Genomic DNA, 57,671 nt, shown 5'->3' on the forward strand with positions numbered 1-57,671 from the left:
TAATTCGCAATGGTGTTTTGATACCTGTCCTACGGACGGGGGTCAGTCCCTGTGGCGCCACGTCAACGCTGGGGTTTTTTATCTTTTTTTAAGAACTTTTTTAGATTCTATTAATCTCCTGTTTCTTGGCAGTTTAGGTCTCTCGTCTATCCTACAGGTAATCAAGCAACAACCGACTCTAAAGGAGGACCAAACGATGAGAAAGTTTTCCAATAAAATCGCAATCATGATGCTCGCCACTGTTTTGGGTACTGCATCCCTTCCTTACGCTGTACTGAACGTGCAAGCAGCTTCCACTCCCCTGAGTGCACAAGATATTCAAAAAGCAGTTAGTGAGCTCGCCAAGCTGCAAGTGATGCAAAGCAACTCCAACGCTCACAATCAAGTTACGCGCGCTGAACTGGCAAAAATGGTCTCGCACACATTTGGTTTGCAAGGCGGCAAAACAGATAAATCCGTAACCTTCACGGATGTGAAAACAAATGATTGGTTCTACAAATACGCGGTTGACCTGGTATCTCTTGATATTATGCAAGCAAAAGATGGCAAGTTCGATCCGCGTGGAACTGTGACGGATGCTGAGCTCACTCAAGTCGTTGCAAAAGCGCTCAAGCGCGATGCGAAGTCCGTTACCTACTGGGCAGAACGCTTCTTCTCGGCAGACAGCACCGCTACTCGTGGCGAAGCTGCTTATTTGTTGAATACGGCTCGTCAGGCGATGCCTTCTGACAAAGCAAGCATCACGAACGTACAAGCCTTGAACGAAATCACGTTAATTGTGACCTTCGACGCTCCGTTGACCGCAGAAAACGAAGCATTTGCAAAAGCAAAAGAAGACTTTGTCTTTAGCGAAGGTCTGACACTGACCAACATGCCACGCCTGAAAACGGGTTCTACCAATACTTACATCGTGCCGACCTCGGTTCAAAAACCAGGAACCACCTACGAGCTGACTTACAAAGGGAAAAAGGCGGGCACATTCCAAGGCAACGCAACCAAGATCGATATGACGGAAGTACGACAAGTAACGAACGACACTTTTGAAGTTGAGTCCCTGCGTGAAAATGGTGTCCTTGATTACGGATACATCATCTCTGCCTACAGCGGCGGACGCGGAGCAAATGCATTGGTGCTGGATCAAAGCAACAGCGCAGACGGCAAAACGTATCAAATCATTCCTTCCATGCAAGCAAGACAAGTGACCATTACACCGGAAGGCGGACAACCAATCGTAGCGAAATACGTGCCTTTCACACAATCAACAGACGGCAAGCAGGAAATTAAATTCCGTCTCCCAGAAGGCCAAGTCCTGACTCCGGGCGTTTCGTATACCATTACGTCTGACTGGGCGAATATCGTGAATCCTACCTTCGTCGCAAAAGAAATCGCTCCGCTCGAAATCAGCGAAGCCAAAGCAGCTAGTGAAACTTCTATCACCGTTACCCTTACAGAGGACCCGGGAGACGAGCTGTTCTCCGGACGCAGCGTAGAGCTCACTAGTGCAGACGGAGAAAAACTGCTGGCGACGTACAAATATTCCAGCCGCAAAGGTACCACAGGTGTGTTTGACATCCAGCAGGATGGTAAACTGAAAGCAGGTACCACATACACGATAACACCTGTCGGCGATTGGGCTGGTAAATCTTCTGCTGAGCTGACAGTGGAATAGTCTTTGCGTGAGTGTTCAAAAAGTCGGCTTTTCAGCACCGAGAAAGTAACGAGAACCTGAAGAAGGAGGAGCGGAGTGTAGGGAACCTACATGAGCACCGGACTTCGAAGGTGAGCGTTACTTTCGATGCCGAGATTGCTCTCAAAACTACTTCGTGATCAAAAGATGACTTTATGAACTACCTCTTTTGTGTGATGCGTGTATCCAAATCAAAAGAAAGGTGTGGGCTCGCTATACTGCGTATTGGTCTTATGGCGAGCAGCAAGCAACCCAGGCGGTGAAAGTTGAAATGGATAAGCTGAATCAAGCCTTATTGACAGCAACCAGTCAAGGAGACAAAGCAGCGATTGAGAGGCTGCTTGCAGAAGGTGCGGATATTGACGCAACTGATAGTAGAGGCCGCACCTCTGCGATGATCGCGGTCCACACTGCTCAACTCGACATTTTCAACTTGTTGGTTGAACGCGGAGCCAACATCAACATCCGAGACAACAACTTAGACAATCCCCTGCTCTTCGCAAGCGCAGCAGGCCAGCTCACATTCGTAAAAGCCTCGATAGCAGCAGGTGCCGACACGACCATTACGAACCGTTTTGGCGGAACGGCCTTGATTCCTGCGGCTGATCGTGGACATGTCGCGATCGTCAAGGAACTGCTCATCACCTCTGATGTCAACATTGATCACGTCAACAGATTGGGCTGGACCGCGCTCTTAGAAGCAGTGATTTTGGGTGATGGTGGCAAGAAGCATCAGGAAATCGTGAAGCTCCTGATTGAGCACAAAGCCGATGTGAATCTTGCTGATCACGATGGCGTAACGCCTCTCGGGCATGCGAAGAAGCATGGCTACAAAGAAATGATTGAATTGCTCACGCAGGCGGGCGGTAAATAAAGAACTTCTCCCATATAAAGAAGGATAGGATCGTCAGAAATCATCTGACCCCTATCCTTTTTCTTATTTTCTAGACCAAAAGACCCTACTAAACTCAAAACTTTTTCTATTTTCAGGCGTCAATTACTAGTGGACTATTCCATTATGCCTATATCATTTTGATTGGAGCCTGTTTTACATGACCGTCAGCTCGTATACATCTATTCTGGAAACGGACAAACGCATCCGAAAAGCTTCTCCTAACCTTGAAGCCAAGGTGGAGATGTACAAGCTCTTTCTTGCATCTACAGACGCTATTGAAATCCATATGAGTAACCTGACGCATCCTTTGACTACCATCAGAATCTATGACATCCATCGAACAAAACTCACAGAAGCTGAATATAGTCCGAACGCCCCCATCATCCTTCCATTTTTTCCAGAGGAAGATGGTCTTTATTACGTGCAGCTGACGATTGGGCCTGATCCAGACCCTCAGCACATCTATCAACTGCACGTGGATAAGTACAAACGCCTATCAGGGATCATCCATCAATCGGAGGAATTTACAGCAGAAAATGGTCCGTACATGATCGGACCAGAAGATGTCATCATAGCTGCTGGCACTTCAATCAGCTTTGAAGCAGGTACCTCCATCAACGTACGTTGCCAAAACAAGATCTTCGTCCAAAATGGTGCCTCTGTTTCTTTTCGTGGGGAATCAGACAAACCCGTCGTCGTCATCGGCGCCATTGACGATACAACCGCACACCGTTGGAATCAGCTCGTGTTATCTCCCTTGGCTGAGGCAACCTTCCAGCACATCATTGTGCAATACGACAACGACGAAGACGGGGTGGATTTCCTGATCTCAGCAGCCCCTTTCGTGGCGATCGCTCATCCGTTGAAGAATTCGAGTCAACCGTTGCCAAAACGTGCTATGTGGAGCGGGCCGCAGTCGTGTCTCCCTCTTCTCGCTTGGACTTCATCAAAACTTGGTTCCAGCAGTCCAGCCCTTATCGGTTCCATATTTTGGGCGACCTCTTGCCTGAGCTTTATTTTGGCATTGATGTGACCACATTCGCGCGATGGGAAACGGATACGAAGCGGATTAATGAAGAACGCGTAGAAGCTGGTGAAATCAATTACTGGGATTTTGTTAACGGCAACTTCACTGCCGATTTGATAGAAGCTACATATCTGTTTGCCAATAATGAAAGCAGCCCGGAGCTGCGAATCCAACGATTGATTGATTTTCTGACCATCGCGCAAAAATGGAGGAGAAAACACGGGTGCTTCAGCCTGTTCGACATGATCGATCCATTCCATAATCACGACGAGGAATTTTACAAAACGTTTGAACAGATGTCGTCCTCCTTCTGGCTCGCGCACAATACGTCCATTATTCACTGGGATACTCTTTCACGAGAACTCGGCATTTGGCAAAAAGAAAGTTTCTTCGAACGGCAATTCATCAACTCCGTCATGATTCGCCTGCACTTCGCAGCCGATCTGCCGTTCTCCCTTCCGGGGTATGGAAACAACATTCCACCTGTCGGCTTTCTCGGTATTTCTATTCACTTTGGCCCGTTCCGCTATCCAGAGGATTATCCGGCACCCGAGCCTGAATTCGACGTCAATTACGGCGAACTCTCTACAGCTACCTATGTGAAATTTATGTTCGAATCGTTTCTCAATGGCAAAACGAATCCCGTCTACACGTGGTGGATACCTACGCAAGCGGATAAGGAGCTGTTTCGAACCTTGCAGGAAAAGGGCATCTCGCTGGATTCCCCTCCGGAAGATTGGGACCGGGAATTCGTGCAGCCTGCTAGAAAAACGCTGGAGGAGATTCGGGCCTACTATCTGAACCCAACCTTTCGAGAAGAGAAAAGAACGAAGACCTCCACCTGTTGAGGTCGGTAGAAGCCATGCCACATGTTTTCCAGTCGCCTGTATCCTCTCTTCGTTCGGGCGGTCTCCTTCCAAACATGTGACATGACTTTCGAACAGCAGTGGATTATTTCGGGGGATTAGATCTTTTTGGTAGTTATGTCTGGAAGTTTTTTGAGGGAGATGATCTTTTGTTTCAGCATCTTGTGTAATCTGCATGGAGTATTTCACTTTTAGAAAGCACAACAAGCTTCTTTCCCCCACTACAGCTATTAATTCACGATATTTTTCCCATAGTAAATCTCGTCCATCTCTATTTGCAATTGCTTCGTAATATCCTCCTGCTCCTCCGGTGTCAGCTTATCCTTCGTGTATCCGAATAAATAATTGTTCAGATCAAATTGCCTGCGCTTGCATTTGGTATGGAAAATGTTATCTTGGTACACATTGACATCAATCATGTGGAACAATTCCTTAATTTCCTCGGGAATATAATTTTGGATCGAACTGATGTCGTGATCGATAAACAGCTTGTATCCATGTATATCGCGGGTAAAACCGCGCACCTTGTAATCAATTGTCATCAAGTCTGTATCAAACGAACGAATTAAATAATTGAGTGCTTTGAGCGGAGAAATCTCGCCACAAGTCGATACGTCGATATCTGCCCGGAATGTGCTGATGCCTTCCGTTGGATGGTATTCGGGGTACGTATGCACTGTAATATGGCTCTTGTCCAATTGCAGCACCACATTTTCAGGCAAAGGTCCGGGGGATTCCTCATAAGATTCAGTAGGGACTTCTACGACTGGCCCCTCAGATACAAGAACAGTGACGCTCGCACCTTGTGGTACATAATCTTGTTGCGCGACATTCAGTATGTGTGCGCCGATAATATCCGACACGTTTTTCAGGATATTTGTCAATCGTTCTGCATTGTATTGTTCATCTATGTATTCGATATACGCTTCCCGTTCCGCTTTTGTTTTCGTGTAGCAAATGTCGTACATGTTGAAGCTGAGTGACTTGGTCAAATTGTTGAAGCCATGCAGCGTAACGTTTTGTTCTGTTTTTTGTTCCAAGCGTCATTTCCCCCTGTAGTAGCATCCCAAACTCGTTTGCTCTTACTTTTTCCTCCACTTCGTTCATAAATACCCATTACTTTTGTCCTACTTAAAAATGATTCAATAGCATCAGAGAAACTTGACAGAATATGGTTCTATTCCCCTGGGTTTAGTGATAAAATATCAAAGTGTGTCAAAATTTAGAAGAAAGGGGGAAATTATCATGCATTGGTATACAAGTGTATTGAAGAAATACGTTGCATTTGAAGGAAGAGCTAGACGTCAAGAATATTGGATGTTCACTTTGTTCAACATCATCGTATCTATGGTAATTGCTCTCGTAGACTACTTAATTGGTACAGGATCTATTTTGGGTATGATCTATTCATTGGCTGTTTTACTGCCTAGTTTGAGCGTAACTGCACGCCGATTGCACGATACTGGAAGAAGCGGTTGGTGGATCCTTCTCTCGTTTATTCCTTTAATCGGTGCAATTATTTTGCTCGTTTTCTTGTGCCAAGACAGCCAAGGAGACAACAAATACGGTGCGAATCCAAAAACTTCGCAATCCTTCTAATGTCTCCATCACCTCTCCCCATAAGGGAGAGGTTTTTATATTTCGCCTAAAGAAATAACGGCAATTCAGGTCTCCCCAAATGCCGTTTTTCCTCTACCGTTTTACGCCTCGTCCCAAAAACGTCGCAGGTTGTCCATCCCAATCTTGGAGCCTTCGCGGCAATCCTCCATGCCTTCGAACTCGACCGTGATATAGCCATCATAGCCGGACTGCTTAACCAGCTTGACGACCTCACGGATGTTGATGTCGCCTTGGCCGACTATCGCTCCACGCAGGAAGTTGCCATTGACGGTCTTGAACCATTTGCCAGCGCCTGGATCATGGTAGGAAGGCCGGAAGTAGAAATCTTTGAAATGCACGAGCGAAGCGTAAGGCAGATTTTTTTGCACACCGACCAGCGAAGCCTCGTCTGCGCACATGAAGTTTCCGATATCCAGCGTCGTTTTGAAATTCGGACGGTTGACCTCGTGCAAGACACGCTGTACGCGATCGCTTGCCTGCACCAGCCAGCCGTGATTCTCAATTGTCGTCGTTATTCCGAATTGTGCGGCATAATCAGCGATTCGGCGACTTCCCTCGACCATCTCAGCCAAATGCTTTTCGAAGTACTCGATCGTCGTCTCCTCTACGGGAACAGTAAAAGCGGACACATCGTGACGCATATGCTTGATACCCATGCGGTGCAGCAAATCGACATGTGTTTTTACACGTGCGACTTCTGCTTCGAAGGCTTCTTCGTCTGGTTGAATAAAGTTGGTCGGCATCGAGTAGTTGGACAGCTCAATCCCTACCGCTTTTGCCTTATCCCGAACAGCGTCTGCCAATTCGTCGTTATCGACCAGCGTAAAACCGTACGGCACGATTTCCATGTGCTCTCCGCCGTTATCGGCGATCCATTGCACGACATCCAGTACATCCATTTCCCCAGCTCGGATTGCTGTCAGCAGACTGTAAGTGCTCAACCCAATTTTCATCAGTTCCACCTCATTTGATTTATTGTATAGAAAGGCAACTGCTCATCATGATGAGAAATGCACCTTGTTGATAGTCACTACTTGCTTGAGACGATGGGATTCATAGGCTGCCTTCACCACTTCGAGTGTCCGCAGTCCATCTTCTCCTGTAATTGACGGAGGTCGGCCTTCCATGACATTTTGCACAAAATCGCCGATAAGCCGCTCATCCATATCCACACCCCAAGGTAAATGTTGTAGGTTCGAATCGCGGTCATTGTAATAGAGCGCGTGTTGCTTGAACACATCGACGTCCAACGTGCCTTTGGTGCCGACAATCCGCATCGTCACATCTCCCCACGTCGGGAACGTTTTCGGCCGCGACCAGCTCGGATCAATTCCGACGATCACGCCAGACTCCATTTCTACGGAAACCAAGCCACAATCCTCTACCTCAATCTCGTAAAAGCGCGTGTCCAACTCAGCGTAGGCGCTTTTTACTTCGTCTTGGAGCATCCAGCGTACGAGGTCCATCAGATGGACGATGTGATCCGTCGCTGCCCCGCCACCAGACAGCTCTTTCTCAATGAACCAACCACCTGGCATTTGTCCGTGGTTCGTGCCATCGATGGCGAGAATGGCTCCGAGAGCACCTGATTGAACGATCTGTTTGACGTTTTCCATCACGGGTGCAAAACGGACAGGATAGCAACCTGGAGCATGACACCTTCCTCTTTGCAAACCTGAATCATTTCACATGCATCCGCAATCTCAGTGGCTATTGGTTTCTCGCACAGAATGTGCTTTTTCGCTCGCGCTGCGGCAATCACGTGCTCCTTGTGCTTGGCATTTTCCGAGCAAATAATGACCGCGTCGATTCCGGACAGCAAAAAGGCTTGCAGATCTTCGTAAAAATCGAGCTGGTAGGCAGCCGCCATTTTCTCTCCACGGCGCGGGTTATCATCCCAAACTGCTATCAGCTGCGCATCCGGGTGCTTTTGCAAACAAGAAACGTAGCTATGCGCATGCATATGGGCGAAGCTGATGATTCCTACCTTCATCCCTCATCACCTCCGTGCATGAGCTTTACAGGTTGTCCCGTCTGGACCGATTCTCTCGCTGCTGAAGCGATATCGAGAGCCACCAGCAGATCACGAGAATGCAGACGTGGCACTTCCTGTTTCTGTACACAGCGAATGAAATGCTCCCGCTGTCGCTGCATCAGGTCCATCCCTGGGAATGCTGTCGAAAGAAACTCCTCTCCCCGACTCCAGCGAATGGGGGTGCTTTCCCGACTATCATGCGCAAGCATTCCTTGATCACCGGTAAGCTCAAAGGAAGCATGTTCTGCCCCCTCCGCCCAAGATAGCTCTACATGCGCAATTGCCCCACTTGCCATTCGGAGCATGACCAGTGCATAATGGACGATCTGTCCTGACTCATTCGTGCGCTTAACCTCTCGTGCCATCACGCGCTCAATCTCGCCGAACGTCCAGCGCAGCCAATCGAATTCACGCATTCCAAGCGCTTGAAAAATGCATTTCCCTACATTTTCAGCCGATGCAGGAGCACCTCTTCGCAAGCGAATGACGCCTGCTTTTCCGATGGCCCCTTTCTTTATTTGTTCGTACGCTTGCTCGTATTCTGGGGCGAAACGCAGCGTATTTGCGAATTGCAGCACGATCTCATACTGATCGCACAAACTGATTCCTTCACGCCCTAGGGCAGAACCGTTTGCGCATAAAATATGCTTTCCCGTCTGGGCAGCAAGCGTCACCCATGGGGCAGCGCTGTCCGTAACCGAGCCAATATCCACGATATCCACTTCTGTTCCCTGCAAAATTTCGCGCAAAGAGGACAAGCTGTCTGCCACACCTACAAGCTCTGCCTCTTTGATCCGAAGCCAAGCCTGTGACTCTTTGACGCTTGTTCCCGCTTCCCCTGCGACCACCACTTTTACCATGATCCCGCTCCCCCTCTCCTCGAGCTTTGTGGACTGCTTGACACAACCCTTTTATAGCGAAAACTGAAACGTATCCTGCAATAAAACAGCGGCAGCTCCAGCGACCTCTACATTTTCACCCAACGAATTCGGCCGAATCTCCAATTCCTCCGTCAGGATTCCATGCGCGTATTCCCCCACGTAGTCTTTTACTTTAGCGATCAACAGCTCATTTTCGAAGGCAATCTCGCCGCCCAGAATCATGACTTCCGGATTGAACAAATGAATCAGATTGACCAGCCCCGAAGCCAAATAAGAAGCGGTTTCCTCCAAAATGCTGACCGCAAGCGGGTCCTGCTCTGCTAATGCCTGACGAAACACCGCAGGAGTAATCCGGCCAACATCCTGCTCCACCAAATCCGAGATGCGGCTCGTCTTTCCTTTCGCAAGCGAGGAGACCAGCTTGGAGTAAATCGTTGGCCAGCTCACGTAATTTTCTAGACAGCCTACATTTCCGCAGTCGCACCGCACACCTGCCCGATCAATCGTGGTATGACCGAACTCACCGGCCCCGCCTTTAAAGCCCCTATAGATGGAACCGTTCATCAAAATACTGGCTCCCAATCCATCCCCAATCGTGACGTACAGCATGTTTTGATAATGACTGAAATCCCCGATAGTCTTCTCGGCGAGTAAATACGCGTTCGTGTCGTTATCCAGCCAGGTTTTCAACTGGAAACGCTGCTCGATCATTTCTTTCACAGGGGCGTTCTGCAAGCGGAGCTTCGGATTATAGCGAATCACCCCATGGACCGAGTCCACGATGCCTTGAGTGACAATCGAGATTCCCATACATGTCTCTAGACTCGCGGCTCCACGCAAAAATTGCTCAATGATGTCCAGCAAATAAGCGAGGACGCTATCCCCTTGGTACTGCTTGATCGAGTGAGCTTCCTTTCGTTTGACCGCGGCTTCCAAATTCATCTCGGCAATCGTAATCTTCGAGCCCGAGATCGAAATGCCGATCAGAAAGCGACTATCTGGAGAAAACTGGACCAATATCGGTTTTCGTCCGCCATTTGACTCTCCTGTTCCCACCTCGCATACAAACGAGTCACGAATCAACTCACTGACAGCCGAGGTCACGGTAGTAGGACTCAGTTTGTTCCGCTTCGCTATTTCACTCCGGGAAATGGGCCCGTAATGACGGATCGTATCTAATATGATGGAGCGATTCAGTTCCTGGATCAGCTTTAAATCACCCGTCCTACGCATGTAACCATCCCTTTTTTTCAAATCACAAATGGCAAGCGACAAAATGATCTCGATCTGCCGCTTCCCTTAATGCAGGTGATGTCGTCTTGCATATGTCCATCACGAACGGACAGCGCGTATGAAACAGACACCCTGACGGCGGATTCACTGGGCTCGGTACATCTCCCTGCAAAATAATCCTCTCCCGCTTTGCCCGTGGATCAGGAATCGGAACCGAAGAGAGCAGCGCTTTTGTATACGGATGCCTAGGATTGGAAAAAATCGTTTCCTTCGGGCCGGATTCTACGAGACTCCCCAAATACATCACGCCGATCTTGTCGCTAATATGCTCGACCACGCTCAAATCGTGGGAAATAAACAAATAGGTTAATTGAAATTCTTCCTGCAAATCTTTTAGCAAATTCAAGATTTGCGATTGAATCGACACATCGAGAGCTGAGACTGGCTCATCTGCGACGATCAGCTTCGGCTTCAAAATCAGGGCACGAGCGATTCCGATACGCTGCCGTTGCCCTCCGCTGAATTCATGGGCGAATTTCTCCGCATGATAGCTGGAAAGCCCGACGACCTCGAGCATTTCGGCGACAATCCGATCCCGCTCTTGGGCAGACAGCTTCTTATGAATGAGAAGAGGCTCTGCTACCACATCGCGAATTTTCATCCGCGGATTCAGTGAGGCGTATGGGTCCTGAAAAACCATCTGTACCTGCTTGCGCACTTCCCGCAGCTTTGTTTCATTCATTTTGGAGATTTCTTCACCATTGATCCAAACCTTGCCCTCATCTGGCATCAAAAGTCGTGTGACCAAGCGCCCTGTCGTCGACTTGCCGCAGCCACTCTCTCCGACCAGACTGAACGTCTCGCCTTCCTTGATCTCGAACGAAACGTGATTCACTGCCTTTACGCTTTTTTTGCTGCTTAATAGACCACTATCAATCGGGAACGTCTTTTTGATACCGTCTACCACGACCAGCGATTTAGACATGAACATCCCTACCTTCCTCTTGGTAGAGCCAACAGCGGCAAGAGCGTTCCTCTCCCACCGTCGTAATGGCGGGCTCCTTTTCCCAGCAGACAGGCATGACATCCTTGCAGCGCGGAGCGAATTTGCAACCCTTGGGCATATTGTTCGGTGTCGGTACGTTGCCCGGAACCGAATCAAGCCGCGCGCGCTTTTGCCCGATCTTGGGGACAGAGCCGATCAAGCCTTTGGTATACGGATGCTTGGGTTCGTCGAACAAGTCGTAAACAGATGCTTCCTCCACGACACGCCCTGCGTACATGACCACGACACGGTTGCACATCTCTGCCACGACACCGAGATCATGCGTGATCAACAGCATCGACATATGCTCTTCATCCTGAAGCTGCTTCATGACATCGAGGATTTGTGCTTGAATCGTGACATCGAGTGCCGTCGTTGGCTCATCAGCGATCAACAGGTTGGGATTGCAGGACATCGCCATCGCAATCATGATCCGTTGCCGCATACCGCCGGAGAGTTGATGCGGATACTCTCCCATAATTTCGCTCGGGCGCGGAATGCCCACCTTTGTCAGCATGCTCACTGCTTGTTCTCGGGCCTTTTGGTCGGTATAGCCGAGATGCAAACGAATGGCTTCCATCAATTGCTCTCCGATTTTCATCACCGGGTTGAGCGAGGTCATCGGTTCTTGAAAAATCATCGAGATTTCTTTTCCGCGAATACGGCGCATATCACTCTCCGAAATCGAGAGTAAATTCGTACCGTTGTAAACAATCTCTCCATTGGTAATCTCACCCGTCGTGTCCTTGAACAGGCGCATGATCGACAAGGAGGTCACGCTCTTGCCACAGCCCGATTCGCCAACCAGTCCAAGCACCTCGCCTTTTTTTATATGAAAGCTGACATGGTCGAGGACAACTGTCTTCTGGTTGTCTCTCGTAAATTGCGTCTGCAGATGCTTTACTTCTATGATGTTCCCACTCATCTGCCCCAACTCCCTCGTTTAGTTCTTCGTTTTCGGGTCCAAGATATCGCGTAAGCCATCCCCAACCAGGTTGAACGCCAGCACGGTCAAAAAGATCGCAATCCCGGGAATGATGACCACATGAGGAGAAGTGGCGAGATAATCACGCCCCATACTGAGCATCGCCCCCCAGTCGGGACTCTCGGGCGCGGCCCCCAGACCGAGAAAGCTGAGACTGGATGCTGCCAAAATCGAAGTACCGATCCGCATGGAAAAAAAGACGATCATACTGGAGACGGTCTCTGGGAAGACGTGTCGGAAAATAATCCGGCTGCTTTTTGCCCCCATGGACCGCGCCGCTTCTACAAACACCGCTTCCTTGGCAGCCAATGTATTGCCGCGAATCAAACGCGCAAACGATGGAATGCTGAACACCGCGACTGCTACGACGACATTCGTTAATCCCGGGCCGAGGATCGCAACAATGGCGATTGCGAGCAACAAATCGGGAAAAGCGAACATGACGTCACTCCACCGCATGATGAGGCGATCCAGCCACCCGCCATAATATCCACTAATCAAACCTAATACCGTTCCAACCACTGCGCCGACCAGCACAGAAGAAAAGCTGACGCCAAGTGAGATTCCCGTTCCTACGATAATGCGGCTCAAAATATCTCGTCCGTATTCATCTGTCCCTGCCCAATGCTCCATGAATGGAGTCTGCAACGTCACATCATAGTTCGGCTCGTACGGATCATACGGGGCGATCCACGGGCCAAACAGCGCTACTACAAACAAAAACAAGATAAAAAACCCTGCCCAGAAAGCTGTCTTTTGCTTTTTCCACTTCTTCCAAAACTCGCGTGCTCGGGATTTCTTTTCAGTGGGGACTACAACGTTGTGCCCGATTTCTTTTACTACCTCCATTTACGTCACCTCCTTGCCATTAGCTGTCATAACGGATTTTCGGATTCAGTGCCTTGTACAAGATGTCTACTAGCAGATTCACGAGAATGAACTCCAGTGAAAACAACAGAATGACTGCCTGTACGACCGGATAATCGCGAAAAGCAATGGAATCAATCAACAGACGCCCCATACCCGGAATACTAAACACCGTCTCCACGACAACCGATCCGCCCAACAAAAAGCCGAATTGCAAACCAGCGATGGTCACGACCGGAATCATTGAGTTTTTCAACGCGTGCTTGCGAACGACTACGGATTCCTTCAACCCTTTTGCCCGACCTGTTCGGATAAAATCTTCCTTTAATGTTTCGAGCAGGGAGACCTTGTAAAACGGGCCAGCATCGACATGATTCCTGCTCCTAAAGTTAACGAGGGAAGCACGTAGCTTTTCCAGCTCTCGACCCCGCCTGTAGGAAACCAGCCCAGCGTGACAGAAAAAACTTGTATGAGAATGAGCCCCAGCCAAAATCCAGGCAAGGAAATACCGGAAATCGCCGTCAGCATCCCCACGTAATCCGGCCATTTATTGCGGAAAACAGCAGAGATCGTCCCAATCAGCAGTCCGAGCACCAAGGCCCAGCCCAGGCTCATAAATGTCAATGCCATCGTTACGGAAAAACGGTTTTCAAACATATCGCTAATGGGAAGCCCCGTCTTCAAGGAGTGTCCTAGATTTCCTGTCAGCAGGTTTTGCATGTAGTTGACGTACTGGGTAAGCAATGGTTTATCCAAGCCCAGCTCCTGACGCACCCGCTCAATCTCTTCCAAGGTCGCTTCTTTTCCCGCCGCCAAACGAACAGGATCACCCGGAACCAGATGGATAAAGAAGAAAATGAGCAACGACACGACAAAAATAATCGGGATGATCTCGATGAGTCTCTTCACGATATAACGGAACATGGTACGGTTCCTCCTAAAAGGAAAGCAGCGCCCAGCGGCAGACAATGCCCGAACGCTGCTTCAAGTATTATTGGAACGCCGCTTCTCTTACATAGATGCCGCCACTCGGTGTGATAGAAACACCGTTCACGTTCGCGCGTTTTCCGTACAAGATTTCATCGACTGCGAGGAAAATCCATGGTGCATCTTTAAACACATTTTCTTGCACAACGCCATACAGCTGCTTTTGCTTGTCTTGGTCTGACGATTGTGTCGCTTCCTTGATGCTTTGGTCGACAAGGTCATTTTTGTAGAAAGCCGTGTTCGCTCCCGCAGGCGGGAAATTCTCGCTGCTAAACAACGAACGCATCGCATTGTCTGGATCAGCAGAGGACCAGCTTACGTACCACATGTTCATTTTTGCTTCTTCTGGCGACTTGATGCCGTAGATTTCATCGGACAGCGTCGCTTCTTCCATCGATTTCACTTCAACCGTGATGCCGACCTTTTGCAATTGCTGCTGAACGAATTGCATGCCCTTCATCGTATCCGAGTTCGTATTGCCCCAGATGTCCGTTGTGAAGCCATTCTCGTAGCCCGCTTCTTTCAAAAGCTGCTTCGCTTTTTCGATGTTGTATTCATAGGCGCCTTGCTTTGCATAGTGGGCAATCGTTGGGGACATCACGGATTCCAGCTGTGCGCCGTATCCGGATTTCACGACTTTAATGAACGCGTCCTTGTCCACTGCATGATTGATAGCTTGGCGAACGCGCGGATCATCAAACGGCTTTTTCAGCATATTGATCGAGACATAGCGGGTGATAGTGGAAGGTGTACGCTCTACCTTTACTCCCTCTTCACCGTTCAGTGTCTCTACTTGCTGCTCCGGCAACGGATAGATGACATCGGCTTCTCCCGTCTTCAGCATGGCAACGCGGGAGCCGTTTTCAGGAACAGGCTTGTAGACGATTTTACCGACCTTGGCTGCTCCCTTGTTCCAGTGATCTGGATTCAGCTCTACCGTCAGATGGTCACCCTGTACCCATTCCACGAATTTATATGGACCTGTACCCACTGGATTTTTGGTAATGTCTTTGCCGTACTTTTCCAGAGCCGCCGGGCTGATGATTCCAGTCGTGAACTTGTTGATCATCGCGGAAAACGGCTGGTTCAGCGTCACTTTCACTGTGTGCTCATCGACAACTTCTGTAGACTTGATGTATTTGTAGTTCCGATAAGCTCTCAGGTTGTTGTCTTTGTTACTCATCCGGTCGAAGTTGATTTTGACCGCTTCGGCATTAAATGGTGTGCCGTCATGGAACTTCACGTTTTGCCGGAGCTTGAAGGTATACTCTGTCGCATTTTCATTCACCGAATATTCAGTCGACAAACCCGGCATGAGCTTCAAATCCTTGTCATAAATCAGAAGCCCTTCAAACATCGCGCTTTGGACACCTGATGACAGTGCATCCCCTGTATTTTGCGGGTCCATCGTAATGAAGTTTTCGTTTACGGCGATGACCATTTGATCCTTTTGCGGCGCTCCCGGCGTTGTTCCCCCATTGGAAGCTGCCGGCGTTCCACTACCACTGCCACCGCCACTGGAACATCCGAAAAGTAAAGCCACTGAAAAAAGTAAGACGGATGCCGTTCGCAAAAACGATGCTTTTTTCATTTCTTTTCCCCCTTGTCTTCATCTACACTATGGGTGAAATCTGGATGTCCATGGATTGGTCTTGCCTGCCCATTATCGGGTAAATATGATTTCTCTTCCGGTCGCAGCTGATTCGTAAATGCCACACAGAATCTTCATCATCTCCACACCATCCTGCACAGGGCTGAGCGTTTCTTTTTCACCCAAGATGCATGCGATGAAGTGATCGATCTCATTTTGGAAGCCTCGCTTGAAATCAAACGATAATTTATCCATCTGCGGGCTGACATTCAGGATCGTGTCATGCTTTTCTGCAATGATGGACAGCTCAGGCTCCACCTCTGCGCCTCCCTTGTCTCCGTACAGCTTGACGGCCAGCTCGTCTTTTTTCGCATGCAGGGTATAGCTCACATCTACGAAAAGGGACGCTCCGTTTTCAAAACGAATGAGTGCATTAGCCATATCCTCGACGGTGTTTTGGGACGGATCGTAGTCTGCTGCTTTGTAAAAGGAGAGATTTTTGACGTTGCCTCGATTGCCCAGCTTGTTGTATGTATTCCCGCTGACAGTCGTTACTTTTGGGCAGCCCATCAAGTACCAGCACAGATCAATGACATGCACGCCGAGATCGATAAGTGGACCTCCGCCAGATCTGTCCTTGTCTGCGAACCAGCCTCCCGGATTGCCCAAACGGCGCAGACACGATGCCTTCGCGTAATAAATCTCACCCAGCTCTCCCGCATCAATGAACTGCTTGAGCAATTGCGCATTCGTATCGTATCTTCTCACAAAGCCCACCTGGAGCAGCTTGCCACTCTCTTTGACGGCTTCTTCTATCAGGAGAGCGCTTTCAACTGTTGTACTTAAAGGCTTTTCCAAAAGCACGTGCTTCCCCGCCCTAAGGGCAGCGATAGCAATATCCGCATGCGTGTTGTTCCACGTACAAATACTCACTGCGTCTACCTGTTCATCTGCGAAAACATCCTTAAGCTTGCTGTAATAAGTCTCGGCCCCGTACTTCTGTGCTTTTTCCCGAGCGCGCTCCTCGTTGAAGTCGACGACAGCGCGAATTTCTGTACGTTCATTTTGCTGGTACGATTGCAAGTGCATGTCTGAAATGGATCCTGCACCAATCACCGCAACTCTCACTTTTGCCATGATGTTGTCTTCCTCCTTGCTTCTCATCATTAATTAGTTTTTTCAGTGGAGTAATTAATAAGATGATACAAAATTGTTTTAATTTTTGCAATATAGATTTCGATTAAAAATTCGATGTTTTCTCTCCTGGCTGAGCTAACGCAAAAACTCCCCCTGCCGCTCCCATCACTCCAGCTTCCACTCCAATCTGGCTAAGGACGACACGTACCTCCTGCACCAATCCAGGGAGGCATCTCTCTCTCATGCTCTTCTCAATTTCCGGCATGAGTATGGTAGATGCGTTCATAACTCCACCCCCGAAGACGATTACCTCCGGATTAAACAAGTAGATCAGATTGGCTGCTCCGACTCCTAAGTAAAACCCTGCTTGCTTGATGAGTTGCTTGGAGAAAGGATCTCCTGCTAGCGCAGCCTGACTGATCGCTTTGGTCGTGACTGGCTCATATGTGGTTGCCAGCTTTTGGCGAGCGGCGTTTTCAATGGCAGTACCTGAAGCGTAGTTTTCCAGGCACCCTCGATTACCACAGCGGCATGGTGGTCCGTTCCAATCGATCGAGATATGCCCGAACTCACCCGCACTCCCATCCCGCCCTGAAATCAATCGACCGTCGCTAATCACTCCCGCCCCTACGCCTGTGCTAACGGTGACATAGATCATGTTTTGCGTGCCAGCTCCTGCGCCCCACAACCACTCCGCGATTGCCGCTGCATTCGCATCATTGAACAGCTGAACGGGCAGTCCGAACCTTTGCGTAATCAAGGCGCCGATCGGGACATTTCGCCAACCTAGATTGCTTGCAAAGACTACTTCACCGATCGCGCTGTTAATCACTCCGGCTGAAGCAATTCCTACGCCGCGTACTTTTTCGGGATCGATGTTGCTTGCTGATAGGACATCATAAGTAGCAGACAGTACCCTTTCGACCACTGCCTTTTCTCCCTCTTCCGCTAAGGTCGGCAGCTGCTTTTGTGCGATTATCCTACCTGCGCGATCAACCAAACCAGCCAAGATTTTAGTCCCACCCAGATCCAGCCCAATCGCATATTCATCTTTTGCCATGCTCGTCTCTCCTTCGTTCACCTTGCTGCTTCACGTTAGTTTCTCCAATGACTTTATAAATCCAACTTCATTTTATTTGTAGCACACTACCTCCCTTATGTCCAGACTATTCAGAAAATAATGCAAGAGCGATTCGCTTCCGTTCCTTTAACAAATCGTGTTTTGTACAAAATGTCATCTACTTTTTCTACCATTCGACAATATCTCCTAAAGTAAAAGAAATGGATATCCTATAAAATGGTATATATGGTAGCTTTGGGAGGAGCGATGATAGCCATCTCATTATTCTGTATAGAGTACCTCAACATCTGGCATCTACTCGATGATCGTTTCAGAGCTACATTTACCACTGTCATGAAAGGTTGATGTTCATGTTTAAAAAAGCCCTGATCATCCTGACATTAAGCTCAGTTGTCGCTGTACCAAGTGTAGCAGCACAAGCCCAAGGGACGGCTCTACCTCTACAGGAGAAGGCGCCAACCTCCGAAAAAGCAATTATCAAAAATGCCGCATTTGGTCAGGAAGTCTGGGTAATGCTCGGCTCCCCTATTCCAAGCGGTTGGTCGTAATCAGATCTTCTGGCAATATGAACCTGATTAAGGATATAAACAATGCTCCTGCTGGTTACGAAGTTTGGGTGATGCTCGGCTCCCCTATGCCTGACGGATGGGTTGTGATCAGAAGTACCGGGACTATGAACCTGCTTAAAAATCTTAACAGCGCCTCTTCCAATCAGGAAGTTTGGGTAATGCTTGGCTCCCCTATTCCAACTGGATGGGCTGTGATCAGAAGTTCTGGAAATATGAACCTGCTTAAAAATCTTAACAACTCCTCTTCTGGGCAAGAGATATGGGTGATGTTAGGCTCGCCTATTCCTGACGGATGGATCATAATCAGATCAACGGGAACAATGAACCTAATCAAGCGCCTTTAGGCTAATCAGAATCATTGGATAACCGCATCCTCAATAGTTAAGCACATGGCATACATCTCATCCACCAGCTGACGTCGAAACTCAATCGACATCAGCTTTTTTCCTTTTCTCTTTGACCATAGGCTGAGGACTCCAACTCCTACTTTTTATTAAAAGGGTAGGTTTTTTTATTCCCCCATTCGTCCTTTTTGATCAAGCCTCCCGATTATTTTCGGTAAAAAACGACTATTGCAATGACATGAACGAGTAGAAAGTATGGTAAAAACGTTCTATTATTGTAAAAATATTGTAATTTACTTGAAAATAATGGATACGTATTTTACCATTAGAAAAACAATTTCAAACTACTTAAAAGAGATGGACTAGTAGAAATGGAATTGAAAACTCTTGCTTGGAAAGGAGCCTCATGATGTTAGAAAGAATTTTGGGTAAACTCTTATTGCTCACCTTTACTCTTGTCACTCTTGTAAATGGATATTTTGTTATGCCGACAAACGCACAGGATCAATCCGAGTATCGCGTGGATTTTAGTGGTGTATCCGCTTCGATCCCTGTCAATATCCGTACCGGACCGACTACTTCTGCTACTATCATCGACAAGCTTCAACCAAATACCCGTGTACAATTTTCAGGTTGGACCCGAGGTACCTCGCTCAATGACTTTTGGACAAATGCCCCTGATAATAGATGGTTCTTCTACGAGAGAAATGGCGTGAAGTACTATGTTGCCTCTGCTTTTATTAACGGAAACCCACCTACAACCGATCAAAACAATGCCTTCGTTTCGTATCAGGTAACAATTACGACGAATATCCCTGCTCTTAGACAGGCCTATGAAAATGCTATACGAAATTGGAACAACACAGGCATTGTTTCATTAACACCAACACAAAATGCTCCCATTACCTTAGGTGAAGGTTATGCGAGAGGTTACGATGGATTTGGCTGGTGGCAATCGAATGGTTCCAGAGTTACCGGTGGCACCGTCATTCAATGGAACAGAGTGAGCAACAGAAACGCCGCTTATTTAGAAGCTTTGGCTACTCATGAGATTGGACATGTACTGCGACTAAATCATAGGTCGGATCACTCGATTATGAATAACTCTTGGTTAACGAGAATCACTGCTCCTACCCAAAACGACATCAATCAGCTTCGAAACATCTATATTCGATAACTCTATTGCCCTCAAAAACAGACGATGCAAGGAACTCTTTTGGCTGTCGAGAAAGTCGACGGCCTTTTTGGATGAACAGCCCCACTCTTGATGATAGACTCCTTTCCTTCTCATTCAACAGCGTATACTATTATAAATATTCCTTACAATTCGCAAAGGAGAATCCCAATGAATAATCAAATTCTCAGTACGCGCCTGACTCTCACTAAAGTGGCATTACCCGATTGGGAGCTGATCCGCTCCATCTATTCCAACCCGACACTAATGGAGCATATCGGAGCGACCATGAGCGAAGAAGATATTCGCCGTAACTTCGAGAAAGAACTCGCTCCGTGGAGCCTCGAATCCACCCACTGGCTAACCTGGATCATACGTGAAAGCGACTCTGGTAACGACGTTGGCTTGATTAGCATCTGCACCCGTAACCTGGAAAATCTCACTGCGGAAGTAGGCTTCATCATACTGGATGGATTTAAAGGCAAGGGCTATGCAACGGAAGCAATCAGACGCGTATTTGATTTCGCTGTAGATACTTTTGGATTCAAAAAATTTACGGCTGTTTGTTCCGAAGAGCATGTGGTTTCCCGACGCGTTTTGGAGAAAGCCGGAATGAAGCTAGATGAAATCGTGCCCGAAAGCACTGAAATTGCGGGCACGATGGTGAATGACTGTTTTTATTCGTTGGAGAGATAAGCGGATGGTTTGCTTACATTGCTTTTGGCGGTAGTGTGCTCGGTGGAATCGTCGCCTTTGAACCAATATAACGATTTCTAGCTGCACCTAGACCAAATACAAACAGCAAAATGGACGCACAAACCAAAAGTAGAAGTGGAACAGTCCAGCTATCCGTTACATCATGCAGATATCCGAAAAGGGTCGGTCCTATTGCAGCAAGTAGGTATCCAACTGATTGAGCCATACCGGACAGCTCTGCAGCCTGTTGAGCATTCTCTGTACGTAAGCCAAAAAACATCATCGATAAACTAAATGCAAAACCTCCACCAATTCCTATCATGATGATCCACCAAACAATAAAATTCGCGCTTCCGTAAAGTAATCCAAGCGTTCCACTTAAAAGCAAAATGGTCGTAATCGTAACTAATGAACGTTGACTAGACATACGCCCTGCGATAATCGGAACGACAAAAGTAAAGGGAAGCAAGGCTAACTGCATCATGGAAAGTAACCAACCAGATTGATCTGAACTTGTTCCTTGCTGTTTTAAGATTTCAGGTAGCCATGTGATAAGTACATAGAAAACCATAGACTGGAGTCCCATAAACAAGGTTACTTGCCACGCTAATGCGGAACGCCATAAATTCACACTGCTATCCGCCGATTGATTTTGAACGGTGGCTGTTTCCCTATTGCGGCGTTTCACTTGAGGTAACCAAAATAATACGGATGCCAAACTAAGAATGCCCCATATACCCAATGCCCCTTGCCATCCAACTCCTAACCCAACTGCAATGGGAACACTAATACCAGATGCTATTGCTCCCAATAGATTCATAGAAACGGAATATACACCAGTCATTAAGCCAATTCGTCTAGGAAACTCTCGTTTAATAAGGCTAGGCAACAATACATTCGAAACGGAAATTGCAATTCCAAGAACAGCAGTACCGATATATAAAGTAGTAATTCCTGAGACAGAACGCAAAATAACCCCAAAAGTAAGAAGGATGATGGAAATTAGAATCATTCCTTCTACTCCAAACTTTCGTCCTAATTTAGGAACAATAGGAGAAAAAAGTGCAAAGGCTAATAGGGGCAACGTGGTAATCATACCTGCCAGCGTATTCGAAATATGAACATCGTCCCTAATAAGACCAACTAGAGGCCCCACCGAGGTTAACGGAGCCCGTAAATTAACTGCAATAAATATAATACCTACAATAACCACCCAAGCTGCTGATCTAGTAACATTTGTCTTTGATTTTATCTCTTGAGTGCTCATAATTTTCCCTCCTTCATTCGAGGCTGAAACAAAAAGTATATTATAATATGCTTTTTGTCTAATAAAACATACTATAATATAACATTCAATAAATGTCCAATACCTATCCTCTCTAATAAATCACAACAAAAAATAACCCTCTAGCAACCATTCGGTCGATAAAGGGTCTTAGTCGTCGTAGTCTATCAAAATACAGGGGATAGATTTTTAGCCCCCGTATTTCAATATAATATGGATCACTACAAGCTCGTCAGATTGATTGATATATGAATGTGTGCCATCTGCACAAAAACTAATCGAATCATATTGATTCAAGAGGTATGACTCATTATTTACTTGAATGGAAAGCGTTCCCGACATGACTGTCGCAATTTCCGTTGTATTGTGGTGATGCTTCTCTGGATAGTATGAGCTATTCGGTTGTAAATAAGCTCTATACGTTTCCATTTCATTACTTATGTTTTGAAAGATTGGCTCAATTACCCAATCTTTATTCTCCCCAGCAATTCTGAGTCCCTTCCCAGCTCTGGACAGATTCACACTGTTTTCAGTTGAGAACAGAGCCAAGAGTGGTATAGATAAGCATTTCGAAATTTTCCACAACACCCCGATAGTTGGGTTGGTTTCTCCACGTTCAATATTTCCCAGTGTCAGCTTGCTCACACCGGATAATTCCGATAAATCTTCAAGGCTCAAATGTTTCTCTTTACGAATTTTTTTTAATACCCCTCCAACCTGTAAAACAACTTGTTTGGGATCATCGGTTTCTAGATTCACGTTAAGCCCCCCTTTGCAATATCGACGGAAACTATAAAAAATATGCTAGTAGCATTTCATATACTATCGTGGATGAAATTATACTAAATATACCAGATCATCAATCACAACCCCATAAAAAAGAAACCCTTCCTGCCGAAACAGAAAGGGCCTCCTCCAGCTGATCTGCTACTTAAACCAGCCTTTTTCCTTAGAATGCATAATCGCTTCAATTCGATTGCTCACACCGAGCTTGTCGAGAATGACGGAGATGTAATTTCGCACAGTCCCTGTCGTAATGTACAGCTGGCTGGCAATCTCCTTGGTGTTCTTCCCATCAGCGATCAAGAGCAGGACTTCCTTTTCCCGCACCGTCAGCGGATTCTCCTGGCCGTATGCCTCATCCACCAGCTCAGGCGCATAGATTCGTCTGCCTGCCATGATACTGCGAATCGAGCTGGCCAACTCTTCGCTCGGACTGTCCTTAAGCAAGTAGCCGTTTGCACCTGCTTTTAGCGCTCGTTCAAAGTATCCTGGACGGGCAAAGGTCGTGAGAATCATCACCTTGCAGCCGCTACCTTTCAATTCTTCGGCAGCGTCTAATCCGCTTTTGACCGGCATTTCGATATCCATGATGCAAATGTCGGGTTGATGCTGATGCACGAGTTTGACCGCATCTTCACCGTTACTAGCTCGCCCGACAACCTTCATATCCTCTTCCAAATCGAGCAGGGAAGCAAGGGCTCCTAAAAGCATCCGCTGATCCTCTGCAATGACAATGCGAATCATCCTCCCGCCTCCTGTTCTGGTTGTTTGAAGACATTGGGTACCCGAATCACTAGCTGTGTTCCAGACTCCGAGGACTGGATTTCCATGCTGCCGTTGACAAATTCCAGCCGTTCCTTCATCCCACGTAAACCGTTGCCTCGGTAGACCAATTCCTCCGCCATTCCGATCCCATTATCCGTTACGCTTACGACGAGGTCGGTGCGAGTGGACTCGATGACAATGGAACAGTCCGTGGCATTGCTATGCTTCACAATATTGTTAACTGCTTCTTTCAGGCACATACACAACACGTTTTCCGTCATCAGCGAAGTGTTGGTTAGATTCGTGTCGCCTTCCAGCACGAATTCAATTTCCGCTGCCTTGAAAATTTGCTTGATCCGAAACATCTCATCTTCTAGCCGCGTCCCACGCATTTGCGTGACCATTTCCCGCACTTCTTTTAAAGCGATACGCGCCGTCTGCCTGATTTCCTCTAGCTCCGTTCTCGCCAGAGCAGGATTTTTGTTGATCAGCTTGTTCGCCAAATCGCTTTTCAACCCAATCAAGGAGAGCTTCTGCCCCAACGTATCGTGCAAGTCACGGGCAATGCGTTGGCGTTCCTCGAGCTTGACCAGCTCTGAAATCCGCTTGTTCGCATGCTCCAGCTCTCCTTGCAGCTTCTCTCGCTTATTCCAGTTGTACGTGGTCACGGGCAAGAGAATGACAGCTATCATGCTAACCAAAACAAACGGAAGCTGGCCAATCAATTGCGCATTTTTGGTGAAAAAGCCGATGTTAACCGATATGGTAGTGCTAATCAAATGAATCGTGTACAGCGTAACAAAGCCGATCTTGTTCTCGATATTCCCGATAAAAAATGCCAGGAAGAGCGAGAAATACACATAGCCGAACATCAAGGTCATGGCGATGGATATGATAATCTGCACACTCGTCCAAAAGTAAATCAGCCAGCCCTTTGACAGGAAGGAGAATACATAGCAAATGAAAAACAGAATGATCATGATGATTCCGATCACCGCTTCGTACGTCGAGGATGACCGGAAGATGAAATAGAATGGCAGGATGTAGAAGACAACCCACACATAAGGGCTCAAGCCCGTATTTTTTTGAAGAATGTGATACCACTTCTGCTTCTGCATACTTGCCCACCTTTTCTTCGCCACTCTCTCAAGTGTATCGGAATTCAAAGGTTAATGGCAGGCTTATTTTCCTTCCAAACTCGGTTTAGAGCCTTGGAGTGCATCCATGATCGCTTCAGATCGAGCAGCAGCCAATCGCTTGATGCCTTTGAAGCTCACAAAACGCTTGTTGCTCTCATCCCATAGATGAAAACGCAGGCACTGCAAGCTGGACGCCAGTGTAATCGTTGTCGCCATGTGAAGCGGCGGTGTCTCGTTATGTGCTTCTTCCAGGTTGTAATTCGGTACGCGTGGGCTTAAGTGATGGACGTGGTGAAAGCCAATATTGCCCGTGAGCCATTGCAAAACCTTCGGCAGCTTGTAGTAGGAGCTTCCTTCTACTGCTGCTTTCACGTAACTCCACTCTTCTTCGTTCTCAAAGTACGAATCCTCATACGTATGCTGCACATAAAACAGCCAAATCCCAAACAATCCTGAGACAAAAAAGATCGGACCTTGAATCAGCAGGAATGCTTGCCAGCCAACCGCCCAGATTAAAAGCCCATAAAGACCGGCCAATAGCACATTCGTTAAATACGTATTCAACCGCTCTTTGCGGCGAGCTCGCTTTACATTAAAACGATATTGGAGCAAAAAGACAAAAATAGGACCCAAACCAAACATAACGATCGGATTACGATAAATCCGATAAGTAATTTTTCGCCAGGTAGAAGCTTCGAGATATTCATCAACAGTCAACATCCACAGATCACCTACGCCTCGTTTGTCGAGGTTGCTACTCGTTGCATGATGAATATTGTGACTATTCTTCCACTGTTCATACGGAACGAGGGTAAGTACACCAGTAATCGTCCCCACGATGTCATTCGCCAGACGCTTTTTGAAAAAGGATTGGTGGCAGCAATCGTGGCAAATGATGAAGGTACGGATGACGAAGCCAGCTGCGACAATGACGATAGGCAGCGTGAGCCAATAGGAAACAGACAGACTGAGATAAGCACCGTACCAGAGTAGAATCAGTGGAACTAGCGTATTGATCAGCTGTCGGATACTTTTTTTCATATCTGATTTTTCAAAGGGGGCAACATTCTTTTTCAACTCGGCAATGTTGGCTTTATGCATCAATTGTTTCCTCCTCGATCAAAGCGTACAGGGACATGTAAATTCACCGGACGCATATTCTATCTTTATTGTAGAAAATAGCGTCTGTCCGCTGTAGTCATAAACGTCAAGTCGAGGACATGACAAATGTCATGGTTGAACAAACGACGGGGAAATTTAGGGTGCGTAAACCAAGCGGGACATCCCATATTATGCCAAAAAAAGACCCCATCCATACTTCGGATGAGGTTTTTGGCTTTGACGACTTATTCTTCTTACTTCACATCGAGGCGCTTCATGATATCTTCGAGCAGCAAATTCGCTGCCTTGATGCCGCCTGCTTTGTTCCAGACCGTTTCGTCTACTTGGAAAACTTGATTGGTCTTCGCCACATTCAGCGATTTGAAGACTGGGCTTTCCATCCATTTTTTCGCGTTGTTCGCAACGTCTTTCGATTCTTTCGTTGGCTCCGTTACCCAGTAGAACAGGATGTCCCCGTCCATAGCGGACATACCTTCTTCGCTGATCATTTCTGCAAAGTTGTTTACGTCCTGGGAAGCTGGACGTGCGAGTCCCAGCTGATCGAGCAGCACACCGCTAAAAGTATCTTTTTGATAGATTTGTACGCCTTTTTTGGAGAATTTCGCTACGGATACTTTCGTAGAAGCTTTAGGACCCAGCTTTGCTTTCACAGCAGCTACACGGTCGTCGAATTCTTTCAGGACTTGCTCGCCTTCCGCCTTCTTGTTCAGTGCTTCTGCATAGAGCGTGAAGTTGCTTTTCCATCTACCGGACAGCTCTTCAGAGAATACGGTTGGAGCGATTTTGGACAGTTGATCGTAAATCTTTTCATGACGTACTTTGTTTCCGATGATCAAATCAGGGCTCAGGCTTACAATCGCTTCGAGATTGGGCTGGTCTTCGAAGCCCAACACTTCTACGCCTGTCATCTCATCTTTGATGTGAGGATACCATGGATCTTCATCCCAGGACTGTACAGCAGCGATTGGCTTAACCCCAAGTGCAAGCAACGCTTCGGTACCTTCATTAGTCAAAATAACCACGCGTTCTGGTGTTCCTTTAATTGGAGTGGTGCCCATTGCGTGTTTCACTTCACGTACTTCATTAGAATCGGCTGGTGCTGATTGCGCTGATGCTGGAGTAGCCTCAGTCGTCGTTCCCGATGCAGCTGGCGTCTGTTGAGCTTGATTGGCATTGCCTCCGCAACCGGCAAGGACAACCAGTAAGCACAGCGCGAAGAAGCTGGTCATGATGTGGCGCATGGTACGTAAACTGGTCTTACTTTTCATATCGAGAATGCCCCCACTTCTGCTTATCAACTTAGTGATAACAATTATCAATTGATAGTATATAGAGACTCCTCTTGCTTTTCTATGGACGTGATTGTCTAATTGCCATGGACCAAATTACCACTGTGCGATCTGTAGAAAATACGCTGTGCTCCTTTGAATCGTATGCTCTCTGCCAAATGGACCCCATGGGTCCCATTCGTGATTGGCGGGATGGTACACTTTGTTTTCCCGCACCGCACGCAAGTCTCTCCACAGCGGGTTGTTCCAAAGCGCTGCCACATGCTCCCGTTCGCTCCAGAACACGATGATTCTCTCCGGGTTCAATTCGATCAGATCATTGAGCGCATGTGGTTTATAGGCTGCGTGGGTCACATTCGGATCAGGCGCAAATCCAAGCTTGTAATAAAACAAGTCAGCAAGGGCGTGCCCCTCTACACCATACAGGCGCACTTCATCCGCAAGCACGCGAATCATGGTCCATTCACCCGTGCGTGTAATCGGCAGTAGTGCCTCTCTTGCTTGTTTTTCTACTTTGTCGATATGCTTGATAATTTTCTCTGCCTGACTCTCTTTCTTGAAAAGCGTCGCCAATTTGGTTTGGTAGTCAATCCAGTTCGGATAGCCGTCAAAGGAGACCGTTCCTTTTATTTTCTCCCAGTCTCCTGCCTCTCGATTGTGGAAAAAATTCATCCTGACGATCACATCAGGCGACAAAGTCAAAATCTCTTTCGGATCGATCAATTGCTCTGCATTCAGTGCTTTTGTCCCGCGCAACTTTTGCTGCAAATAAGAAGGAAAGCCCGTCCTCGTTTCAAAGTAGTTCGGGAAGGAGGGGGCAGCAATCGGCTGAATGCCCATCGCAAGAAAATGATCCTGCAAAAACAGCTTGCTGACCACGACTACCCGCTGGTCACTTTGCTTCATATAAATTTGCGGTGACAATCCTTCTCGTTTTTTGAAGAGTCTACTAAAATACAGCTCATCGGAGTAACCTACGTTACGAGCCACATCCTTCACACTTCCTCCAGAATGGGCAAGCAACTCCTTAGCATGCTCCATCCGCAGCCCAGTCAAATACTCTCCAGGTGTCATTCCCGTCTCACGTTTGAAAGCACGGCAATAAGAGCTGGGGGTCAACCCCGCCAGTTTCGGCAAGCTTCCCAATTCTAGTGACTCGCGGTAGTGTTTTTGCATGTAGGCGATGGTCTCCTCAATCGCTCCAATGCCCTTTTCTTCTTGCTTTTTCTGTTCATCATGAACAACACCAAGCAGTTCGTAGAGCAATGCTTGGCTCCGTAAAAAAGAAGAGTAGTCCCGCTTCCGTGTCAATTGCGAGAGCTCCTCCAATACCGTCAGGAATGAGGCGGGAGTAGAGACAGCCAAAACCTTGACTTCTTTCCTCTCGGGAGCGCTCTCATGCTGATCGTGTCTCGCTTCCACGTAATGCAATCTGTATATGTGCAACGGTCCTGATTGGCACCGCAATTCTTCTATCTTCGTCGTCGGGCGCAACAACAAGAGCTTTCCGGCGTCGAGCAACTGCTTTTGACCATCAACCGTAATCTCTGCACTTCCTTCTGCCACATAGCAAAGGACATGGGTGTTTACTTCCACCTGACGCAGGTGAAAATCTTTCAATCGCTGTTTGCGAAAGGCGGTCATCAAAAAGCCAGGATAATCTTGATTAATCGTCAACAGATTCACATCCTTCTATCACCGGAAATAGCAAGAAAAAGTAGACAAGCTGATTGCCAGAATCAGCCTGTTCTACTTTCATCATGTTGGAGATCTTTCTATTTGGCAAGTACCTGCCTATCTATTGTGAGGAACGAGTCGAACGGAACATCAGCAAGAACAAATAGGGCGAGCCTAGCAACGCCACTACGACCCCCGCCGGAATATCCTTCGGGATCATGACGATCCTTCCCAGCAAATCAGATGCAGCCAGCAATACTGCTCCAAGCATAGCTGAGACAACAACTGCACGTCGATGATGAGGTCCAACCAGCATGCGTGCTGCATGCGGAGCGAGAAGACCGATAAATCCTACGGCTCCGACACTGGCAACTGACGCTGAAGCGAGCAGCACGGCAATGACTGCTACAGACAACCTCGTCATCCGCACCTTTAACCCCAATCCAGTCGAGCTCTCGTCGTTAAATGACAAGAGGTCCACCCGACGTCCTAACCACCACGCTATCGGTGCTAAAACGAGAATCGTAGGCAACAGGCGGCCTACTTCCATCCATCCCCGCCCGTATGTACTTCCTGCCAGCCAAGTGAGAGCAGGCGCTGCCAAGATCATGGAATGTACGATCAAGATATTGATAAGAGCGGCACCTGCGGCAGAAACCGCAATACCTACAAGTGTCAAGATGATTGGATTGAGTCCCCTTCTCCAAGAGACCGCGTACACAATCGCAGCAGAGATGATTCCCCCTACAACAGCACCAAGCGGCATCCAAGCCGAGAGTTGAGGAAACACGAGGAGCACGACAATCGCCCCTACACCCGCACCGCTCGTGACACCGACAATCTGCGGATCAGCCAGCGGATTACGTACTGCACTCTGCATGAGACTTCCACTGATCGCGAGTGCCACACCTGCCAACATCGCTGTCAACAGTCGCGGCATCCGAAGCTCAAACACCAATTGACTGTACATCTCGTTTCCTTGTCCCATGAAAATGGCGATGATCTCTGTCCACGGCAGGTACAAGTTTCCGCTAGACAAGCTGAGCATCCAAACGACTACGAGCAGCACAACAAGCGTGCACACAATCAACGGATACGAAACTTTGCGTTGTGCTCCTCCGACGCTCATCGAGCCTCCAGTCCCAGCGCTCATGCTGCGCGAGACACGCAAAGCCAGCCAAATCAACCACGGTCCACCAATAGCTGCCGTGATGGCTCCTGCTGGAAGTTCACCATAATGATTGATGAACATACGTGCAATCGTATCGGAAGCTACAAGCAGTGCTGCCCCCCAAATGGCACATAGCGGCAACAGCCATCTATGCTGCGTGATGCCTGACAATCTCACCAGATGCGGAGCCACGAGTCCGATGAAACCGATTGGTCCGACCACACTGACACTGACGCACGTAATCAAGATCGCAATAAACATGGTGAAAAGCCGTGTTTTCGCCACCTTTTGCCCCAATGACTTCGCCGTTTCTTCATGAAGGCTAAGTACATCGAGCTGCCTGGCCATGAAAAAGCTGACCATAATCCCAGCTACAATCCAAGGCCAACTGAATTCTACACCCGACCAGTCATTTTGCTTTAAGGAGCCTGAGCCCCAGAGGAAAATGCCATTTGTCGTCTCTTCGTTAAACAAGATGATGGCACTCGTCAAGGAGGAGTATACCAAGGTGACAATCATCCCGGACAATGCCACACGTACTGGCGTACCTTTGCGCCCGCCAGACATGAAGTATACGGTAACCGCTGCGAGTATTCCGCCCAGCATCGCAAATGGAAGCGGGTGTTCATGCAAGAATGATGGCCAAAAGACCATCCCGAACACCACGAAGAAATACGCACCCGCATTTACGCCAAGTGTCGTTTCCGAAGCGAGCGGGTTTCGTGTCACCGTCTGCATCAATGCTCCGGCAATAGCCAATGCTGCACCCGATAAAAGCCCCATGACCGTTCTCGGAAGCCTGACACCTTGTATCATATGGTGATCAGAAATGTCTTGCGGAGCAATAATAGCCTGTACAACAGAACGCAGAGATATGTCTGCCATCCCCTGTGTCAAACTGACAAATGTAAGCACCAACAGAGCGACAAGTCCACTCCCTAACATCAAGAACAATCTCCAGCCCCCTCTTTGTGAGGAAGTGGCTGGAGTGATGTCAGTTCGTGTGAATATTTTATTTTTGGCTAAACTCATTATTTTGCCAACAGATCTACAACTTTATTCGCGAGAATCTTTGCAGACATGGTACCACCGTAAGGCCACAAATCTCCGCCCAAAGCATAGACGCGATTTTCTTTCACAAAAGTAAGGCCGTTCCAAACCGGGTTGTTCTTCAATTGCTTCTCAATCACGTTGTCATCATCTTGAATGATATGGAGGAAATTCGCATCCTGCAACGCTGGAAGTGCCTCTACATCTGCCAGTGTCAATCCTGTTTGCTCAAATTTCTTAGGCTTATACTTATTTGTCAGACCAATGTTAATCAAGATGCTTGCTGCTGTAGAGTTATCCGTAGACAAGCGGAATTCTACGGCATTTTGACTGCTGTAGCCCATCGCGAGGACAAATGGAACTTTATCTGCACCAGCTTTGGTCAGCTTTTCTTTTGCTTCCGCATAAGTCTTATCGAGGTCTTTCAAAGCGGCCTCAGCTTCTGCATTTTTACCCGTAATATCCGCAAGTTGCTTGAAAATCTCGATCATTCGATCATACTGTGATCCCTGACCTTCAGCAGGATTCGTATCAAAAGCAATCGTTGGAGCGATTTTGCTCATTTCGTCGTAATTGGCTTCTACATTTCGTTTAATACCGATAATCAAATCTGGCTTCAACATCATGATTGATTCCAGGTTTGGTGAAGTACGACTCCCTACATCCACTACTTCTGGAGCAATCTCCACAGGGAGCTTCACCCATTTTTTCATATTAGGAATATCTGCAATCCCTACAGGCTGAATACCTAGAGCCAACAAATGCTCTGCTGAGCTCCATTCCAATGCAACGATACGCTTCGGAGTACCCTTGATAGTAGCCTCTCCCATCGTGTGCTTCACTGTGCGCACTTGCTCTTCAGCCGGCTTCGCCGCGTCAGGCTGAGCAGTAGCAGCTTGGTTGGAACTAGATTGTGCAGTTGACCCAGCATTGCCGCAAGCAGCGAGTAACAGCATCGTAGACAAAAATACAAGCATCACTGGTAATTTCATAAGACGCATGAAAAAATTCCCCCTTACTTTTCTAGGTGTTACTTCGAATGATAAAGGACATGTCTTCCAGTTAATTATGATAATGATTATCATTATCTTTGTCAATGATGGAATGTGTATATTATTTTTCAACTGCTTTCGTCAGGGAAAAAACTTCTTGAAATCACTTTCAAGTGTTTTACTAAGACTGCGTTAGAAGAAGCGCATTTCCAGTCCAAGCGCCTCTGGAGCCCTCCCCAGCGCAGGAAAAAATGGCGGGGAATTTCAGCTTCACTTATGAAATACTTCCTCGAAACTTCTACGTTTGAAGCGCTCCCGCCATTTATTCCGAAGCGGACAGTCCATCCCCCCATGCGGGGCGGAGGCCGAAGCGTAGACTGGGAATGCGCTTCTTCCCCCACAACAACTCCGATTAGAAAGCAAAAAATCCCCCTCAAATGAGGAGGATTTTTATTTATGCTTCTTTTGGCAACACAATTCCACGATAAAGCTGAACCGTGATGTAATAGTAAATCGCATAGATCACAACGAAAATCAGTGTTGGAATCCAGATGTTCAGATACGGATCCAAGAGGATGAACGAGAACATCTCCATACCGATCAATACGTGCATCAGACCGATGATCGCCGGGAAAATGAATACCATGAACAGCTCTTTATAGATCGAGCCTACGAGCAACGATTGACGTACGCCGATTTTACGCAGCATGCTGTAACGGTCTTTGTCACGGGAAGCACCAGACAAGATTTTGAACATCAGGCAGCTCGCCATCATCGCCAGGAAGGCCATTCCGAGGAAGAAGCCCATGAACATCGTCCCGCTTGTGAAAATATACATGCCCGCATACGTGTTGTATTTGGAAGATGTATAAACGTCTTTGGCTTCCACATTTGTGATAGAGCCAATCAATTGCTTTTGACGTTCATCCATTGCTTTTAATTCCTGCGTGTATTTCAAATAGTCGTCTACCTTAGCAAGGAGAACCTTGTGTTCACTTCCAGCGGTTTTCTCATACGTCGCCTGATCCACCACCAGAACAGATTTGCCCTCAAGCATCTGGTAGTTGATAAAATTGGTGAATAACGCTTTGTCCCAATCCTCAGGAATGGCATCGTATTTACCTTCGTCTGCTTTTGACGCACTTACGATATACGCTTCTTTCGGAAGCGGATCTGTCACAAGTTTTGGCTTGTTGTCAGCAGAGTAATCTTGAATGCTGTTCGTGGAAATCGACAGCGGATTTGCCAGTAAGTCTTCCTTCAAGTAGTAATACGCCTTGTCGTCGACTTTGTATCGATACGTATTTTGCTCCAGCACGTTCATTTTTTTCAATGCCTGATAATCCGCTTCAACCGGATCATGCAGATTCACGTCATACACATGGAACACCGTAGTAAACAAATTGACGTTTTGCTGGAACGCCAAGCCCCCTGCCATCGCCCCGACACCAAGTCCGATCAACATTGCTACTGTACCAAGGATTTTGGTCAGGTTGTTCACCCGAAAACGCAGCTGAGCAAAGGTAAATGCGTTCAACTTGCTATCATTCAGCTTTTTATTTTTCTTCAAAGCCTGTACAAGAACTGGCAGTAACGAGATGAAAATTAAATACGTCCCGAGTGTGCATGAAATTGCCCCTACGATAAAGCCGAGTGCCTGCAGGTACATAAGCAAGTGCAAGCATGTGTAGCCCAGAGCCAACAGGATAACTCCAAGGATAGCGACTAAAACCGCTCCGATTCCTTTTGCCTTGATATTGTCATTTTGCTGCTCGGCACGGATGAGAGCGAGCTCTGTTGCACGAGCCAAACGAGTCGCATTGATCGTGGATGTGATGATAAACAGGATGAGGAAGAATCCCCATGTCATCCAAAACGCTGGCAGATAAAAAGGATAATACCCATCTGTGGAAATCTCCAGCATATTCATGAGCAAGACGCCGATACCGCTTGCAAGCGCAATACCAACCAGGCTACCGATCACTAAGGAAATGATTCCCATTGTCAATGTTTCCAGGAACAAAATCTGGCTGATTTTCCCCTTCTTCGCCCCTAAGACCATGTACATTCCGAGTTCTTTGCGCCGTAGCGAGAGTAGGAATGAGTTGGCATAGAAGATATAAAAAATCGTGATAAACGCCAGCAGGAACGCCCCTACATTGAAAACGATCTGAATCGAAGAGATCATCGAGTTGTTTTTCGTGTAATCAGAATTAAGGGCAAGCGTCTGGAACATGTAAAAAATCGAAATGGAGATGACCAGACCCACGAGCAGAACCAGATAGTCCTTCATCATCTTCCGCATACTGGACAAGGATAGCTTTAAAAGCATGAAACGTTACCCCCTAGCGTACATCATGTGATGCACCTAGCTCGGCCAGTACATCCAGAATTTGTTTGAAAAATTGCTGACGATCCCCCGTACGTTGAATCTCGGTATACAGCTTACCGTCTTGAATGAACAAGATACGTTTGCAATAACTCGCAGAAAAAGCATCATGCGTAACCATCATGATGGATACTTGGTGGTTCTCATTCAAATCTGTCATCGTTTCCAGCAAGCTTTTCGCATTCTTCGAGTCGAGAGCGCCTGTCGGTTCGTCTGCCAGCAAAATCGCAGGATCATGCACAAGTGCCCGTGCTGCTGCAGCCCGTTGTTTTTGTCCCCCGGAAATTTGAACCGGATATTTTTGCAAAATCTCTTCGATCCCGAGTGTTTGTGCTACTTTACTTACTTTGTTGCTGATCTCATTGGAAGGGACACCTTGCAGAGACAGCGGCAATGCAATGTTCTCGTACACAGACAAATTCTCTAGCAGATTGAAATCTTGAAAGATAAAGCCGAGCTTTTGCGAGCGAAAATCTGCGAGCTGATCACGCTTCATCTGTGTAATGTTCGTTCCCGCAATTTCAATAAAGCCTTCCGTTGGACGATCCAGTGTGGAAATCACGTTGAGCAGAGTCGTCTTACCCGAACCGGATGGACCCATGATTCCCACGAACTCTCCTTTATCTATGGTCATCGATACGCCTTTTAAGGCATGCGACTGGCTTTCACCTTTTGTCCCATATATTTTTTGAACGTCTTTCACTTCTAGTACAGCAGTACTCATTATACGTTCCTCCATTCTTTCTATTGGCTAGCGTTCGTTGTTTCCGTCGCCATTAACTGTAACCAAATTCCAGAGTAGGAGCTATTGATGTTCCTTACAGTTTTCTTTACATTTTGTAAGGTTTATTTCGTGAGACGAAAAAAAGCCATCCGAGGAGGGATGGCTTCCGTTGTAAGCTATTTTTTACTTTTGTTCTCTTCGTGTCTTTTGATCAACATATCTACAAACATATCAATCTGTGCTGTGATCGCGATTGGGTCATAGCGATAGAATGTATCGAAGTCATTGTAGAAAATATGATTGTTCTTGGCAGCAGAGGTTGCATTCCAGACAGCGGACTCCTGTAAGGTTTTCAAGGCTTCGCTATTCTTTTCCGGGTTGTAGAAAGTCACGAACATGTAATCCGCAGCGTATTCTGGCAAGGTTTCCATGGACAGCTGTACGGTTTGCTCTTTGGATTTGTCAGCGTGTGGCATTTTCAGCTTCAATGCATTGTACACGGTTTGACCACCGCGTCCTGCGTTGTCACCGAAGATCCACAAATCTCCTTTGTTGGTCAGCTCGTAGAGACCCACAGTCGCATTCTCATCCACGATGCCTTTCAACTTTTCGCGACCCTCGGCAGCCTTCTTGTCAAAGTCTGCAATGAACTTGTCTGCCTTTTCTTTATCGCCAACCACTTCTCCGAACAATTTGACCGTATCGTAAATGTTTGTCGCCGTACCGTATGGGAGATAAACGGTTGGAGCGATTTTGGACAAGGCTTCATAATTGTCATCATACATGACGACAATGAGGTCAGGAGCGAGCTCTAACGTTTTCTCCACATTGATCCGCGGACTACCTACGTCCTGCGCATTTTTTAATTGTTCAACGGTAAACGGGCTTTTGAAAGCTTCTGTCTCTGCACCGATTACATTTCCGCCTACTGCAATCAACTCGCCTGCGTAGTAGTCTGTCACAATACGTTGTGGCTTGTCAGGAATTTGAATCGTTCCTTTTGGTGTTTCGATGCTGCGCATTTTGTTCTCAGCAGGGGCTTCTGTTGACTTGTCAGCTGGCTTGGAAGCAGAATCCGTCGCGGGTGCTGGAGCTGCCGTATTTGCTCCACCACATGCTGTCAAAAAAAGCGAGAACACAAAAATGACAGCAAAGACAGCGTTACTTGTTTTGTTCGTAGGCATGATGAGCCTCCCTTATGTACGTTTGTAAGATAGATGTAAGTAATGCTACTGTCGATATTGATTATCATTATCGACAAAACTATAACAAAGAGTATTTTTACTGTCAATCGCCCGAGCTTTGCGAAAATAGGTAAAAAAAATCCCTTTCTGCGAAAGGGATTAGTTGTGTGAGCGGCTTTGTTTGATCATATCGTCCATCTTTACAAAGGTGTAGCCTTTGCTTTTCAGACTTTCCAGTACAATCGGGAGTGCCTCAATCGTGTGGATGTCATCGAGCATATGCAGCAAAATGACACTGCCATTTTTCGTCTTGCTCATGACGCCATTTACAATATCCTGGGCGCTGTTTTTCTTGTCCCAATCCAATGTGGTGACATCGTACAACGCAATGACCTTGTAACCCGTGGCTGCAATGACTTTGGCTGTATGATCGTCTACTACGCCAGTAGGCGGACGGAACAGCATGACAGGCTGCTGTTGAATCGCTTCGGTAATGACCTGGTGTGCTTTGACCACATCCTTCTGCAATTCTTCCGTTGTCAGCGTCGTTATGACCGGATGGTTATAGGAATGGTTTGCCACATCATGTCCACCCTCCACCATCGCTCGCGCCAAATTCGGATTGTTCTCCACCCCTTTTGCTCGCAAGAAGAAGGTCGCTTTGACATCATGCTCTGCCAAAATATCTAATAGTTTCGTTACGGTTTTGTCGCTTCCCCAGTCATCAAAGGTTAACGCGATCTGTTTTTTATTTGTGTCGACTTGATAGACAAGCTCATACTTCGCATTTTCGAATTGTGGATTTAGTTTTGCGGCGTCAAAGCCTGGTATTTGTTCTAGCGGCTTGCGTTCACCACCGTTTTTTACCATCTCACTGAGTGGGACAAACTGATAGCCGATATCCGCTGCTGCCTTGGCGATCAATGGAATGGCCGGAATCACCTCAGGATTGATGTCTGTATTGAGTGAGATAATGCTGCCTCTGGACATGTAGCGAGTTATGTAATCTCCGATGTTTTTGGCGTCTTTCTGCAAATCACGGTCCTTCGGGTTGATGTTGTAGCTGACGACTGCTTCCATCCCGAGATGGGCGGCTGCCAAACGAACGTCTTCTGTCACATCGCCGGATTTGGTTCGCACATAGCGAGGCGAAATACCCGTCTCGCGTTTGATTACCTCATTACTCAACTGAATCTCCCGATAAATCTGCTCGTAGCTGAGCTTGCTTATGTCTAGTTGATTCAGTGTGTTGTTTTGAATTTCATGACCGCGGGCCAAAATGTCCTTGGCGATGTTGGGTTCCTCGGCGACACGTATGCCTGGGAGAAAAAAGGTTGCTTTGATCTTATGAGTATCTAGCTGTTCCAATAGACTTTTCATCATCTTATCGTCGCCCATGCCGTTAAACGTCAGAGCTAGTTCCTTGCGCCCCGTGTATACGGAGGACAGCACCTTGCTTTTTTCACCCGTGTATCGGGTGATTTTCTGTGTCTTCTCTATCTTCTGGCGCTCAGTGGATTCATCTTTACTCGTAAACATCGAGCAGCCGGAGACGAGTACAACTGCCATGAGCAGTGCAATTCCTTTGCACAGTTTGGTGGAAATTATCATTCAGGACTCCTTATCAACTGCCATAGCTAAAATTATACTCTGTTTAGCAATTTTGGTAGAGTAGATAATCTTTCCATTTGGTAACAAAAAGAGGCGGATTTGCTCCGCCTCTTTTTTCTTCCGTTTCTGCTTACTCCTGAATACTCACCTTGCCGCCATCTGCTAGCAGCGTCTGTCCTTTTACTACAACTTTATCTCCATTCGCTAGGCCGGATACTACTTCAATCAACTCGCTTGTCGAGTTGCCCGTCGACACTTCCACTTGCTTGGCTGTTTCCCCTTCCAGCTTGAACACATATTGTCTGCCTTCACGATCAAATACCGCCTTGCGAGGAATGACGAGCGACTTTGCTCCTTCTGAGCCTTGGGGGAAGGTTATATTCACGACCATATCGGACTTCAATTCATTAGAAGCATTCGGAATCGTGATTTCTACTGGATAGGCTTTGAGCTGCGAATCCATGACCGGACTAATCGCCGTTACGTTTGCATCAATCGTTTTGCCTGTAGACTGCACGTTTACTTTGACGACTGTTCCTACTTTCACTTTCGTCACATCTGCTTCCGACAAATTCGCTTTGACCACAAGTGGATTCGTTTTGACGACGGTCACAATCGCTTGCTGTCCTGCCATCTGTCCTACTGCTCCGGTCACGCTTGCGACAAATCCATCGATTGGGGAGACAACCGTTGCATTTGCCAATTGCTCACGAGCATTTTGCAGTCTGACCTCGGACTCCGTTACACTCGCTGCCGATACTTGCACACCTGTTTTTTGTTTTGCGCCTTGCAGCTTCTGCTTTGCATTGTCATAGGAAATCTGGGCTTTTGTAAACGATGTATTTACCTCATCCATTTTCTCTGCAGCAATCGCTCCCTGTGCAAACAGCTGCTGATTACGTTGTTGATTCAATTTTGCGTCAGCAAGCGCTCGTTCTGCTTCCGTCAAATCATTTTGTGCTTCCACCAAGCCTTGGTTAGAGGTGCTGCCTGCTTGAGATAAATTCGCTTTTGCCACACGCAGAGCTGCTTCTTGTTCTCTTACGCTGTTAGACAGCTCGTTCGTATCGAGTGTAAACAATAGTTGTCCTTTTGTTACGGGCTGACCCAGCTTTACGGGTAGAGACGTAATTTTTCCACCGTTTTTGGGTGACATTTGGACTTCCTCACTCGGTGCCAATTTTGCTGTCAGTCCAGACTCAGATGTGACCACACCTTGTGCCACCGTTGCAACCTGTACAGGGGTAACCGTTTCTTCTGGTTGGGCAGCAGTCGGCGCTGCATTCTCCTGGCTTGCGCAGCCAGTAATCAAGGTGAAGGTAAGTAACGCCACAATCGCGATTCTTTTATTTATGATCATGAATGCTTCCTCCTCTTTTCTCATGCGTTTGTCGATTCCAAAGTGGTAAGGATTTTCTTTTCCTGCTTTTGCTTGCGTTTGTTACGTCTTTTTTGTCCCATCTCATCAAACCATACGGTAACCACAGGTACGAGTATGAGCGTGATCATGGTGGAGAAAATCAAACCGTACATGACGGTCGTAGCCATTGGCGCTTGAAACTCTAATCCAGACCCGGCAGCAACGGAGAGCGGAGCAATGGCCATAATCGTCGTGAGGGTTGTCATCAGAATCGGACGCAGACGAGCAGGTCCTGCATGTAATATCGCTTCATGTAACTCCCAACCCTTTTCACGCAACTGATTGATCAAATCGATTAATACAATCGCATTGTTCACGACCAGACCGATCAGCAAAATGTACCCGATCAAAACAGATACGGTAATAGGCGTGCCTGTAAATAAAAGCCCTAATATGACCCCAGTAAGGCTCGGGGGAACCGAGAACATGATGATAAATGGACTAAAAAATGATTCAAACTGAGCAGCCATGACCATGTACACAAGCACGACAGACAAGACAATCGCAATACCCAGATTCACAAAAGAATTTCCCATATCCTCGCTTTGCCCGCCCATTTCGATGGTGTATCCATCCGGAACATTCAGCTTATTGATGATACTCGTAATTGCTGTCGAAGCCGCTTGCAGGTCATCCCCGATCAAATCGCTTGTGACCTTCACTTCACGCGTCATGTTTTTGCGCTCAATTGATGGCGGTACATCGACTTTGCTGATGGTCGCTACGGATGTGAGGCTGATTTGAGCACCCGTTGGCGTGGAAATACGCAGGTTCTTCAAGTAATTGATATCTTCCTTATAGTCTTCTGGTAGCTTGAGATTGATATCAATTTCATCTTCGCCCGTACGATACTGGGTAACCGTTTGACCTTGGAAAGAAGTTCGCACAGCAGAAAGGATTTCATTTGTTGTCAATCCGTACAAGCTCGCCTTCTCTGTATTGACCTTCACATCGAACTCCTGACTCATTTCTTGAACACTGGTAGATACGTTCATCGTTCCCGGTACCTTGGCTATTTCCCCTTTCACAATCTCGCTCAGTTCCGTTAAGACGTCCAGATCATCTCCGCGAATTTCAATCGAGATGGCTGCTCCGCCCCCCATACCACCGGAAAGGGATTTCACCTTGATATCTGCTCCTGCAATATGCTTGACTTGCTCTTGCAGGCCAACAGCAATTTCCTCTGTCGATCGCTGTCTTGTAGAAATCTCTCCTACTAGCAGTTCGATCGTTGCGTTATGAGAAGTAGATGCACCGCTCTCTGAAATACCGTCGCCACCCCCGACCGAGGACTTGACCAATTTCTTTTCTGGCACTTGATTGACCACTTCTTCTACCTGCTTCATTATTTTTTCAGTTTCGGTCAGGACGGTACCCTTCGGCAGCTTGATCTCTACCTGGATTAATCCTTGGTCCATATCTGGGAAAAATCCTGCGCCGAGAGATGGAACTAGCATCAATGAGCCAATCAACATAGCAAAAGCAGATCCAATCACCGTTTTTCGATGACCCAATGCCCATTTAAGCACCCTTTGATAGCCTTTTTCCACTTTATGGAATCCGATATTAAACCAGATCAGTGGATTGAAGCCGCGATAGTTTTCGTGATTCGTATGCTCCGGTACTGCTTTTAACATGCGCGCACTCATCATCGGAACGAGCAAGAAAGTGAAAACAAGTGCTGCGATGTGTGAGAAAACGACCGTCAATGCTAACGGTGCGAAAAGCTCAGCAACAAGACCCTCTGTCAGCGCAATTGGTAAGAATACACAAATCTGTGCCAATGCGGATGCCATCACCGCGGTTCCTACTTCTTTGGAGCCGATCAATGCCGCTTCCATCATGCTCTTGCCCTGCTCCCGTTGACGGAAAATGTTTTCCAGCATAACGACAGCAAAGTCTACTAATGATCCCAATCCGAGCGTGAGACCTGCTAGGGAAATCAGGTTGATTGTTTGACCTGTCATGTACATCAAAAGGAAGGTCGATATGATCGATACAGGCAGGACAATGACCGCAATGAGCATAGACGACAGACTGCCCAAGAAGAAGAACAGCATGAGTACGCCAATGGCACCACCTGCCAGAGCATGTATCACCGTGTTGTCAACGGAGCTCTGAATGTATGTGGAGGTATCGAAAACAATACGTGTTTCTACATTTGCTGGAAGCGTGCTATTAATCTTCTCCAGCTCAGCCTTTACGTCTTTTGCGATTTTGATCGTATTGCCGCCAGTGCCTTTCATCACGGCAATTCCCAAGCTCGGCTTTCCATCAATGTAGCTCAGATTGGTCACTTCTTTGATGGTATCTGTTACGTTGGCAATATCACTCAATCGGATGAAGCTCCCACCGACAGAAATCGGAGTGACTGCAATCGTATCCACATTGGTGAATTCTCCTTGCACGCGAATACTGGTCTTTGAGTCACCTTCCCGTATTGCACCGGCTGATCCGGATACATTGCCGTTTGCAAGTGCTAACTTAATTTGATCCAATGTCAATCCATATGCGGCTAGTTTGGCTGGGTCCACGATGATGTCGACAATTCGCTCTTGCCCACCAGTGATGGTGACAGAAGCAACACCGTTAATTCGTTCCAAGCGGGACTTAATTACATCATCCGCGATTTTTTTCAGTTTGTTGACATCTTGATCGCCAGTTACAGCCAGATCAATAATCGGCTGGCTTGTCGGATCAAATTTTAACACCCTTGGTGAACCAGCTGATTCAGGCAAGCTCCCTCGGACCAAATCTACTTTATCTCGCATATTCAGCGTCGCTTGATCCATGTTTGTTCCCCACTTGAAATGGAGGATGACCGAGGAGGAGCCGTTAACAGAAGTTGATGTGATCTTGTCTAAATTCGGAACCGTGCCTAGTACATTTTCCATCGGTTTGGTAACCAGCTTTTCTACCTCAGCTGGAGCTGCCCCTTCTACAGAGGTAACAACTACGGCGACCGGAGAAGTCAGCGATGGCATCAATTCAACAGCCAAGCGAGGAAAGGTAACCAAACCAAAAATGAAGATCGCAACGGATATCATAATCATCGTCACCGGACGTTTAATGGACAGTTCTGATAGATTCAAAATTTTCTCACCTCTTCGTTTGTAGAGAGCTCAGCGTATCAGCTCAGTATTTCTTTCTCCAAAATAAGCGCGCGTATGGAATGCAGCGAAGCAGGTGTGCAAGCACTTCCTTCTTGTCCCGTCCAATTCGCTGGTACACGCTCCGTCAATGCTGCCCACACAATTCTCCGATCCGATTTATCACGAAATCTGCGCACCAAGTTCATCTGTTCCAACCGACTGATTAAACCTGAGGTCGTACTATACGAAAGATCAATCGCCTTGCTGATTTCTCCCATTGTTTTCGGGCTTATCGCGATTTGCTCCAGAATGAGAACTTGTTGCCAGGTGATATCACTTGAATCCAATGCTTGCATGGAAAGCGTGGAAAATACAGTGCTCGTTTCCCTTAGAATCTTCGCTAACTGAAACAGTTCGTTCATAAAAGCCTCCTACCCATTGTCTATTTTTCGGTCTATCGTTTGGGGAATTCCCCTCCACAGATCACATTGTACTTATACGTTTCGTCTCCGAAGTCTATCGGGTAGTCAAATTGTGGAATTTGATTTTATCTATCCAGAGATAGAAGACCGTACACCCGGAGATAGACGACAGCACATGCTAAAATGAAACTATAATGGGTACGTATTCCAAGAAAGGAGGTTTTCTTCTTGAACGCTTCAACTGCTTCTTTACGCTCCCGTTTCCTGCTCATTTGTTTTTTTGTATTGATCTCATTTTTTCTCATTCCAAATGCTTACATGCTTGAACCCACCATTCCATTTATCATCACTCTGATCATCATCATCTGCTTGCTGCTGATGTTTCTCAGGCCCAAAAATAACTGGAAACCTTTTCAAAAAGACATCGCCATTATCGTTCTTGGTACCGTGTCATTTATAAAGTTTCTATATGTAGGGGAAGAGGTCGGTCTATGCTTGCCATTGGTAGCTTTTATTGGATTTCACATCCTTGAACGCCGAGCATTGTACTATGCCACTTTTTTTGGCGTATGCTCCTTTTCTGTCATGTACTTTTATCAAGACCATATTTTTGAGGAGGTAGTAGGCTTTATCGTGACCTATATCGGATGGTATATCGGTGCACGAGGATTATCTCTTCAAAATCAAGCAAAGGAATCAAGTCAGCAGCATCTGAAACAATTACAAGAGGCACATGTTGAACTCCAGGAAGCCCATTCTGAACTTCAAGCAGCCTCTGTGAATACACTCCGTGCCGCTGTCCTGGAGGAGAGGACCAGAATCGCCCGTGATGTTCACGACGCCTTGGGACACAGTCTCACATCGTTAATCGTTCAATTGAATGCCTTGAAATACATGCTGCAAGGCGGACCGAGTGACGCACAGGAGGCTGTGCGAGACATGCTTTCGGTATCCAAGCAAAGCCTCGATGATATACGCTCGTCTGTACATACATTAGCCGCAGACAAATCCTCTCTGGGAATCACACCGCTGCGTATACTCTTATCACGAGCCCAACAACATACTGACATCAAAATGCATTTGATCAGTCCCAATCCAGATATTCCGCTCTCACAGCAGATGACCATTACGCTTTACCGGATTCTCCAAGAAGCTATTACCAATTCCATTCGACATTCGAATGCAACAGAGATTTTCATCTCGATTGAAAAAAAGCAAAACTTCCTATTCCTGTCTATTTGGGACAATGGGAATATTACGAATCATCATCAAATCAAACTTGGCATTGGTTTAACAGGTATCGTAGAACAAACCAAGCAATTAAACGGAGACCTTTCCTATTCCATTCGAGAGCCCCACGGCTTTCAAATGGACATCAGCTTTCCCCTTTAATAAGCAAATAGCGATAAATACGGAGGAATGCCAGCATGGTAAATAAAAGCAAAAAAGAGACCATTCGTGTGGTCCTGGTCGATGACCAAACGATGATCCGTCAAGGATTAGGGTATGTCATAAAAATGCAGAAGGATATGGAAGTAATCGGGGAGGCTTCCAATGGTGAAGAAGCCGTGAAGCTCATTGGAGAAGTCATTCCTGATGTAGTCTTAATGGATGTACAGATGCCGAACATGTCAGGAATCGATGCAACCCGAGAAATCACTCGACTCCATCCTTCGATAAAAGTATTAATCCTTACCACCTTTGACACGTACGATTACATCGTCGACGGTATTCGCGCAGGTGCTATCGGCTATATGTTAAAGGATTCCGATTCACAGGATATGTTGGACCTCATTCGCAGGGCCCATCAGGGAGAAGCACTTTTCTACACGGCTACTGCTGCCAAGGCTCTAGCGGAGGTTCTACAGTTTCAACAAAAGAATCACTCGCCTGCCTCTCATTCTGACTCTGATACTGACTCTGTGCTTCCCCCTCTTGTCATGTTAGATCAGTTGACCGATCGAGAGCAGGACGTACTAGAGCAGCTATCCTACGGCAAACGGAACGATCAAATTGCGCAGCACTTGCTCATCTCCGAGGGAACCGTCAAGACGCATATCCATCGGATTTTGCAGAAAATGGGCGTAGAAGATCGTACACAGGCAGTTGCCAAGGCGATCCGGTATAAAATCGTAAAATAAGGAAGGAAACGCAAAAAAGCCCAAGCATCTAAACCATGCTTGAGCGTTGATGCTGATTGGAATAGACTGCAGCTATTCCATACTCCGTACTTATCCGATCTCCACTTCTAACAACGGCAATACTCTTCCCGGGAACACGGTAGACACGATTTCTCCTACTCGCTTTGCTCCCCTCGACAAGTAAAACGGTTCTGCGTACGGATCACTATGGATGGTAATGACTGAGATATCCAGCTTTTGTGCCACCTCCACCATATGCTGCCACAGAGCCTTTCCGTACCCTTTTCCTACTGCCTCCGGTTCCATGAACAAAAAGCCTAATAGCCACTGCTCTTGCTCTGCATCGTTTTCCAAACTCATGAAGCCCTTGATGCTGCCCTCATCTTCTAACACATAGACTTCGTGTTTCTCGATATAGGCAGGTGATAGCGTCAGGTCGTCACGACAGGCCTCCATGAATTCATCACTGTATCCCCAATAAGCTTTGGAGCGATAGGCTAGCTCACTCAGTTCGCTTGCTTCTTGTCCTTCTGCTCTGCGGATTTTCAAATTAATCATTCCCTTCCTTTGCTACGATATCCTCAAGGCGCTGTTTGATATCCCCTGTACAAACACAGCATTTGCCCGAATCTGAATCGTATGAATTATTCCTCAAAGATAGACAAGAATCCTTTCCAGACCTAGTTTGTCAGCAGAATCGTTTGCACAAAAAAATGGTCATCGCAACGGACGACCATTTTTCCTCTCTTACTTTACTTCCTTTTGACGATAGACTTCCTTCCCTTCAACCAAGGTCAGCACAACTTTTGCATCCTTGATTTGAGTGGCCGGAATTTTAAACAAGTTTTTATCGAGCACGATGAGATCTGCCTTCTTGCCAACTTCGATCGAGCCTGTGATATCATCCACGTGGTTGGCGTAAGCACCATCAATCGTGAAGCTGGCGATCATTTCCGCAAGCGTCGCACGCTCGTCTGGGTTGGCAATTTTGCTCGGATCGGTTACACCGTCCTCGATCCGCGTAATGCCTTGTTGAATACCGTGCAGTGGATTGAATTCTGGCGTTACAATGTAGTCTGACGAAGAAGCTACATGAACCCCTTTATTCAGGAAGCTCTTCATCGGGTATTCTTTTTCTGCGCGTTCTCTGCCCAAGTACGGTACTTCGATCTCATCGTAGTAGCCCTCTTCCTGCATAAACCAAAATGGCTGCACGATTCCGACTGCCCCCAGCTTTTTGAAACGCTCGATGTCTGATTCATTGACCAGTTGCAAGTGAACCAGCGAGTGGCGAGCATCGTGCTTGCCATTTTGTTTTTCAGCGAGCTCCATACCGTCCAGTGCGATGCGGGTAGAAGCGTCCCCAATGGAATGGACGTGCAACTGGAAGCCTGCCTTGTCTACTGCGGCAGCTGTTTGATTGTAAACCTCTTGCTTCCAGATTAATTCTCCGTTTGTTTCTTTATGGACATACGGTTTCTCCAAGTAAGCGGTAGCACCTTCAACGACTCCATCCAAGAAGATTTTAACGGCGTTGACTTGGAATAACGGATTTTGATTGCGCTCACGGATTTTTACGAAATCTGCGACCTGTTCAGGTCCCTTTTCCGGATTTGCTGTTAATGCATTGCGGAAACGGATGGTCAGCTTGTCCTCTTTTGCGAGCTCCTCGTATGCTTCCAATACGTTCGGATAGCGCAGCATATCCGGGTCGCGCACTGTTGTTACGCCGCGTTCAACCGCTTTTTCTTGATAAGCTTCAATTCCAGACTTGTATTGCTGTACGGTGTATCCGCCGATTTTTGACAGCACCAGATCCATGGCGCTTTCACGCAACGTTCCAGAAGGTTCTCCTGTTTTCGGATCGCGCTCGATAATGCCACCCTCAGGGTTTGGTGTATCCTTCGTGATTCCGGCCAGCTTCATTGCTGCCGAGTTCACCCACAGAGAGTGACCGTCATCCGAGGTCAGGGCGATTGGCGTTTTTGGCACGATTTTATCTAATACTTCCTTGCGCGGACCGATACCTGGCACTACCGGATTACTCCAGCCGCGGCCTTGCAATGTTGGTTCGTTTGGATGCTCTTTTACGAATTTCTCGATGGTCGCAACGTATTCCTCGACAGAGCCTCCGTCAAACAAATCAATGGAGAAAATGAGTCCCGTTGTTTTGCTCGCATGTGTATGGCTGTCGATAAAGCCCGGCAACACCATTTGGCCTTTCAGATCGATTACTTTCGTATCCTTACCAATGTGTGCTTTCGCATATTCATCTGCGCCGACAAAGACGATTTCGTTACCGCGAATGGCCACTGCATCTGCCCAGCTGTTCTTCATGTCCACTGTGTAGACCGCGCCGTTGGTTAGCACGACATCTGCTGGCTGTTTTGTCTCTTGGGCGGCAAATGCCGACATCGGACTCATCAGAGCTGTGGCGAGCAATGCGCTGGTTAATTTTTTCCCAAACACGTTCAGATCCCACCTATCTATTTATCTAAGATGAAAAGAATGCCAAAACTGATTGTAGCATCGCAACTCTGAAAATTCCATGAAGTCCGGTCGAAAATTAGTATTTTATCTCGATTGATGACGAATTCGATCACATAATCATCAACTAAATTGGTCAAATTGGAAAAAGGTTGATTTGACTTTCCTTCATGAGTCCATGTATACTCATAAATGTTTTAGTGGGTAAACATTTAACTCCATATATAATTAAGCAATGAAAACAGGAGAGGGTACCATGCAAAGCCAAGTCAATTTTGAAGAACTTTATATTCAACTTCAACGAAAAGTTTCAGCTGAGTCACACAAGCGTCTGGACCCACTCGTATCAGGATCGCAAGCCATGCTTTTGCGAATTATAGATATGAACGGTCCGCAGAAGGCATCTGCTATTGCAGAACGTATGAATATTACCCCCGGAGCTGTTACGAGTCTCGTTGATAAATTGATTGCTTGCGGCTATGCCACGAGAAATCGTGACAGTACCGATCGCCGCGTCGTGCAACTGGACATAACCGATCAAGGAAAAGATATCCTGCGGCAATACAAAGCCGTAGTGAGGAGCACGATTGAACAGTTTTTTGCAGGCGTATCTGATGAAGACAAGCAACACTTAGTCCGCATCTATCACCAGGTTCTGAAGAATATAGAGCAACAAAGAGAGGAGCATCCAGATTGCAACAACTGACAGATAAAAAGAAAGTAACCATTATGATCGCGATTATTACGGCCATGTTTTTCGCGGCGATCAACCAGACCATTATCGGGGTTGCCATGCCGCGTATTATTTCGAAGCTAGGTGGCATGGATTACTATTCGTGGGCGATTACCATTTATTTGCTGACCTCCACTGTCGCTTCTGTGCTGGTTGGGAAGCTCTCCGATATATATGGAAGAAAACCATTTATTTTGACGGGTATCGGGTTGTTTAGTATCGGGGCCTTGTTATCCGGGTTTTCTACCGATATTTTTCAACTGATTACGTATCGAGGTATTCAAGGGGCGGGTGCCGGAATTATCATGTCCACTGCTTTTACCGCCATGGGTGATCTGTACGAACCTCGCGAGCGCGCAAAATGGGGCGGAATCATGAGTGCCGTCTTCGGCGTGTCCAGTGTGCTTGGTCCTCTGATGGGCGGCTATATCGTCGACCATCTCGACTGGCACTGGGTGTTCTGGATCTTCCTGCCAATTGGCGTGATTGCCTTTCTGTTGATCATGATTCATTTCCCAAAAGTACCGAAGCAAGAAGGAGAGTCTGTCGACTACTTCGGCTCGCTGTTCTTGACGCTCACCATCGTACCGATGCTGCTCGCCTTCTCATGGGCAGGAGATGGTCCGGGCAAATACGCTTGGGGCTCGTGGCAAATTATTGCTTTGTTTGCCACCACAATCGTAGCGTTAATCGTGTTTATTTTGATTGAGATGAAAGTAAAAACGCCTGTACTTCCGCTGGGCTTGTTCAAAAACAGTATCTTTACTGTCTCCAATCTGGTCGGATTCTTCCTGAATGCCGGGATGATGGGCGCAATTATTTATGTGCCGTTCTTTGTCCAAGGAGTCAAAGGCATCTCTCCGACGATGGCCGGTTATGTGGCAATGCCGATGTCTATTGCCATGCTCGCGATCTCCGCACTCGCCGGACAAATCATGACCAAGACGGGAAAATATAAAAAGATGGCGTTGGGCGGACTTTCCGTCATGGCTTTGGGCATGGTGCTGATGTATTTCATGTCCCCAGCTACACCGATTTATTTACTCGTGATCTACATGGTCATTCTCGGATTGGGGATCGGGATTGCGATGCCGGTCTTCTCCTTGACCGTGCAAAATGCAGTCGCACCACAGCAATTGGGTGTCGCTACAGCAACTTCGCAGCTCTTCCGCAACCTCGGTGGAACCATTGGAATTGCTGTCATGGGAACCGTCATGAGTGGTAGCATGTCTGCGAAAATGACGCAACTCTCGGGAGCCATGGGTCAAGGGAACAATCCCGCAGCAGCCGATCCTGCTCTGGCAGAGAAGCTGGCGCTCTTTACGAATCCGCAAAATCTGTTGGATCAGCCGAAAATTGAAGCCACGCTGGCTAGTCTGCCGCCGGATTTACAGCCGCTGTTTACTCACATGCTGGATATGATCAGGGAAGCGATGAGCTATGGGATTACGACTACGTTTTTGACTGGTGCGATTGTAGCGGGAATCGCTGTCATCATCGCGCTGTTCCTGAAGGAAATTCCACTGCGTAGTGGGAAGATGGGACAGAAGCCAGAGGGCGAAGCAGAAAAGGCTTAATAGGAAAAGGAAGAGGGCACTTGTCCTCTTCCTTTTTTTCATGGTGTATGGATTTGCTCGCGAATTACTTCTTTTCCCCCACAGAACAACCCTGCAAGGTAAAAGCAAACACAATCTCCTCCCCTACTATCTGCACATCATACTGAGCCAGATGTTTGTCCAACACGGCTTTGACGATGGATAGTCCTAACCCCGTTCCACTAAGTTGTTTGCTGCGTGACTGCTCGATCACATAAAATGGCTCCCAAATTTGCTTCAATTGAGCGGCGTCTATACGTCCGACCCCATTTTTGATCGAAAAAACGACGGAATCCCCCGCCTGTCTGATCGAAATATCAATGCGTCCATTTGTCGTGTACGTGACAGCATTACCAAGCAGATTACCGAGCACCATTTCCAGCTTGTCACGATCAGTCCACACACAATCATTCTCATCCGATTCCTTCTGGATCGAGAGCTGGATTGCTTCCTGCTGGATAAGCAACTGGTATTTCTCCAAGGTTTGTTCCAGCACAGCATGAAGAGAGACGGCCGTAAACGAATATTGGTCCGTTTGATAGCGGGACAATTCCAACAGCTTATTGACCAACTCCGCGATACCGTCTGTCTGCTTTTCAATGACGGTCAGAAAAGTCCCGTCATCCAGGCCATCTCTGATACCCGCTGTATACGCCTTGATTAAAGCCAATGGCGTTTTTAACTCATGGGAAATATCCGAAATAAACGTACGCAGATTCCGGTTTCTCGCTTCCAGCTCTTCGTGAGCGCGTTGGAGCTTGTCACTCATCCGGTTAATGCTCTGCGCCAATTCCTCTATCTCATCGCCCGTGCGAATGTCTGCTTTTTGAAAACGCAGATTCGAAATCTCCTCCGCCGTATCCTTCAGTTGTGCAAGTGGGTCAATCATCCGTTTGGCAAACATCCCGCCCACGACAACGGTCAAGAGCAACGCCCCCAGAAAAATATACGTATTGAACTGATTCACAATGCGAATCGTATCACTGGAATACGCAACCGATTCACTGATCGCGAAAACCACTTGCTCCTTCATCATGAACCGGACGAGTACATTCGATTTCAATTTTTCTTGCATATACAGCTTGTTTACATATTCTCCATCCTGTAAGGAAGCGACACTCTCCTCGGTGACCCAAAACTTGCTGAGTGGCAATCCTTTTTGAGCAAAAAGAGCAAGCAGAGCTACGTTCAAATCATCGTTGTTTCCCGTATACGAGGCATACACAATCGTGACACGGTATTCATTTTCAAGCCGTTCGACCTCTTTTTGCAGAGCATCTGCTGTGAATTCCTCCATCTGGGAAGTAATCGCGGACAACGTATTTTTCTTCTCATACAAAAAATACTTTGGCAAAAAGAATGTGTTAATGAGAAAAGACAAGACGTACACGACAGCGACCACAATGGCAATTTGTGCAAACAGCCGCCGCCCCATCTTATTTATCCGGATTTTCAAAACTGTACCCCATCCCTCGATGTGTTTTTATCCAGTTATCGCCGATCTTCTCTCGCAAACGGCGAATATGAGTATCCACGGTTCTTTCCTCACCGAAATAGTCGAATCCCCACACATGATCGAGTAAGGCTTTTCGCGTCAATACTTTCCCCTCATGCTGCACAAAGTACTTCATGAGCTGGAATTCCTTGTTGGTCACATGCAGGTCTCGGCCAGTGTCGTATATTTTTTGCGCCTCCAAATCCACCTTGATCTGTCCAAACGTGTACTGCCCATCCAGATGCAGCATCTTTTTGGCACGCACTAACAAGATTCTCGGGTCAAACGGCTTTCGCACGTAATCGTCGGCTCCCGCTTGCAAGGCGTGAAGCTCGTCATCGATTTCCCCTTTAGCAGTCAGCATTAAGACTTTTACGGTACTGTTTGCCTTGATTTCCTTGCATACCTCGATGCCACTTACTTGCGGCATCATCCAGTCCAGGATCGCCAGGTCGATTTGTTCGTTGTACACCATATTGAGCGCTTCTTGCCCATCTTTGGCGGTATATGTAGTGAAGCCTTCTTTTTCGAAGTAGGCTTTCACGATTTTGACCATGTATTCTTCATCATCCGCGATCAATATGTTCATGTGCAGCTCCTTTTAGCAATGCCCACACCTTGTCGACTGCTCTTTCATCCTTATTTTTCCTCATTTTCGCCAGATAAGTCTCGCGATTTTTGTACAGAGCAAGGATTCTCGCCACGAACATCTGTGTCGTCGTCTGTTCCTGCAAAAGTACATCTGCGTAACCAGCAGCTTGAAAGCTTTGGGCGTTCACGAGTTGACCTGTACGTGCACCCCCGTTCGTATGCGGGAGGAGAAGCATTGGCTTTTGCAAGGCGAGTAATTCAGAAATCGCATTGGAACCAGCCCGGGAGACAACCACATCGGCAGCTGCCAATAAATGAGCCAATTCCTCTCCTACGAAATCATACTGCTTATAGCCCGGGTAATGAACAGAGTAATCGACCTTTCCTTGCCCACATATGTGAATGACTTGGAATTGGGACAACAGATTCGGCAGCGCCTCGCGAACGACACGGTTGATCGTCTCGGCCCCTTGACTTCCTCCCATGATCAACAGCACGGGCTGCTTTTCATGAAACCCACAGGCGGTGATTCCGCGCAGACGCTGGCCAGCCTTGAGCGACTCCTTGATGAGCGGCCCGACATGGATCGCTTTTTCGGTGTTCAGCTTTCTCTTTGTTTCCGCAAATGTCGTGCATACTGTATCTGCAAAAAGTAGGCAAAGCCGATTGGCAAGACCCATATGCACATCTGGCTCATGAATGATGGTCCTGACTTTGTTCATGCGGGCGCCGAGCACGACGGGAACCGAGACGAAGCCACCCAACGAGTACACGACATCCGGCTTTATTTTCCGTATCAAGAAATAGGCTTGAAAGATGCCACGGAGCACCTGGAGAACATCCGTTACGTTTTTCCATGAGAAGTACCTCCGCAGCTTTCCGGTCGAGATACTGTGATACTGGACTGCTTTCTGTGTTTCTACGAGCTGTTTTTCTATTCCTGTCTCTGAGCCGATATAGTGCACGCTCCAGCCTTCTTGCAAACATTTAGGGATCATGACGAGATTGCCTGTTACGTGCCCGGCAGAACCTCCGCCTGTGAACAAAATGGTTTTCATGACAGGAAACCTCCTGCCCGCAGCATTGCTCTCGTCTCTTCCTTAGTCATAACCATCGACTCGGAGTGGAAGCTGGAAAAGTCGACCCTCGGATATGCTGCGTAATACGCTTGCAGCTCGTCTTGTGGAAAAGCAGGCAGGATGACAAAGTATTGGTCGTTCAAGTCAACCGCTCTATCGCTTTCCATCTCGGACACCAGCATTTCATATCGCTTTTCACCTGGGCGCATCCCAATGGTGATAATACGGCTGCCCTGCCCTCCCGCCTCTTCTCTAAGGACCTCCGCTATATCCATAATTCGGCAAGAGGGCATCTTCAGTACAAAGGTTTCCCCGCCCAGACTGTTATGTGTAGCCGTAAAGAGAAGGTGGATCGCCTCTTCCAGACTCAAGAAAAATCTCGTCATTTGCCCATCTGTCACCCCAAGATCCATACCTTGTTGCAATTGGTTTTTGAAAAGGGGAATCACACTGCCTGTCGATCCCAAAACATTGCCGCTTCGCACACAAACAAAGCGTGTACTAACATCCCTCGTGTTGGCCTGAATGATCAGCCGCTCCCCAATCGCCTTGGTCATCCCATACGTACTGGAAGGATTGGAAGCCTTGTCTGTGGAGACGTAGATGACCTTTTGCACACGATTGGCAATGGCCGCCTCGATGACATTTTGCGTACCGATCACGTTTGTTTTGAAGGCAATATACGGTTGGTTTTCGCAAATCGGGACATGCTTCAATGCCGCAAGATGATACACATAATCGACCTGCTGGCACGCCTGCATCAATTCCTCCTGATCCCGAATGTCTCCATTCATAAAACGCAGTCGTTTATCTTGAAAATGATGGCTCATTTCTACTTGTAGGGCTTCATTGCGTGAAAAAATACGTATTTCCTTTGGCTGCTGCGGCAGGAGTTGCTTCACGAGCTCCCAACCCCAAGAGCCTGTACCACCCGTTATTAAAATGGTCTTGTTTTTCATCTGCTGTACCTCCGAAGCATTCATGTGACTGACATGAATATCGTAGAGGTCGTGTGTTACGTCAGTATGACAAATCTTCGTAGAAACGAAAAAAATGACGTCAGAAACGATCTCTACCGTCACTTTATCCTTACAGCTCTGCTCTTCCCGTTCGGATCGCATAGGCATAGTCTCTGCGCCCGTTTTCCTCTGCTTTTCTGGCTGCCTGCTCGAAATCATACGGAACCAATACGTGCTCGACTAGCCACGAGCCGCCTTGTTGTTTTACCGTGACGTACTTCGCATGGGGCGTCTTCGATTCCATCGAATGCGGGTACGGCGCTTCCTCAAAATACGCTGGAAGCCCAACGCTCCCCGGGTTTACCACGAGCTTGCCATCGGGTAGCCATACGGATTTGGGCACATGAGAGTGGCCGCAAAAAATGACCTGCTGCTGAATGCCAGTCAGCTCGATCATTAAGGCATTTGCGCTTTTGTCTTCTACCCCATATGGAGCGACATTCTCCAATAAGTACACATCATCGGCAAAAGGTGTGCCGTGGCAAAACAAGAGATCATCAAACGTCCACTGCTTTTGGAATGACCCGATCCAGCTGAGCATTTCTTGTGTCAGCAGTGGCTTCACGTATTCGAAGGTGATGGACTCCATTTGCTCTTCCAGTAAATATCTGTCACAATTACCCATGATGTGGGTGATAGTAGATCGCTCCATTAAGAGTTCTGCCGTTTTGATCGGATCAAGTGGCCCAAATAATGTGTCGCCTAAATTCACAATGGTTTGAATCCCGCGAGAATGAATGTCGTGCAGCACAGCTTCCAATGCATAAGCGTTGCTGTGTATATCGGAAATCACCGCGATGGAATGGTTGTTTTGGCTCAATGTCATATACTCCTTTACGATGGGGATTCCCCTCGAAGCTTCAGCTCACATAGTATTACCGCAAGACTACAAAGATTTCCTGCTCCATAATGGAAATGGTGTACAACGTATCAGAGGATGCCCTTCTATCAAACAGAGAGAGGCATCCTCTTCCTATGCCATTTTCAAATTTCATGAAAAAGTTTAAGAGGGGGGCACCCTCGTTTTCGTCTATAGTAGTGAACACCAAAAAGGAAAGCTGCGCAGCACCTTTTTGCAAGGAGGTAACAAGCATGCAGGACGATCGAGAGGTCATTGCGGAGGTTCTTCAAGGAAATAAAGAGGCTTATGCTCTGATCGTCAATAAATACAAGGGAAAAATCGCTTCGATTCTTGGGCGCACGCTCCACCATTCTCATGATGCCGAAGACATGGTGCAGGAGGTTTTTATCAAGGCGTACTACAGTCTGCCAGATTATAAACCCAACCACTCCTTCTCTGCCTGGCTGTATCGAATCGCGATCAATCGCGGGATTGACGAGCTGCGGAAACGAAAGCGGATGCCTTCCGTAACGGAGATGAATGTCGAAGTCAAAGACGAATGTCCGATCCCTGAGGAAGATTATCTGGAAAAAGAACAGCGTCGTGCTTTGCGACAGCAGATGATGACACTGGACAAGAACCACAGGACGATTCTCGATTTGCATTATCTCCAGCATTTAAGCTACAGGGAGATCGGCAACAAACTATCTTTGTCCGTAGATACCGTGAGAATGCGCCTTTCCTATGCCAGGAAAAAGCTGCGAGACCAGCTAAGCAAGCCGGAGAAAAAAGGGGGTACCCCGCTTTGAATTGCCTTACGCAAAGACAGCTGATCGCCTACATGGAAGATCGTTTATCACCAGTGAACAAACGAAATGCCGAAAGTCATCTCGATCATTGCACACACTGCCAGTACCAGCTGGAACAATGGATCGATGAGCTGCACCAAACGGAAGAAACGATGTGGGAAAACTCCCTCTCAGCAAATATGGATCAAAAGATTATTCAGATGCTCTCCCCTCATCCCGTGAGAGTATTGAACCCTGTTAGCCCTTCACACCAACCACCTGCGTGGAAACAAAGGAGTATTACGATCATGAAAAAAATGACGCTTGCCGCTGCTGCATTAACTGTTGTCGTATCGGGAGGAATGCTCGTCTCCCCGACCTTTGCTAGTTATGTCCATGCTGCTTTTACGAATAGCCCGATTGGCAAAGCTGATCCTGTAGCTCCTGTGAGCAATAGCTTTTTGCAAAAATTAGCGGACAAAGGAATTGCTCAAGCAGCCAAGAATGGATTCGCGCAGTCCGTTAATGTAAGTGCGACTGATCAAGGTCTCACTTTTACCGTGCATGAAGTGGTCGCTGACCCGTTGCGTATTAGTATTGCAGCTTCTTTAAAAGACAAGAACGGTAAGCCAACGGACGGTTTTTTGAGCCAAATGATCAGAAGAGATAAGAAGGAGCAAGTCATTACAATCAAAGACAAACAAGGGAACGTACTGAAGCCTGTTGAGTCATCTGCAAATGAAGACACTCGCAGACCAAATGAAGATTGGCACAATGTTATGTATACAGATACCGGTACCATGTCCTTGAATCGTGAGCTGCGCAGCTACTTTGCTGATATCAGTGAAATTCCGGACGAGCTGATTGTAGAGTTCAACATTAAACAATTGGACAACATCAAAGGAAACTGGAAGCTGTCCGTACCTGTTGACATGAAAAAGGCAAAGGCCGCGACGAAGACACATGAGATCAACAAAACATACACGACTCCGCAAGGGCTCAAGCTGGACGTAAAACAGATGACGTTTGCACCGAGTGGGGTGGAAATGGTCGTAGATCGCTCGAATACGGATAACCAGCGAAAAGAATACAGCTACGAGCTAGTCAATGAAAAGGGCACAGTTGTCGCCGCTTGGGATTCCGATGCTGTCACCCGTAAAGCCAGCAAACAAAGCAATGTCATCCCGTATTTGAAATGGGCTCATACCCGCTCTACTGAAAATGGAACAAGAGACTTCCACTACTTCCAACCAATCGACGAAAGCCAAAGCCTCACCTTCAAGCTCGGGTCTGTATATACAGAGGAAACAGCTAAGCTTAACGCGAAATTGGACACCAATCGCCTCGAAAAGAAAGAAGTCATTACAGTGGAAGACCAGGGAGATCAGTTTACTTTCAAAAAATATCAAAAGGATCCAAACGCAGTCGTTGATTTTGAAGGCTATGACGGCCATCACCGCGTGAACGACGATGGGACTACCACGAAATTGGAAGGCTACGATCTGGCATTCGAGGCAACTCTCTCTCCAGATACTGCCGCTATGGGTCCCTACCAATACTGGACCATTACAGACGAGACCGGGAAAGAGTACGAAGACATCGACTACTTAATCAATAAGACTGAGTATAAAAATGATCGGGCGATTTTTGAAGGAACGATCTTCTTAAAAAACCTCACAACCCTTCCAAAGCAATTGATCATTACTACCGAGAAACGAATGGTTGAACACAAAAATGTAGAGTGGGAAGTACCGATTTACGCTGGAAAATAAGAGCTCTTTATACGCAAAAGGCTGGTGGTACCCTTCGTACCGCCAGCCTCTTTTTCTACGTGATATATTCCTCCTGCAAAATCCCCATGTGCACGAGATCATGCCATTTTCCTTCTCGAAACAAAAACTGCCGCGAAATCCCCTCTTGCTTGAATCCGAGCCTATCATACAGCTTTATGGCTTTTTCGTTAAAGGAAAAGACACGCAGCGATACCCGATGCAGATTCATTTCCAAGAATGCATAATCCAGCAGCAGCTTCAACGCTTCTCGTGCATACCCTTTTCCCCAGTATTC

48 protein-coding genes and 2 pseudogenes (1 of these 50 running past the window's edge) are annotated in these 57,671 nt (G+C 47.2%); 14 read left to right on the forward strand and 36 right to left on the reverse strand.

Going from position 1 to position 57,671, the window contains the following annotated elements:
* Positions 1–196 precede the first annotated feature (196 nt).
* The 4 genes from ACQ5DJ_RS15835 (at position 197) to ACQ5DJ_RS15850 (ending at position 4,457) form a co-directional block, all read left to right on the forward strand.
* On the forward strand, positions 197–1,669 hold the full coding sequence (locus ACQ5DJ_RS15835) for an S-layer homology domain-containing protein (protein ID WP_429843309.1): 1,473 nt from the start codon (positions 197–199) through the stop codon (positions 1,667–1,669).
* Positions 1,670–1,958: 289 nt separating this feature from the next.
* Positions 1,959–2,561, forward strand: coding sequence for an ankyrin repeat domain-containing protein (locus ACQ5DJ_RS15840; protein ID WP_429843310.1), 603 nt, complete (start codon positions 1,959–1,961; stop codon positions 2,559–2,561).
* A gap of 178 nt (positions 2,562–2,739) precedes the next feature.
* Positions 2,740–3,615: a hypothetical protein gene (locus ACQ5DJ_RS15845; RefSeq protein ID WP_429843311.1), complete on the forward strand. Its 876-nt coding sequence runs from the start codon at positions 2,740–2,742 to the stop codon at positions 3,613–3,615.
* The gene (locus ACQ5DJ_RS15850) at positions 3,501–4,457 is read left to right on the forward strand and encodes a hypothetical protein (RefSeq protein WP_429843312.1); all 957 of its coding nucleotides are present in this window, start codon (positions 3,501–3,503) and stop codon (positions 4,455–4,457) included. Before ACQ5DJ_RS15845 ends, ACQ5DJ_RS15850 begins: the two co-directional genes overlap by 115 nt.
* Before the next feature lie 248 nt (positions 4,458–4,705).
* On the opposite strand, the gene speD is transcribed toward ACQ5DJ_RS15850, so the two are convergent.
* Entirely contained in the window at positions 4,706–5,515 is an 810-nt protein-coding gene (speD, locus tag ACQ5DJ_RS15855; RefSeq protein WP_429843313.1) for an adenosylmethionine decarboxylase, read from the reverse strand.
* A gap of 205 nt (positions 5,516–5,720) precedes the next feature.
* Between speD and ACQ5DJ_RS15860 the strand changes: the two genes are divergently transcribed.
* Complete coding sequence (locus tag ACQ5DJ_RS15860; protein ID WP_429843314.1) at positions 5,721–6,074, forward strand: DUF805 domain-containing protein; 354 nt, start codon at positions 5,721–5,723, stop codon at positions 6,072–6,074.
* A 101-nt stretch (positions 6,075–6,175) separates the two neighbouring features.
* On the opposite strand, the gene ACQ5DJ_RS15865 is transcribed toward ACQ5DJ_RS15860, so the two are convergent.
* From ACQ5DJ_RS15865 to ACQ5DJ_RS15915, 11 genes and pseudogenes are all read right to left on the reverse strand, one after another.
* Positions 6,176–7,048, reverse strand: a complete 873-nt coding sequence (locus tag ACQ5DJ_RS15865) for a sugar phosphate isomerase/epimerase family protein (protein WP_429843315.1) — start codon at positions 7,046–7,048, stop codon at positions 6,176–6,178.
* Between the two features lie 45 nt (positions 7,049–7,093).
* Positions 7,094–8,088: pseudogene (locus ACQ5DJ_RS15870) on the reverse strand (Gfo/Idh/MocA family protein).
* Entirely contained in the window at positions 8,085–8,990 is a 906-nt protein-coding gene (locus tag ACQ5DJ_RS15875; protein WP_429843316.1) for a Gfo/Idh/MocA family protein, read from the reverse strand. The pseudogene ACQ5DJ_RS15870 and the gene ACQ5DJ_RS15875 overlap by 4 nt, the downstream one beginning before the upstream one ends.
* A 51-nt stretch (positions 8,991–9,041) precedes the next feature.
* Positions 9,042–10,244: an ROK family transcriptional regulator gene (locus tag ACQ5DJ_RS15880; protein WP_429843317.1), complete on the reverse strand. Its 1,203-nt coding sequence runs from the start codon at positions 10,242–10,244 to the stop codon at positions 9,042–9,044.
* A 22-nt stretch (positions 10,245–10,266) separates the two neighbouring features.
* Complete coding sequence (locus tag ACQ5DJ_RS15885; protein WP_429843318.1) at positions 10,267–11,229, reverse strand: ABC transporter ATP-binding protein; 963 nt, start codon at positions 11,227–11,229, stop codon at positions 10,267–10,269.
* On the reverse strand, positions 11,222–12,214 hold the full coding sequence (locus tag ACQ5DJ_RS15890; protein WP_429843319.1) for an ABC transporter ATP-binding protein: 993 nt from the start codon (positions 12,212–12,214) through the stop codon (positions 11,222–11,224). The genes ACQ5DJ_RS15885 and ACQ5DJ_RS15890 overlap by 8 nt, the downstream gene beginning before the upstream one ends.
* 18 nt (positions 12,215–12,232) lie before the next feature.
* Entirely contained in the window at positions 12,233–13,123 is an 891-nt protein-coding gene (locus tag ACQ5DJ_RS15895; RefSeq protein WP_429843320.1) for an ABC transporter permease subunit, read from the reverse strand.
* Positions 13,124–13,142: 19 nt separating this feature from the next.
* Positions 13,143–14,065 (reverse strand): annotated as a pseudogene (gene nikB / locus ACQ5DJ_RS15900) (nickel ABC transporter permease).
* A gap of 67 nt (positions 14,066–14,132) precedes the next feature.
* Positions 14,133–15,719 carry a glutathione ABC transporter substrate-binding protein gene (locus ACQ5DJ_RS15905; protein ID WP_429843321.1) on the reverse strand — a complete coding sequence of 529 codons (1,587 nt, stop codon included), beginning with the start codon at positions 15,717–15,719 and terminating at the stop codon, positions 14,133–14,135.
* A 72-nt stretch (positions 15,720–15,791) separates the two neighbouring features.
* On the reverse strand, positions 15,792–16,856 hold the full coding sequence (locus ACQ5DJ_RS15910; RefSeq protein WP_429843322.1) for a Gfo/Idh/MocA family protein: 1,065 nt from the start codon (positions 16,854–16,856) through the stop codon (positions 15,792–15,794).
* 103 nt (positions 16,857–16,959) lie between these two features.
* A complete protein-coding gene (locus tag ACQ5DJ_RS15915) occupies positions 16,960–17,916 on the reverse strand; it encodes an ROK family protein (protein WP_429843323.1) in 957 nt (318 codons plus the stop codon).
* A 371-nt stretch (positions 17,917–18,287) separates the two neighbouring features.
* Here ACQ5DJ_RS15915 and ACQ5DJ_RS15920 point away from each other — a divergent pair, with 371 nt between their 5' ends.
* From ACQ5DJ_RS15920 to ACQ5DJ_RS15930, 3 genes are all read left to right on the forward strand, one after another.
* Complete coding sequence (locus ACQ5DJ_RS15920) at positions 18,288–18,485, forward strand: hypothetical protein (protein WP_429843324.1); 198 nt, start codon at positions 18,288–18,290, stop codon at positions 18,483–18,485.
* 771 nt (positions 18,486–19,256) lie between these two features.
* Positions 19,257–20,027 carry a matrixin family metalloprotease gene (locus ACQ5DJ_RS15925; protein WP_429843325.1) on the forward strand — a complete coding sequence of 257 codons (771 nt, stop codon included), beginning with the start codon at positions 19,257–19,259 and terminating at the stop codon, positions 20,025–20,027.
* A 168-nt stretch (positions 20,028–20,195) separates the two neighbouring features.
* A complete protein-coding gene (locus ACQ5DJ_RS15930; RefSeq protein ID WP_429843326.1) occupies positions 20,196–20,720 on the forward strand; it encodes a GNAT family N-acetyltransferase in 525 nt (174 codons plus the stop codon).
* Between the two features lie 13 nt (positions 20,721–20,733).
* Here ACQ5DJ_RS15930 and ACQ5DJ_RS15935 read toward each other — a convergent pair whose 3' ends face one another.
* From ACQ5DJ_RS15935 to ACQ5DJ_RS16010, 16 genes are all read right to left on the reverse strand, one after another.
* Complete coding sequence (locus ACQ5DJ_RS15935; RefSeq protein ID WP_429843327.1) at positions 20,734–21,987, reverse strand: CynX/NimT family MFS transporter; 1,254 nt, start codon at positions 21,985–21,987, stop codon at positions 20,734–20,736.
* Between the two features lie 207 nt (positions 21,988–22,194).
* Positions 22,195–22,764, reverse strand: coding sequence for a helix-turn-helix domain-containing protein (locus ACQ5DJ_RS15940; RefSeq protein WP_429843328.1), 570 nt, complete (start codon positions 22,762–22,764; stop codon positions 22,195–22,197).
* A gap of 168 nt (positions 22,765–22,932) precedes the next feature.
* Positions 22,933–23,532, reverse strand: a complete 600-nt coding sequence (locus ACQ5DJ_RS15945; protein ID WP_017249912.1) for a response regulator transcription factor — start codon at positions 23,530–23,532, stop codon at positions 22,933–22,935.
* A complete protein-coding gene (locus tag ACQ5DJ_RS15950) occupies positions 23,529–24,671 on the reverse strand; it encodes a histidine kinase (RefSeq protein ID WP_429843329.1) in 1,143 nt (380 codons plus the stop codon). The genes ACQ5DJ_RS15945 and ACQ5DJ_RS15950 overlap by 4 nt, the downstream gene beginning before the upstream one ends.
* 63 nt (positions 24,672–24,734) lie before the next feature.
* A complete protein-coding gene (locus ACQ5DJ_RS15955) occupies positions 24,735–25,793 on the reverse strand; it encodes a fatty acid desaturase (RefSeq protein ID WP_429843330.1) in 1,059 nt (352 codons plus the stop codon).
* A gap of 254 nt (positions 25,794–26,047) precedes the next feature.
* Positions 26,048–27,082, reverse strand: a complete 1,035-nt coding sequence (locus tag ACQ5DJ_RS15960; protein ID WP_429843331.1) for an ABC transporter substrate-binding protein — start codon at positions 27,080–27,082, stop codon at positions 26,048–26,050.
* A 117-nt stretch (positions 27,083–27,199) separates the two neighbouring features.
* A complete protein-coding gene (locus ACQ5DJ_RS15965) occupies positions 27,200–28,780 on the reverse strand; it encodes a helix-turn-helix domain-containing protein (protein WP_429843332.1) in 1,581 nt (526 codons plus the stop codon).
* A gap of 121 nt (positions 28,781–28,901) precedes the next feature.
* Positions 28,902–30,983 (reverse strand): Fe(3+)-hydroxamate ABC transporter permease FhuB, encoded by a 2,082-nt coding sequence (gene fhuB, locus ACQ5DJ_RS15970; RefSeq protein WP_429843333.1) that lies wholly within the window; start codon positions 30,981–30,983, stop codon positions 28,902–28,904.
* A complete protein-coding gene (locus ACQ5DJ_RS15975; RefSeq protein WP_429843334.1) occupies positions 30,983–32,002 on the reverse strand; it encodes an ABC transporter substrate-binding protein in 1,020 nt (339 codons plus the stop codon). Before ACQ5DJ_RS15975 ends, fhuB begins: the two co-directional genes overlap by 1 nt.
* A gap of 445 nt (positions 32,003–32,447) precedes the next feature.
* A complete protein-coding gene (locus ACQ5DJ_RS15980; protein WP_429843335.1) occupies positions 32,448–34,325 on the reverse strand; it encodes an FtsX-like permease family protein in 1,878 nt (625 codons plus the stop codon).
* Positions 34,326–34,338: 13 nt separating this feature from the next.
* On the reverse strand, positions 34,339–35,106 hold the full coding sequence (locus tag ACQ5DJ_RS15985; RefSeq protein WP_429843336.1) for an ABC transporter ATP-binding protein: 768 nt from the start codon (positions 35,104–35,106) through the stop codon (positions 34,339–34,341).
* Positions 35,107–35,282: 176 nt separating this feature from the next.
* On the reverse strand, positions 35,283–36,290 hold the full coding sequence (locus tag ACQ5DJ_RS15990) for an ABC transporter substrate-binding protein (protein WP_429843337.1): 1,008 nt from the start codon (positions 36,288–36,290) through the stop codon (positions 35,283–35,285).
* 159 nt (positions 36,291–36,449) lie between these two features.
* Positions 36,450–37,901, reverse strand: coding sequence for a polysaccharide deacetylase family protein (locus ACQ5DJ_RS15995; protein WP_429843338.1), 1,452 nt, complete (start codon positions 37,899–37,901; stop codon positions 36,450–36,452).
* A gap of 130 nt (positions 37,902–38,031) precedes the next feature.
* A complete protein-coding gene (locus tag ACQ5DJ_RS16000) occupies positions 38,032–39,261 on the reverse strand; it encodes an efflux RND transporter periplasmic adaptor subunit (protein WP_429843339.1) in 1,230 nt (409 codons plus the stop codon).
* A 20-nt stretch (positions 39,262–39,281) separates the two neighbouring features.
* Positions 39,282–42,413, reverse strand: coding sequence for an efflux RND transporter permease subunit (locus tag ACQ5DJ_RS16005; RefSeq protein WP_429843340.1), 3,132 nt, complete (start codon positions 42,411–42,413; stop codon positions 39,282–39,284).
* A 38-nt stretch (positions 42,414–42,451) separates the two neighbouring features.
* Positions 42,452–42,835, reverse strand: a complete 384-nt coding sequence (locus ACQ5DJ_RS16010) for a MarR family winged helix-turn-helix transcriptional regulator (RefSeq protein ID WP_429843341.1) — start codon at positions 42,833–42,835, stop codon at positions 42,452–42,454.
* A gap of 228 nt (positions 42,836–43,063) precedes the next feature.
* On the opposite strand from ACQ5DJ_RS16010, the gene ACQ5DJ_RS16015 reads away from it, so the two are divergent.
* Positions 43,064–44,227: a sensor histidine kinase gene (locus ACQ5DJ_RS16015; protein ID WP_429843342.1), complete on the forward strand. Its 1,164-nt coding sequence runs from the start codon at positions 43,064–43,066 to the stop codon at positions 44,225–44,227.
* A gap of 35 nt (positions 44,228–44,262) precedes the next feature.
* A complete protein-coding gene (locus tag ACQ5DJ_RS16020) occupies positions 44,263–44,976 on the forward strand; it encodes a response regulator (RefSeq protein WP_429843343.1) in 714 nt (237 codons plus the stop codon).
* 90 nt (positions 44,977–45,066) lie between these two features.
* Here ACQ5DJ_RS16020 and ACQ5DJ_RS16025 read toward each other — a convergent pair whose 3' ends face one another.
* Positions 45,067–45,525 carry a GNAT family N-acetyltransferase gene (locus ACQ5DJ_RS16025; protein WP_429843430.1) on the reverse strand — a complete coding sequence of 153 codons (459 nt, stop codon included), beginning with the start codon at positions 45,523–45,525 and terminating at the stop codon, positions 45,067–45,069.
* A gap of 198 nt (positions 45,526–45,723) precedes the next feature.
* Positions 45,724–47,445 carry an amidohydrolase gene (locus ACQ5DJ_RS16030; RefSeq protein ID WP_429843344.1) on the reverse strand — a complete coding sequence of 574 codons (1,722 nt, stop codon included), beginning with the start codon at positions 47,443–47,445 and terminating at the stop codon, positions 45,724–45,726.
* A gap of 274 nt (positions 47,446–47,719) precedes the next feature.
* Between ACQ5DJ_RS16030 and ACQ5DJ_RS16035 the strand changes: the two genes are divergently transcribed.
* Both ACQ5DJ_RS16035 and ACQ5DJ_RS16040 read left to right on the forward strand, forming a co-directional pair.
* Positions 47,720–48,169 carry a MarR family winged helix-turn-helix transcriptional regulator gene (locus tag ACQ5DJ_RS16035; protein ID WP_429843345.1) on the forward strand — a complete coding sequence of 150 codons (450 nt, stop codon included), beginning with the start codon at positions 47,720–47,722 and terminating at the stop codon, positions 48,167–48,169.
* Positions 48,157–49,773, forward strand: coding sequence for a DHA2 family efflux MFS transporter permease subunit (locus tag ACQ5DJ_RS16040; RefSeq protein WP_429843346.1), 1,617 nt, complete (start codon positions 48,157–48,159; stop codon positions 49,771–49,773). Before ACQ5DJ_RS16035 ends, ACQ5DJ_RS16040 begins: the two co-directional genes overlap by 13 nt.
* Positions 49,774–49,837: 64 nt before the next feature.
* On the opposite strand, the gene ACQ5DJ_RS16045 is transcribed toward ACQ5DJ_RS16040, so the two are convergent.
* The 5 genes from ACQ5DJ_RS16045 to ACQ5DJ_RS16065 all read right to left on the reverse strand — a co-directional run bounded on the left by ACQ5DJ_RS16045 (position 49,838) and on the right by ACQ5DJ_RS16065 (position 54,801).
* Positions 49,838–51,247 carry a sensor histidine kinase gene (locus ACQ5DJ_RS16045; protein WP_429843347.1) on the reverse strand — a complete coding sequence of 470 codons (1,410 nt, stop codon included), beginning with the start codon at positions 51,245–51,247 and terminating at the stop codon, positions 49,838–49,840.
* Positions 51,228–51,875 carry a response regulator transcription factor gene (locus tag ACQ5DJ_RS16050; RefSeq protein WP_429843348.1) on the reverse strand — a complete coding sequence of 216 codons (648 nt, stop codon included), beginning with the start codon at positions 51,873–51,875 and terminating at the stop codon, positions 51,228–51,230. Before ACQ5DJ_RS16050 ends, ACQ5DJ_RS16045 begins: the two co-directional genes overlap by 20 nt.
* The gene (locus tag ACQ5DJ_RS16055; protein ID WP_429843349.1) at positions 51,853–52,935 is read right to left on the reverse strand and encodes an undecaprenyldiphospho-muramoylpentapeptide beta-N-acetylglucosaminyltransferase; all 1,083 of its coding nucleotides are present in this window, start codon (positions 52,933–52,935) and stop codon (positions 51,853–51,855) included. The genes ACQ5DJ_RS16050 and ACQ5DJ_RS16055 overlap by 23 nt, the downstream gene beginning before the upstream one ends.
* Entirely contained in the window at positions 52,932–53,915 is a 984-nt protein-coding gene (locus ACQ5DJ_RS16060; protein WP_429843431.1) for a polysaccharide biosynthesis protein, read from the reverse strand. The genes ACQ5DJ_RS16055 and ACQ5DJ_RS16060 overlap by 4 nt, the downstream gene beginning before the upstream one ends.
* Before the next feature lie 130 nt (positions 53,916–54,045).
* Positions 54,046–54,801, reverse strand: coding sequence for a metallophosphoesterase family protein (locus ACQ5DJ_RS16065; protein ID WP_429843350.1), 756 nt, complete (start codon positions 54,799–54,801; stop codon positions 54,046–54,048).
* Between the two features lie 266 nt (positions 54,802–55,067).
* Between ACQ5DJ_RS16065 and ACQ5DJ_RS16070 the strand changes: the two genes are divergently transcribed.
* Together ACQ5DJ_RS16070 and ACQ5DJ_RS16075 are read left to right on the forward strand one after the other, a co-directional pair.
* Positions 55,068–55,625 carry an RNA polymerase sigma factor gene (locus tag ACQ5DJ_RS16070; RefSeq protein ID WP_429843351.1) on the forward strand — a complete coding sequence of 186 codons (558 nt, stop codon included), beginning with the start codon at positions 55,068–55,070 and terminating at the stop codon, positions 55,623–55,625.
* Positions 55,622–57,376: a DUF4179 domain-containing protein gene (locus tag ACQ5DJ_RS16075; protein WP_429843352.1), complete on the forward strand. Its 1,755-nt coding sequence runs from the start codon at positions 55,622–55,624 to the stop codon at positions 57,374–57,376. Before ACQ5DJ_RS16070 ends, ACQ5DJ_RS16075 begins: the two co-directional genes overlap by 4 nt.
* 55 nt (positions 57,377–57,431) lie before the next feature.
* On the opposite strand, the gene ACQ5DJ_RS16080 is transcribed toward ACQ5DJ_RS16075, so the two are convergent.
* A protein-coding gene (locus ACQ5DJ_RS16080) for a GNAT family N-acetyltransferase (RefSeq protein ID WP_429843353.1) crosses the window boundary here: on the reverse strand, positions 57,432–57,671 show its 3' portion. 294 nt of this gene lie beyond the right edge of the window; 240 of the gene's 534 nt are visible here — the last part of the coding sequence; its start codon lies off the right edge, out of view; its stop codon occupies positions 57,432–57,434.

Origin of the sequence: Brevibacillus sp. FIR094 (genome assembly GCF_050477165.1) — a bacterium.
Classification (GTDB): domain Bacteria; phylum Bacillota; class Bacilli; order Brevibacillales; family Brevibacillaceae; genus Brevibacillus.

Bases quoted from the DNA above. Each gene is read 5' to 3' on its own strand.
- ACQ5DJ_RS15935 (WP_429843327.1), bottom strand. From the start codon at position 21,987: ATGAGCACTCAAGAGATAAAATCAAAGACAAATGTTACTAGATCAGCA.
- fhuB (WP_429843333.1), bottom strand. From the start codon at position 30,983: ATGAGTTTAGCCAAAAATAAAATATTCACACGAACTGACATCACTCCA.
- ACQ5DJ_RS15905 (WP_429843321.1), bottom strand. From the start codon at position 15,719: ATGAAAAAAGCATCGTTTTTGCGAACGGCATCCGTCTTACTTTTTTCA.
- ACQ5DJ_RS16055 (WP_429843349.1), bottom strand. From the start codon at position 52,935: ATGAAAACCATTTTGTTCACAGGCGGAGGTTCTGCCGGGCACGTAACA.
- ACQ5DJ_RS15915 (WP_429843323.1), bottom strand. From the start codon at position 17,916: ATGGCAAAAGATGAATATGCGATTGGGCTGGATCTGGGTGGGACTAAA.
- ACQ5DJ_RS15835 (WP_429843309.1), top strand. From the start codon at position 197: ATGAGAAAGTTTTCCAATAAAATCGCAATCATGATGCTCGCCACTGTT.
- ACQ5DJ_RS15865 (WP_429843315.1), bottom strand. From the start codon at position 7,048: ATGAAAATTGGGTTGAGCACTTACAGTCTGCTGACAGCAATCCGAGCT.
- ACQ5DJ_RS16070 (WP_429843351.1), top strand. From the start codon at position 55,068: ATGCAGGACGATCGAGAGGTCATTGCGGAGGTTCTTCAAGGAAATAAA.
- ACQ5DJ_RS16065 (WP_429843350.1), bottom strand. From the start codon at position 54,801: ATGACATTGAGCCAAAACAACCATTCCATCGCGGTGATTTCCGATATA.
- ACQ5DJ_RS15975 (WP_429843334.1), bottom strand. From the start codon at position 32,002: ATGCGTCTTATGAAATTACCAGTGATGCTTGTATTTTTGTCTACGATG.
- ACQ5DJ_RS15980 (WP_429843335.1), bottom strand. From the start codon at position 34,325: ATGCTTTTAAAGCTATCCTTGTCCAGTATGCGGAAGATGATGAAGGAC.
- ACQ5DJ_RS16010 (WP_429843341.1), bottom strand. From the start codon at position 42,835: ATGAACGAACTGTTTCAGTTAGCGAAGATTCTAAGGGAAACGAGCACT.
- ACQ5DJ_RS15960 (WP_429843331.1), bottom strand. From the start codon at position 27,082: ATGAAAAGTAAGACCAGTTTACGTACCATGCGCCACATCATGACCAGC.
- ACQ5DJ_RS16000 (WP_429843339.1), bottom strand. From the start codon at position 39,261: ATGATCATAAATAAAAGAATCGCGATTGTGGCGTTACTTACCTTCACC.
- ACQ5DJ_RS15885 (WP_429843318.1), bottom strand. From the start codon at position 11,229: ATGTCTAAATCGCTGGTCGTGGTAGACGGTATCAAAAAGACGTTCCCG.
- ACQ5DJ_RS15910 (WP_429843322.1), bottom strand. From the start codon at position 16,856: ATGGCAAAAGTGAGAGTTGCGGTGATTGGTGCAGGATCCATTTCAGAC.
- ACQ5DJ_RS15875 (WP_429843316.1), bottom strand. From the start codon at position 8,990: ATGGTAAAAGTGGTGGTCGCAGGGGAAGCGGGAACAAGCGTCAAAGAG.
- ACQ5DJ_RS16020 (WP_429843343.1), top strand. From the start codon at position 44,263: ATGGTAAATAAAAGCAAAAAAGAGACCATTCGTGTGGTCCTGGTCGAT.
- ACQ5DJ_RS15930 (WP_429843326.1), top strand. From the start codon at position 20,196: ATGAATAATCAAATTCTCAGTACGCGCCTGACTCTCACTAAAGTGGCA.
- ACQ5DJ_RS16035 (WP_429843345.1), top strand. From the start codon at position 47,720: ATGCAAAGCCAAGTCAATTTTGAAGAACTTTATATTCAACTTCAACGA.
- ACQ5DJ_RS15920 (WP_429843324.1), top strand. From the start codon at position 18,288: ATGTTTAAAAAAGCCCTGATCATCCTGACATTAAGCTCAGTTGTCGCT.
- ACQ5DJ_RS15895 (WP_429843320.1), bottom strand. From the start codon at position 13,123: ATGGAGGTAGTAAAAGAAATCGGGCACAACGTTGTAGTCCCCACTGAA.
- ACQ5DJ_RS15845 (WP_429843311.1), top strand. From the start codon at position 2,740: ATGACCGTCAGCTCGTATACATCTATTCTGGAAACGGACAAACGCATC.
- ACQ5DJ_RS15985 (WP_429843336.1), bottom strand. From the start codon at position 35,106: ATGAGTACTGCTGTACTAGAAGTGAAAGACGTTCAAAAAATATATGGG.
- ACQ5DJ_RS15950 (WP_429843329.1), bottom strand. From the start codon at position 24,671: ATGCAGAAGCAGAAGTGGTATCACATTCTTCAAAAAAATACGGGCTTG.
- ACQ5DJ_RS15880 (WP_429843317.1), bottom strand. From the start codon at position 10,244: ATGCGTAGGACGGGTGATTTAAAGCTGATCCAGGAACTGAATCGCTCC.
- ACQ5DJ_RS16060 (WP_429843431.1), bottom strand. From the start codon at position 53,915: ATGAAAAACAAGACCATTTTAATAACGGGTGGTACAGGCTCTTGGGGT.
- ACQ5DJ_RS15840 (WP_429843310.1), top strand. From the start codon at position 1,959: ATGGATAAGCTGAATCAAGCCTTATTGACAGCAACCAGTCAAGGAGAC.
- ACQ5DJ_RS15860 (WP_429843314.1), top strand. From the start codon at position 5,721: ATGCATTGGTATACAAGTGTATTGAAGAAATACGTTGCATTTGAAGGA.
- ACQ5DJ_RS15955 (WP_429843330.1), bottom strand. From the start codon at position 25,793: ATGCATAAAGCCAACATTGCCGAGTTGAAAAAGAATGTTGCCCCCTTT.
- ACQ5DJ_RS16050 (WP_429843348.1), bottom strand. From the start codon at position 51,875: ATGAACATATTGATCGCGGATGATGAAGAATACATGGTCAAAATCGTG.
- ACQ5DJ_RS15925 (WP_429843325.1), top strand. From the start codon at position 19,257: ATGATGTTAGAAAGAATTTTGGGTAAACTCTTATTGCTCACCTTTACT.
- ACQ5DJ_RS15890 (WP_429843319.1), bottom strand. From the start codon at position 12,214: ATGAGTGGGAACATCATAGAAGTAAAGCATCTGCAGACGCAATTTACG.
- ACQ5DJ_RS15990 (WP_429843337.1), bottom strand. From the start codon at position 36,290: ATGCCTACGAACAAAACAAGTAACGCTGTCTTTGCTGTCATTTTTGTG.
- ACQ5DJ_RS15995 (WP_429843338.1), bottom strand. From the start codon at position 37,901: ATGATAATTTCCACCAAACTGTGCAAAGGAATTGCACTGCTCATGGCA.
- ACQ5DJ_RS15945 (WP_017249912.1), bottom strand. From the start codon at position 23,532: ATGATTCGCATTGTCATTGCAGAGGATCAGCGGATGCTTTTAGGAGCC.